This window comes from Marinobacter sp. L-13 (genome assembly GCF_056857715.1).
Genome location: NZ_JBSXNQ010000029.1, coordinates 1 through 54,540, shown reverse-complemented (window position 1 = coordinate 54,540; position 54,540 = coordinate 1). Strand labels below are relative to the sequence as shown.

Below are 54,540 nucleotides of genomic sequence, written 5' to 3'. Positions count from 1 at the left end.
CAATACTCAGTAACTTCCGCCTGCGTCATCGGGGCGGTTTCCACAACAATGCGTAACTTCTCTTCTCTACTCCACTTGCCTGGATGAGCTGAATTCGATCGCAAAACGGCACCTCGTCCTCTGGCGGGTTTAGGCCAATTCTACAAGGCTGGGGTACTGATGCCTTCGTGGCTGGCGACCTCGGCAACATTCAGACTGTGAGGTCGGGCCATCTTCTGGAGAATGGGTTCTTTACGTTCCGGTGAATAATGGGGCATGGTTCTCCTCTGAAATATTCAGGCGACAACTACGCTGACACATAGGGCATTCATCCACACGCACATCATTGGCGATCGACGTGCCGGCACTGTCAGCCCGTTTGATCGTTTGCCAGGCACCTGAAGCGCTATGTTTTGCCTGCTTCAGAGGTGGGATAGATGCCAGAAATTTGCGGGGCCGCGAATGTTCGCTTTTGTTTGAAATGGACCATTGGGGCGGTCAAGGGAAGTCGACTTTATTTCGCTTCATTTGGTCTGTAACTCCCCCTTCGGTTAAAGGGACTGTAATGATCCAACTCTCGGCGGAGAAGAGCTTCTTGGAGCCCCGTGTACCGCTTCACACGCGTCACCGATTCGAACGATTCGTATGTCTGCACCAGTAGTCCAGAGATGGACCAATGGGAGAGATGTCAGTCCTTAAATGCGGGGGGTTGAGGATTGGGTATTAGTTCTCGCGGGGAGCAGCCGATGGTAGCTGCGAGAATGTATAGCTTCTCAATAGTGAGATTCACTTGACCTCTCTCAATCTTACCCAAGTAGCTTCTATCAATCCCCGAGGCGAAAGCTAACTCTTCCTGGGAAAATCCATAGGATTTCCTGATCTGACGTAAGTTTTCCCCAAACTGCTTTTTTACTTCGCTCATTTTACTGCCTCTCATAGAGGCAAAACTATCTGGCTTGTGGCAGTATATAGCCACGGCATATACTACCCAATTTGGGGATTTACCAGGTTCCTTGCCTATTTCATGCTGAGAATTATTTCTATGAGCATCCTCAATGTAGATAGAATGCTAAACAAAATATTGGAACTTCCCACTTTCATGTCAGTAACCTTTGAAGATTTACGGGACAGCTATTTGCTTCTTTTGGGACCGAGAGCTTTAGTCACTGAAGAAGAACTGTCGAGCTATCTGCTTCAAGAATTGGGAGAACTTAAGAGGCGGCTGTTGATTAAACAGTATGAATTTGATGGCTCTCCAGACGACCATCTACAGATACTGGTAGAAGAGGGATTCTATAGTTGCGATAAACGACTTATAGAAGGTCCATTCGAGAAACGAATTCGGGCCGGACTCAATGGCAGAGATCTTCAGAATCTAAGAAGTCGGGAAGAAGACCTAGAAGCAAAGCTCGCAGTCAAAAACGGAGAGATCAGTGAATGTTTGGCTCTAACTCACGAGCTCCCCGTACTAGCAAAACCTCTCGGCCGAAAACATAAACGATTGCTGGTCGAGGCGTCGGAGCTAGAGGGACGCATTTCACTGGTTAGGTCGACAATCGAAAGTTATTCCAAGAGAGACCTCTGAAAAGACATTCGTTACTAACCAACCACTTCTTGGAATTCTACTCAAGCTATCGTGTAGATGAAAAAATCAGCTGATGGAATCAAAAGTGTGCGCTCCAAATCGAAAGGTGAAACTATGGCTAGAGTTCCTGGGAACCTTATTCATCTGTTTCAAAGAAGAAAAAGGCAAATCGTTCCTCCCTTAGCCTCTGAAAAGGCTGCTTCTGTACAAGTAATGGACCCTGATGCACGTGAGCTCCCTCGATCTCTGTCCAATTTCGGCGACTCGATAAGTGAATATCTCGACGACCAAGAGTCGTTGACACAACGTAAGCGCCAATAAATCCGCACCTGTGGCTGGCAACTGAATTTCGCCACACTGATTCCTGCTTTCAAATGAAGGAGGAATCCGATGACCACCCCTGATTTACATCAGTTCTGGCAACAGACGCTATCGGACTGGCAGGCCTCGGGCCTGTCCGGTGCCGCCTACTGCAAACAAGAGTCCCTTGTTTACCACCGGTTTGTCTACTGGCGGCAGAAGCTGACTGGCCGCGAGGAGCCCAGCAAGCCGGTTCAAACTCGATCCGGATTCGCCCGCGTGGCACCGGTTGCGAATGCCGGAGCCGGTCTGACCGTGTCACTGCCCGGCGGCGTATCAATCACCGGCCTGCACGCTGGCAACATTGAGTTGCTGGGCGCGGTGCTGAGGCAGATGTGATGCGTCACCGCTATCTGCGTCCCTCCTGGGATCTGCCGGAGATCTATCTGTACCGAAAGCCGATCGACTTCCGCAAGCAGGCCAACGGCCTAGCCCTGCTGGTGGAACAGGAACTGGGGCACAGCCCGTTCTCTGGAGCGCTTTATGCCTTCACCAACCGGCAGCGGAACAAGATCAAATGCCTGATGTGGGAAGACAACGGCTTTGTGCTCTATTACAAAGCTCTGGCTGAAGAAAAGTTCAAATGGCCAGGACCCGCGGATGACTTGATGTCGCTGACCGGTGAGCAGATCAACTGGCTGCTGGACGGCTACGACATCACGCTGTTGAGAGGCCATAAAACCCTGCATTATGAGAGCGTTGGATAGTGCTTTTAGTAGCACTTTTTTGGTGTGCCAGGACGTTGTTTTTGCTATAATTTCGCCATGAAATCAACGCCTGATAACGCCTCTTCAACTCCCGATTTCAGCGGTCTCTCCACCGCTGAAATGATGTCTGTTATCAGCAATCTGCAAGCACAGCTGGCCGCTAAAGAAGACGCCCTCCAGAACCAACAAGTTCAACTGAAACAGCACGACGAGACCCTCCAGCGTCGCGACAACTATATCGCCATCCTCGAAGAACTGCTGCGTCACAAGAAGATCCAGCAGTTCGCGGCCAGCAGTGAAAAGCAGCCCAACCAGATCCTGCTGTTCGATGAAGCGGAGCTGGAAATCGAGATTGATGAACTGCGCGAGGAGCTGCCCGAGGATGTCGAAGAGGCCGACGCTCCTCGTCGTTCCCGCAAGCGTCGTCAGCGTGGCTTCTCTGATACGCTACTGCGCGAGCGCATTGAACTGACCCTCAGCGACGAAGAGAAAGCCGGTGCCACCAAGACCTTCTTCACCAAGGTGAAAGAAGAGCTTGAATATATCCCGGCCCAACTGAAAGTGCTGGAGTACTGGCAGGAAAAGGCGGTGTTCGAGCAGGACGGCGAAGAACGGATTGTTGCGGCTGCTCGGCCAGCACACCCGCTGGGTAAGTGCATCGCCACCCCATCACTGCTGGCCTGCCTCATTACCTCCAAGTATGCCGACGGCCTGCCGTTGTACCGGCAGGAACAGATGTTCCAGCGCCTGGGGCATGAAGTGAGTCGCACCAGCATGGCTCACTGGATCATCCGGTTGAATGACGTCTTCCAACCGCTGATCAACCTGATGCGGGAAACCCAGAACGGCAGTGATTACCTGCAAGCCGATGAAACCCGGATCCAGGTGCTCAAGGAAGACGGCAAATCGGTCCACTCCGACAAATGGATGTGGGTCACCCGGGGTGGCCCACCGGGACAACCCTCGGTTCTGTTCGAGTACGACCCATCGCGAGGTGGCAAAGTGCCGGTGCGCCTGCTGGATGACTTCCAGGGCATTCTGCAAGCCGATGGCTATTCCGGCTACGGTCAGGTCTGTGCCGCGAACAAGCTGACGCGGATTGGATGCTGGGACCACGCGAGACGTAAGTTCGTGGAAGCGTCCCGGGCTGCGCCGGCCAAAGGCAAAAAGGGCCAGCCCTCAAAAGCGGATGTGGCCCTGAGCCACATCCGCAAACTGTACGCCATTGAAAAGGCCGCCCGAGATCTGAGCGATGAAGAGCGCTATCAGTTACGTCAGGAAAAGAGTCTGCCATTGCTCAACACCTTCAAAGCCTGGCTGGAGAAAAATGCCGCCAAGGTGATGAAAGGCCTGCTCACCCGTAAGGCCATGGATTACACCCTGAACCAGTGGGACTATCTGGTTGGTTACTGCGAACGCGGTGACCTGAACATCAGCAATGCCGGTGCCGAGAACGCTATTCGCCCGTTTGCCCTCGGCAGAAAGGCCTGGCTCTTCGCCGATACCTCACAAGGGGCGAAAGCCAGCGCCACCTGCTATTCGCTCATCGAAACCGCCAAGGCCAATGGCCTGGAGCCTTCCGCTTATATCCACCATGTGCTGGAACGAATTGCTAAGGCCGACACGCTGGAGAAGCTTGAAGCCTTGCTGCCCTGGAATGCCGAGTTGTTGGCTTTGAAAAAAGTGGCTCAATACGATTAGGGCAAGTGGGTCGATTTAACGGCGCTTACAAACAACTAGTCGTGATTACTGAGGCGCCCAAGACTAGAGACTTACAATAAGTCGCCACCGCTCTAAGTCGCAGCATAAACGACCTCGTCTAAGTGAGAAGCCACTCCGAGATTGCATTTCTCCGAGCAAGTCACGCTCAACAAAATTTATCGAAACAGGGTGGCAAGAATGAGATTGTTTCTTTAATTCAACGATCTAATTTTCTCCGGATCCTAAAGCGTGTCCGATTTCCAGACACTGAAATCCTGACAATTGTGAACTCCCCGACCTGACAAATTCGGATCCAAATATCCGTTTAGGGTGCCTGGTGGGCAACGATCAAATGTCCTGTTTCCGGACATCGGTTACCTGACAGATATGTGCCACACTTCGGTATTAATTGGCTTAAAATGCTGATACATCGGGGTTTTGTAGGGTTGCGTTTTTTGCTTTAGGCATTTGATCTTTGAGATTTTTCACCGATTTAGACCGGTTGCTGCCTACCTTTGAGGTCGCCCTCCGGAGGCAAAGGTCATAGGTTCGAATCCTATCGGGCGCGCCATTATTTTCAAAGGCTTGCGTGAAAACGCAGGCCTTTTTTATTTGCCTGTGCCCAAATTGTGCCTTGCTGGAGCCCAGTCACTTTAGGCCGCTGCTATATCACTCAGTAAAAAGACCATTGCACGGTTTCCACCTCACCATCTCCAAGGCACAGCCACTCCGCGTTATCTATGAATCCAAAACGCCTTGTTGTCGAAACCTTTGGTCGCAATGCGAACATTGGAAGCAACCAATTAACGCTTCTTCCCGCATTACTTCGAAACCTATATGAGGGAAAGCACACTTTTTCAGTATACAGCTATTTCACATTCCCCCTGAAACCAAGCATAAACGGGTTGCAGTAGCCATCTGGGCAAACGGCATCCTGACTCTCGTCCAGATCGCGGAAAGGACTTTGCCGGCAGCTTGGCGCTGATTGCCGATGCTATACATAACTTCTGGGACATGGCATCGCTGATTATCGCGTTCGCGGCCCGTAAGATTGCGCGTCGCCCGGCTGAATAAAAGCTGACCTTCGGCTACGGGCGAATAAAGGTAGGTGTTGCGCTGTTAAATACACCACCTTGATCATGATAGGGCCCTACCTGATATACGAGGGTGTCATGCGGTTCCCAGATCCGCTGGAACTCAAGGGGTGTTGGGTAGTCTGACTTACATTGTTGCACTGATAATGGACGCGTTGAGCGCGCTGCTGACCTACTCAATGCAGAAGGGCAGCGTTAATATTCATGCGTTGTTTTACACAACTTGTCTGATGCGTTTGCGTCAATAGCAGTGTTATAGGCGGAGCTCTTATCTTGCTCTACGACATGCGCTGGGTTGATTCCGCAATCACCATTGGCATGGCCAGCTATATTCTCTACCTGGACCTGACAGAAATTGGCGGGACCATCAGAACACTCATGCTGGGGAGTCCCGAGGATATCGGCACAGATTCCGTCATTGGGGCAGTATCAGACTTAGAAGGAGTTATCGACTTCACCCCGTACATTTTTGGCAGGTGGGTGAGCATGATGCCTCGCTCGACGCCCGTGTGGTTGTCGAAATAAGTACATGGAATGAACTTGAGAAAATCAAGGACAGGATAAAACAGGCTCTGGTGAAAGAATTCAACATAACTCATTCAACACTGGAATTTGAACACCCTGACTACAAGCACGAGGGAGCTCATACCTATGGGCATGGTTAACAGACGCGCTACGTAACATACCTTATCATGCAGAATCCAAACGAATGGCGAATCACAAAGGCACGAGGACTTCATGCAAGACATGATTGAGCGCCATCAAGTTTGCCTACCTCATCGCTGTTGTTCTCGGCCTTTTAGAGGGCCGGAAACCTCCCCAAGCAATATGATGCCAGAATATCTGGCTGGGACAATACCCAGGCTCTTGCTTTATAACAACATTACCCAGACACCAATGCATCATCAGACCTCGCCAGAATCTCGAAAGCAATATGGCGAGGTCTAACTTTCTTTACGCTTCGGAAAAACTCCTGCATTTCCAGAGATAGTAACCTACCGGTATCACCAACAGCGCCAAAATCACAGCAGATATCATCCCACCGACCATTGGTGCAGCTATGCGCCCCATGACTTCGGAGCCGGTACCAGTGCCAACCATGATAGGCACCAAACCTCCGATAATAGCAGCAGCAGTCATCATTATAGGCCGCACGCGCAATCCGGCACCATGAAGCACGGCATGGCGCAACGTCTCGCGTCTTGGAGTCGCCCCCTTCTCCTTACAGGTTTGCAACATTTCCTCGTAAGACTGGTTCAGATACACCAGCATGATCACACCAATCTCCACGGCAACGCCGGCCAGCGCAATGAAGCCTACACCGACCGCAACCGAAAAGTTATAGCCCAGCAGATACATCAGCCAGATTGCGCCAATCATGGCAAACGGCAGCGTACCCATGATGATGCCCACTTCCGCAAAACGGCGGAAGTTCAGGAACAGCAGAATGACGATAATCGCCAGCGTCAGCGGCACCACGTAGGTGAGCTTTTCCTTGGCACGCAGCATGTACTCATACTGGCCAGACCAGGTAACCGAATAGCCCGCAGGCAGGTCAAGTTCCTTGTTCACGGTGGCCATGGCCTGCTCCACATAAGTGCCGACATCGACCCCTTCAATATCCACGAAGGTCCAGCCATTGAGGCGGGCGTTTTCACTTTTGATGGCGGGAGGACCGTCTTCAACCCGAATATCGGCGACGTCGGCCAGCGCAATCCGTTGCCCCGTTGACGTAACGATTGGCAACTGCTCGAGCTTCTCTGGGGAATCCCGGTAGTCCTGGGGATAGCGCAGATTGACCGGGTAGCGCTCAAGCCCTTCGATCGTCCGTGATACATTAATACCGCCGATCGCCGAAGCAACAATCTGCTGAACATCCGCTATGTTCAGTCCGTAGCGGGCTGCTCGCTCGCGATCGATATCCGCCTTGATGTATCGACCACCGGCAACCCGCTCTGAATAAACAGAGGCGGTGCCGGGAATATCAACGATGATTTCCTCAAGCCGTTTGCCAATGTCCTGGATAATGGCAAGATCCGGACCTGCCACTTTGATACCGACTGGCGTTTTAATACCCGTCGCCAGCATATCGATGCGGGTTATGATGGGCATGACCCAGGCATTAGTTACCCCCGGGAAACGGATCAGGGTATTGAGCTCCTGCTTGAGCTTTTCCGTCGTCATCCCTTCCCGCCATTCATCCCTGGGCTTTAACTGGATAAATGTCTCGATCATCGTCAACGGTGCTGGATCGGTCGCGGTATCCGCCCGCCCGACTTTGCCGAATACCGTTTTTACTTCCGGTACCGTGGCAATCAGTTTGTCGGTTTGCTGCAGCAGCTGCCGGGCCTTGCCAATTGAAATACCCGGGTAGGTGGTTGGCATGTACATCAGGTCGCCCTCATCCAGCGGAGGAATGAATTCACTCCCGATTTTGGTGGCCGGCCACAGGCCCACAACCAGTGCAAGCAGTGCGGCCATAACCGTACTTTTCGGGAATCGAAGGACGAGCTTCAGCGCCGGCATATAGGCACCGACCAGCAGACGATTCACGGGATTCTTGTGTTCCGGCAGCACTTTGCCGCGAATGAAATAGCCCATGAGCACGGGAACCAGCGTCACCGCCAGGGCCGCACTGGCTGCCATGGCGTAGGTCTTCGTGAAAGCCAGCGGTGCAAACATCCGGCCTTCCTGCGCTTCCAGCGCAAATACCGGCACAAAACTGACGGTGATGATCAGGAGCGAAAAAAACAGGGCTGGCCCGACCTCGGAGGCCGATCTGGCCACGACCTCCCATCGGTTCTCAGGGGTTAACGGGGTCCGCTCCATATGTTTGTGCATGTTCTCGATCATGACGATGGCGCCATCGATCATCGCCCCGATCGCAATCGCAATCCCCCCGAGGGACATAATATTGGCGTTGATTCCCTGCCAGTACATGACAATAAAGGCCGCCAGAATGCCAACCGGCAGGCTGAGAATCGCCACCAACGACGAGCGAACGTGGAACAAAAAGATGATGCACACCAGGCCCACCACCAGAAACTCTTCAAGCAGCTTGAACCCGAGATTATTCACCGCCCGCTCAATCAGACCGGAGCGATCATAAACCGTTACCACCTCGACACCTTCCGGCAAACTGGATTTCAGTTCCTCCAGTTTCGCCTTCACGCCATTGATGGTTGCCTGGGCGTTTTCACCGAAGCGCATCACTACTATGCCACCGACGGTCTCGCCTTCGCCATTCAGCTCAGCCACCCCGCGCCGCATCTGCGGCCCAATCTCAACAGTGGCCACGTCTTTCAGGAGCACGGGGGTGCCGTTGTCATCAAGCCCCAACGGAATCGACAGCAGGTCCTCACGGGACTGGATGTAGCCGGACGTGCGCACCATGTATTCCGCCTCGGCCATCTCGATGACCGAGGCGCCCACTTCCTGATTGCCCCTCTTGATGGCGTTCTGGACATGAGCCAGGGGAATTCCCAACGCCCTGAGCTTTTCCGGGCTGACCTTGACCTGATACTGCTTCACCATGCCACCAAGCGCGGCCACTTCGGACACGCCTGGCACTGTTTGGAGTTCGTATTTCAGAAACCAGTCCTGCAGGCTGCGCAGCTGGCTCAGATCGTTGTTCCCGGTGCGATCCACCAGAGCGTAGAGGTAAACCCAGCCAACCCCGGTTGCGTCCGGCCCCAGTTGCGGGCGGGCCGAGTCTGGAAGGCTCGGGGCCACCTGGGACAGGTACTCCAGCACCCGGGAGCGAGCCCAGTACATGTCGGTGTCTTCATCGAAGATCACATAAACGTAGGAGTCCCCAAAGAAGGAGTAACCCCGGACCGTCTTGGCACCCGGCACCGACAGCATGGCGGTGGTCAGTGGATAGGTCACCTGGTCTTCCACCACTTGTGGTGCCTGGCCCGGAAAGCTGGTTTTGATAATGACCTGCACATCCGAAAGATCCGGCAGCGCATCTACCGGCGTCTTGCTCAGCGAGTAGAGGCCAAGCCCTGTAATAAGCAAGGTGGCCAGCAATACCAGAAATCGATTACGAACAGACCAGTGAATGATGGCAGCGATCATGATTCGCCTCCGCCATGATTCATGGAACTATGGTCCATCGCCTCAGGTTCGCTTTTGGGCTCCGCTTTCTCCGGATCCATGACGTGCCCCGAATGATCCATCTGTGAATCCATGGCGTTGCTGCCTGATGCCGACATTCGCTGGAAATCCGAAGTCTTGCTGGACTCGGAGTCGATCAGGAACTGCGCAGACGTCACCACAGTTTCCCCAGGCTCAATCCCCCCCAGTATTTCCGCGTACTTATCGCCAATCCGCCCCACAGTGACGTTAACGGACTTGAAGGCACCCTGTTCCAGCGCCACCACCAGACGGTCGCTTTGTCCAGTGCGGATGATCGATTCACGCGGCACCAACAGGCGTCTTTGCCCACGATCCCCCTGGACCTCCAGGCGAGCAAACATGCCGGGCAGCAAAGCTCCGTCGGAATTGTCAAACCGCATCCGGACCCGGGCCGTCCGGGTTTCCGGATTAACCTCGGGATACACATAGTCCACTTTTCCGCGCCACTGGCGCCCGGGCATGTAATCCAGGGTCATCATCACCCGGCTATCGCCCTCCACGGCCGAGAGCTGGCTTTCAAATACCTCGCCAATCACCCAGACTTCATCCAGTGCAGCAATCGACAAAACCCGGTCTCCGGGCTTTATGAACATGCCCTCGCGAACGTTCAGATTGTCGACAACGCCCGAGCTTGGGGCGTATACGGTCATCGTTCTCTGTATGTTTCTTGTCTGGCGCAGCTGCCGTATCAGGCTAGCCGGCACATTCAGAGCAGCCAACCGTTCCTCAGCGGCATTGATCAGTCGCTGATTCCCCCGGTTCAGTGCCAGGAGCAACTCCTCCTGAGCATTGACCAATGTGGGTGAATAGAGGGTATACAGAGGCTTGCCTTTTTCGACTGGTTCCCCCTCAGCTTTCACGTAGAGCGCTTCGATCCAGCCCTCTACTCTGGGATGCACGTGGGCCATCTCATCTTCGTTATATTGGACGTAGCCCACAGTAGTGATGGTGTTCGGCAAGCGTCCCTGGATGACGGGCTCGGTGCGAACTCCCAGGTTGTTGACCACGGCAGGCGAAATACGAACGGTACCGGCCGGGTCGTCAGCTGACCCGGCATCCTCAAACACTGGAATCAGGTCCATCCCCATAGGTGATTTCCCGGGTTTGTCGCTTTTAAAATTAGGGTCCATGGGCGCCACCCAGTAGAGCGGCTCCTTTTCCTCGTTACCGACCCCATCTACGGTTGGATCTGAAACCATTCCCGGTGCCAGCCAATAGGCGGCACCGACGCCAGCGATCCCGCCGAGCACTATAAAGCCCAATGGACGAATGAAATTAGCCATGATGATCAATCCTGCAAATCGGTCATTGAAAAGGAGGGAATGTTTGAGGCTTCCGTGGTCAAATAACGGAAACTTGCCAGAGTTTTGGCCCGCTCGGCCATCATCTGGATCAATTCGACCTCGGCATTGAGTTCGGAGATCCTTGCGCGTACCGCCTCAGCAAAATCACCGTCGTCATTGTTATAGGCGGTCAGCGAGGCATCGGCCTGCTCTTCCATCTGCGGAAGAAGAGTTTGCTGATACAAGTCAATCCGATCATCCAATCGCTCAATGCGGGCCAACGCCGAGCGCGCCTTCGCCTGGAGCGATCGGATTCTCAGAACCCGATCCGTTTTCTCGGCTTCCAGTCTGGCTGCAGACGCGTTGAGCCGTCGGTCTTGCCGGTTTCCTGTGAATATGGGCAGGTCAAAACCGATACCAATAGAAAACAGGTCTGCCCTGTCCTGGCCGTTCGGAGCTCGGTCACGGTAACCATATTGTGCGAAGACCGACCACTCTGGTTTGTAGGCTTCCCTGGCAAGGTCTACGTCAATGTCCTGTACATCAATCAGTTGATCTGTGGCGCGAACCGACGGGTGACGGATGACAGACTCCACACTGGTCTCCGGCCAGCTGTTGGAAACATCTGCCAATAACAGAGGAGGAATGTTTTCGGCGACCGAGAGCTGGGCCCGCCTGGAACCGATCCATTCCCCTAGAGCTTCTCTGCTGGAAGCCAACTGAGTATGCAAAGCGGTCAGCCGATCTTCAAGCCGAGTCAATTCCAGCGAAGCACGAATAACATCTTGTTGTCTGGAGCCCATTGTCGCGGAGGTATATCCAGCTTCCGCAACATCCGCCAATTGCTCGAACAGCCCCCGGTTCTGTTCAATGAGGCGGATGCTTTCCTGGGCTTTCCAAAGATCGAGCCATAGGTGGGTCGCCGTTTCGGTGACCTGCGCACGACGATTCTGTCGGAGGTAAGGCTGTACACCGGCCAGTTCTTCTTTCTTTGCGCTAGCCAAGCGGCGGCTGTCTCCACGAGGAATTCGCTGTGTAATGCCAATCGTGCCCTGGGTCATGGGCTCTTGCCCGGTATCAAAAGTATCCAGAGGCAGATTTGCCGCGCCGATCATTACCCGGGGATCGGGAAGCGCGCCCTCAGCAACAGACTCTTCCATCAGCGCATCTTGTTTGTAAGAGCTCTGGCCCAGCCAGGGATCGTTTTCAGTTGCTGTTTCGATGACACTCTGGAGCTCCAGCCTTGGCTGAGCCCACCCGGAAATGCTGCTAAACAGCAACACACCCAAAATGGCTTGCTTAGTGAAAAGGGGGCGGATGAACAACGTAGGATCTCCGTAGAAGGCATGTAAGAGCGCCTATATTAGATTTAAAAACTGAAACGAAGCTGAAATTAAGGGCGCATGGATATTATTTTGACCTGACTCAATTATCTTATCACGAACAGAACTTCCCACATATTGAATAGGCTTTCTTTTTTTCAGCCAGGTTTCAGGAACTGATGATTTAACGAAGCCATCGACCACTCTCTCAATGCCAGCACTTGACGGTAGTATGCTGAAACCAAGACATGAAAGAATCCATAATGAAATGGAAAAAGATCACGTGAATAAAAACATTCTGCATGATACAAAACTGCAGCGACGCCATGAAGAAATGACACGCCTGGGAGCGTCATAAGCTGGAATGAAGGCACGCGGACAGATGTCTGGCAGAAAAGGACGAGCCCATCATCGCGCTCTAGAGAAAAATCAAACAAAATCTGGCGTCTGGAAAATGCAATCCAAAACACCGCTGGCGCGACCAGCCACAAAAATCATGACTGGCCATATAATTCATTTACCGGGATCTTGGCGCAAAATTGATCACTTAAACATGAACATAAAATAATCAGTATATATATATTTCATTTGCACCTTGACTAGAATTTTCTTGGTTAGCCAATATTAATAGCCGAGATTTCCCTTTATTTTTTACATATGAAAAATCAACGATAAAAGAGCTCAATTCATATATGGGAAACACTGTAAAACCTGAATCTAAACCACCATTATCCCAGCGAGCTCTGATTAATTTATCCGCCCCTGAAGCGGGAGCTAACCCAGAAAAACCTGACCTTCTTTGCCTGATATAGGTCAAGACAGTTCCATTATTTACAATTACTTTCCTGGGAATAGACAGATACTCCTCATTAACGGAAAAAGCGTAATCAGGTGATGTAGTGATTTCCCGCTCCTCCAAGCGTTTAATTAATCTTGGCGAGGAAACTTTGCCCAAGTCTAGCTGTGGCCAAGGCTTACGGCTGGGGCTCCGCAGTTCAAGACTTTCTTCACCCACTACTATAGAGGTTGTATTATCAACAGGGAAAACAGAGAAAATCATTTTCTCAGCATTAGACAAAACAATTGAGTCACCACGAACATCGCCGCCCTCCGCAAAAGCAAATGCTGGTTTCCCAATGTCGCCTTGCAACAACTCATATCTTTGGGTGTAAAGCTGATTGTTGATAAAGCGTAACGCAATATTCTCGGTTTTTTTGGTTTCTTCCCGCAACTCCTGCTCAGAGACTTCAAAAAGTTGAGAGTAAAGCTTCGTGTATTGCCCTTTGCCTGAGATATCTCGGTCTTGCCCCCACACCACAGCAATCTCCGGATTCGAATCTGAGTCTGACTGACCAACCGATAAGAAGATTGCTTTCGAATTTTTGAGGCTGGACGCGAGTGCATCAACTCTTTTTATCCTGTTGCCATCGAAGACGCCCAGCACCAATGAGGAATCCGACAGAAAAACCAGTTGATCCTCCTCGCGGTCCGACCATGAGAGCGCCTCAACCATTTTCGGATTGAAATCCTCTGGCAGAGGAAGAACGCTGCGAGAACTAACCTCCTCTCGCAATGCAACTTCACTTTGATCGTTCTCGTCAATCAGTACAGAAAGCAAGTACTTTTGAGAATCGGTGGACTTAATAGACACTGCAATTCTATCGCTGATTTGAAGTACCTCGAGAATCAGCCCTTCCTCGGAAGATCCTGAACCACCAAACTTAACATCGAAGCCCTTGATATTCAGACGCCCCAACAGGGCAAGGAATTCTTTGTCTGCACTCAAACCATCAATATTTGATACCACCCTGATGCTCTTCTTTCCCGTCCATTCTGACAGCGAGTCCAAGGGTAGGTCGTAGACTTGAGCTTGAGCACCTGACACTGCAAAAAAAACAAGGAAGATCAGGAAAAATGGCTTCATAACATGCCCCTCAAAAAAATTGAGGCCCCGTCCCCGGCGCCTCAATTCTAGTTCCTCCAATCGCAATAAGTATCCTGGGATCAGTAATTCCAGTTCAATTCAAGCATTGCGACATAAGCTGCATCGTCTGCACCAGTTGCGTCCTCAACGCCTTTACCTGGCAGGAAACTGGAGAGTACCAGCCTTGGAGCAAAGTACTGGTTGGCCTGGTATTTGATCGCGACATCAAGCTCGGTTCCGGCATAGCTGTCCACGGATCCACTTGCAGTACTGAGCGTTTCAAGCCCCCCCGTTTGCTGGAACCACATCGGGAAAATCTGCGCCTGATATGACAGCTTAGGCGAGATCGACGCTAAATTTCCCGAACTGCCAACAGAGAGCATAACCTGGCCTGGGTTGTTACCGGTGCCGGCATTGGAAATACCGCCATATCCGGCGCCACCAGGGCCAGCCTGGTCAAGGGCGATACCGAAAAGACCCGATGCGATCGCCTGGTTGGAGTTCGGCTGCCATCCCAAGAACTGGCCGTCAATACCAATCAGGGGCGAGTATCTACCAATGTCGGTGATGCCCAGCCAGCCCTCTACATCATTATCGGTAGGGTCGTCGTCCCCGCTGGCTACTCGCAGTGCTATGAAGGGGTTGAAGGACTCATTAAGCGGGTACTCAAGGCTCGCGTAGCCGGCAAAAGCACTGATGTCGTCACCATTGTCGAAACTCCCGGTCACACCGAGCGCTTCGGCCCGAACCTTCATAGCGCCAACATTTCCGATGTATTCGACACCGTAATAGGTTGCTTTCGCACCTTTCTGCTGGTTGTCGCTATAAGTCAGGATGGGCGAAATACGACTACCTTTCCCCAGATCGATATCAAATTTCGAAGCAAACACATCCCAGTCCAACTCACCGTTGGCGGGATTGGCCCCAGGGGCCTGTATGTCCGAAATGAGCCCATCTGTAATCGGCATCCAGAAAACATCATAGCTACCGAACGAAGTCTTGCCGGTAGCGCCGAACAAGGGATGGTCGTCGCCGTATAGAAGCCCGCCGGAAGCCAGATCCAGATTCTTGAAGGTCCAGCCGCCTTGAAGGGTAAATGCCGGATCGAAGGTATAGGTGAAGAAAGCCTGCTCCAGGCCAAATCTCTCGCCTCGGTATGCGCGATCGACAGAATTGGCGTCGAGGGCAAAGTCGTTCTCAAGAAGTATTTTGCCTGTCCAGTTATCACCGGTCGCCACTACGCCAAGCCTGACCTCAGCCCTGACATGCTCATCTCAAACCTGAACACCGCCCGCAGAAGTTCCCGTGGCACCATCATCGACGCTGCTGTCCAGATCGAAATTAGAAAAATAGGTTGGTTGAAATTTGCCTTGGGTAAGAATATCCAACTTGATTCCTGAAGCCGTAGGAACTTCCACCGCTAATGCTGCAGGCACTCCGTTCGCAGCTATCAGCACCCCCAAAACTCCCTGACCGATTCGCTTTCGTATTATTTTCATTGATCCTCCACCATCTCTGAAACGAGATTTTATTTGTTGCAGCCCAATAACCTTAGGCAGTTCCGATCTATACCAGAGAAACCTGAAACGAACCTGAAAACTCCATTACAACTGGGGAAGGCTCTGAACAAGTCTCCTTAGAAAAACCACTCCACCTCCACCAGGGCCAGCGGATCCAGTTTCCCGTATTCACTGTCATCGCCTCCTCCGAACCACTGGGCTCCGGCTGTAAAATAGATCTCCTGGCTCAGTGGCAGTATCCATGTGGATCTCGGATAAAGTACCCAGCTGGCATCATCGGCATTCAGGATGGTCACCACCCGGTACTGCCAGAACGGATTGATATCCTGCCATACCAGAAGTCCGGCATAATGGCGCCCGGCATACAGGGGTTGTGCAGCCACAAGGTTGGCCAGAGCTGTCGTTCCAGGCGATAACGGCTGGCCATTATAGAAATATTCAACGGCCAGGTTGAGCCCGTTGCGAAATGCCCAGTTCAGGTCGGCCACCCCCTGCCAGTATCTATCTCCGCTATCTGTCTCACTCCAGACAAGTTCTGCACGCCAGCCGGTGCCGGCCGCGGAGCCACTGCCGCTGACACCCGCTTTAGTGACGTCGGCGAATTCGCCCATCATCACGCCGGCATCGACTCCAGCAAAAAAACGCTTGGCCCGTGCGGCCGTACTGGCATTCTGGTCCCTGTGTTGCGGCGCATGAACGACGCTGATCCGGCCCGTTGCACCCCAGGATCTGTCCCATAACAGCGCATCCACACCAATGCGCTCATCTGGCTCGAGTTGGAGTGGGCTGACAGGATTAAGAATGTCCATGGGGTTCCAGATCAGCGCCGTGGACCAATTCACCTGTTGGCGGCCAAACCGGAAATCACCGACCGGGGAGCGCCACTGAATCGTGCCCCGGTACAGTTGATGACGCGCCAGGGCATCCCCCGATTCATGCACGTTCCCCTGCAGATCCCAGTAGCGCGGATCGGCAGCATCCCTGAGCAGGGCAAACTCGGGGCTGTCCAGGAAACTGCCAGTCACCAGTTCCAGGTCGTAGGCCGCATCCACAACCCAGTCCTGGTATCGGTAACGGGGCTCAATACGCAGGCGAGTAAGGTTCGAGAAGTAGCGATTGTCGTCAATCAATGAGCGCGACCCAACGCTCAGATTCTTGAGCGATCCCGAATGGCTGAAGTCCGCCTCCGCGCCTGACGCCAGCATTAGCCAGGCCATCGCGACCAGCATCAGTGGAGATCGCCTAACCATGCCGGATCGCCTCCACCGGATCCAGTCGCGAGGCCCGCCAGGCCGGATACAGTGCCACCAGCACCGAGCACAGGAACAACAACAGGCTGGGTAGCCAGACGTGATCGAAGATCATCACCGGATGGATGCGATCGGTAATACCGGGGATGGCTTCCAGTGCACCACTGATCGAGGACAGATCGATGCCGGCATTGCCAAGCCAGACGACAAGCAGTCCGCCAACCACCGTTCCAGCCACCATTCCCAGTATTGCGAGAAAGAACGCCTCGAACAGAATCGTCAGCAGCAGCTGACCACCCCGGGTGCCCAGCGCCAGCATAACGCCCAGTTCCGGGGTGCGCTCCATCACTGACATCACCATGGTGTTCATGACACCGATGGCCACCACGACGAAGACCACCGCCAGAATGAGATAGAAATCCACCTGGCTCATTTCCACCATCTGCACCACCACCGGGAGCAAGGTCTCCCAGTCCTGGGCCACCAGTCCATCGTTGGTCAATTGCGGCGACTGGTTCAGGGTTCGCGCCAGGCCGGTACTCTCTGCGCGGTCTGACAGCCTAAGCACGATCCGCGAGACTTCATCTTCCAGCAGGCCACCCAGGCGGCGGGCGGCGTTGATATCGGTGAAGACATACTCGGTGTCGAACAGGTCACTGCCAGTGCGATAGATACCGCGAATGGCCTGGGCACTGGAGGCAAGATCCCCCCCAGCCTGCTGGACCGTAATGACCAGCTTGTCCCCCAATCGGGCACCCAGCTCCTCGGCCAGTTTCTGGCCAATCACGATTCCCGTCTCCCCGGATTGAACGTAGGTGCCCTGCTCCATGTAGCCGGCGAGTTTGGTAACCGCCCGCTCCTGTTCAGGAGCAATACCCACCAGTTCTACCGGCAGACTCTTCCCGGGGTTGGCCACCATGGCACGCAGCAATACCCGGGGTGCGGCCGCCTCAACCTCAGGACGCTCCTGCAACTGCCGCTGAAGTGCCCGACTGTCGGCAATACGTAAATCTGGCGACAGATCCACGTCGTGACCCTTTGCCATCACCTGCACGTGCCCGCTGAGCTGCTGGGTCGAGTTCTGGATCATCTGCTCGAAGAAACCATCGGCGAAGGCGTACAGGAATAGATAGGCCGCCAGCCCGAATGCAGTGGCCGAGGCGGTAATCATCGACCGTCGCGGGTTTCGGAATACCGAACGGAGTGCCATTTGTGCGAAAATCAGCAGCCGGTGATCCGACGTCACCTGCCAGTGAATCCGGCGGATGCGATTGACCACCGCGCGCCGTGCCCCCATCGCCTCCAGCGGGCTGTTGCGGCCCGCGTTCCAGGCCGGGAGGGCGGCCGCCAGCAGGGCTACCGACACCACCACAATGCCAATCACAACCAGGCGCTGAGCTTCGATGGTGGGATAAACGATGCCACTGAGCCCCGGCATGGTATCCATGGCCTTGATGTAGGCGCTGAAATCCAGCCCATTGCTACTGAAATAGCCGGTCACCGACAACCCAAGTACCAACCCCAACAGGTAGCCGAGACCGGCCAGAACCGTTGTTTCGAGAAGCACCAGCCAGACGATGCGACTGCTGGGTGTGCCCAGCGCCATCATCACCCCAAACTCCCGGCTGCGCTCCAGCACCGACATCAGGATGGTGTTGACGATGCCGGCGGCCACGACCACGAACACCACCAAAATCACGATGTAGGCGACGGCGTCGTGAAAGGCAACCATCTGCACCAGCGATGGCATCAGCGCCGGCCAGCCCAGCACTTCCACCTTTCGATCGCGCAGCTGATTCCCGACAGTGCCGACCACCTCGTCGAGCCGGTCAGCATCCTGCACGCGGGCCGCGATCTCGGTAAACCGCCCCTGAAAGGCATACAGCGACTGAGCGGCCGCCAGGGGCATCTGGGCCACGAAGCCATCAATACGCTTGATACCGGTCTCGAACACGCCCACCACTTCGAACCGGTCGGCGCCAATAGAGCCGTCCGACGCCTGCACCACCAGTACCAGCTCGTCGCCCGGGGAGACATCCAGGGCACCGGCGGCATCGACGCCAACAAGAATTTCATTGCCGCGCTCCAGGTAGCGACCACGGACAATCGACCGGTCAAGCCGGGTGACCCGTGGCTCCGTCGCGCTGTCGACGCCCATCACCTGTAATGCCCGTGACTGGTCCTCACGGCTGGCCAGGGCATGGCCCGTCACCCGGGGGGTGGTTGCCGCCACACCGGCTACGGCCGATACCTCCTCTGTGAGATTCCAGCGCTCGGCCAGGGCAATGTTCATCTCCCGGTCATCGTGAAAGCCCCGCTGATGTACCTTCAGGTCGCCGGTCACATAGCCAGTCATGTTGTTGATCATCTGGGCGTTGATGCCATCAATGAATGCCCAGAGAAACACTAGCCCACCGACACCGACGGCCACCGACAACAGTGTGATGACCGTACGCCGACGATTGACCCGAAGATTGCCAAAAGCCAGACGTAGCCACGCCATCACGACCGTATTTCCTCACGTTCGACGCGGCCATCGCGGAGATGGATTACCCGCCGCGCGCGCTCCATCACCATCGGGTCATGGGTGGAGAAGACAAAGGTAATGCCATGCTCGGCATTGAGCTTACGCATCAAGTCCAGTAGCGCCGCGCCGGTCGTGGAATCGAGATTGGCCGTGGGCTCGTCGGCCAGGACAATCGCGGGCTTGCTGACAATCGCCCGGGCCACCGCAACACGCTGTTGCTGGCCGCCAGACAGTTCATGGGGCAGGCGCCGCTCCAGCCCTTGCAGGCCGACCTCCACCAGAATACGCCGGGCCTCGGCACGGCGCTCCCGAAACGGCACTCCGCGCAGCATCAGCACATACTCGACGTTCTCCTGAGCCGACAGCACGCCAATCAGGTTGTATTCCTGAAATACAAAGCCAACCTTCCACAGCCGCAGAAGGGTCCGCTTCTTTCGGCTAAGCCCGGTGATTTCCTCACCCGCCACCTGAATGCGCCCGCTATCCGGCTCGTCCAGGGCTCCAATCTGATTCAATAGCGTGGTTTTACCCGATCCAGACGGGCCCACCAAGGTTGTGAACTCCCCGGCCTCGATCGCGACCGACACCTCATCCAGGGCCTTGACGGCGATGGAATCCTGACGGTAAATTCGCGAGACTTTCTCCACATTGACGATGCTCATGCCGGGCCCTCACTGTGGGTTGCGCAGCCGGCGCAATGAAAACACCTCTTCATCGATCGACAGGTCGAATTCAATAGAGTCAATCGTGATCACCGTGCGGGACTCGGGGTTATCGGCGTCCACCATCGTCCAGCGGGTGGGTATCCGCCGCCCATCCATGGTTTCGATCTGCTCATAGGTCATGCGTTTGACGATCTGATCGCGCTCGTCGTAGTAGGCAAGCGAAACCGGGATCGAGTCCTCCCGAACATTGAATTCAAGACGGCTCCACACTACCGGGGCATCAGGTCGGGGCGTCGAGACAACACGATACACAGGCACCTCACCGGAATCGTCGGTTTCGACCAATTCGTGGGTGTAGTCCTCGACGAACGAGCTTTCCCTGACCAGGTCGTCGTTGCTGAAGTTGGAGCCCATCCATGGCTGGAGCATCATCGACGGTGGGATCTTGATGGTGCGATCAACTTTGGGCAAGTAATTCCACATGGCATCGCCGATGCGCAGCGAGCCGATGCCGGCCTCTTTTTTGGGCGCGTGAATGCGAATCAACGTATGCTCCGGACGATTCATCCAGGCTTCCAGTTCCAGTGTGCGAGTCCAGTACTCAGACTCGATCCGCATAGTGAAACGCCCGTGATTGCTGTCGGACCACAGAGTCTGTTCCATGCCTTCAATCAAGGAAACTGCCGAGGGAGGGCCCGCGACAAGACGGCCTGATGCGGCAAACAAAAGGATAACGCTGATCCAGACTCTCATTGACTACTCCCTTTTCTACTATGAGCTACGGATCACCTTTGCCTCTTCCCCGACAGCGGAACCGCCATCTGTTTTCCCAGGCGCTTTAACAACGATCACCAAGCCAACAATTGTGATTCCTATCCCGGTCATCTCCAGTGATGTGAAAGTTTCGCCGAACAAAAGCATTCCGATAGCGAGACCGAAAACAGGCGTTAAAAAGGTAAACGAATTGAGGCTGTTCAAGGGCGCGCTGGCGAGCAAGGCATACCAAAGCACAACCATCATTGCCGTTGCCGGAATGGCCAGAACGAACATGGCCGTCGTAAATGACCAGGTCCAATCAATCTCGAAGCCCTCGCCCAGGCTCACGGATGCTATTCCCAGAAACACTGAGCCTATGACAAGCTGGATGCCCATTGACCAATAGATATCATCGCTGCCGGCCTGGTATTTAAGCAGCACATTTCCAATGGCGGTTCCGATGGCTCCACCAAGAACATAGACGGCCCCTGAAAATCTGGCGTTACCAAACTCCATCTCTGGCATCGCTAGCACCACAACACCAATAAAACCAATCAAAAGGCCCACAAACACACGCCCGGTCACCACCTCTCGAACGATAAAAAACGAAAGAACCGCCGCAAACAGTGGTTGCGCATTGGCCAGAACCGTTGCAAGCCCCGGTCCCAGCTTGCCAGCACCGAGAAACATCCCTCCAAGCCCCATACCCGTGTAACTGAGGCCAATTACGGCCAGCATTAGAAGCTGGCGAAGCGAATAACTGGGCCGACCATCTTTTGTAAAAGCGATCAGAATCAGACACAACCCTGCCAACAATGCGCGTAAAGCGGCAAAAAGCAAGGGTGGCGCATCTGGCAATCCCACCACAATAAAAGGAAAGCAGATCGCCCAAAGAAAGGCAACAAGAACCATTCCGGCGACTGAACGTATCGAAAGTGACAGGCTCACCAACAGCTCCTTTGTCTACCCGGCAGATGAGTAGAGCTTTTGTTCAAGCTTGCCGCCCCAATCCGCGCAACCGCGGCAAAAACCTGGGAGTTTTGTTGGCATAGTGCCGCCAGGCTTCCCCGAACGTTTTCTCTGCCTCTCGTTCCTCACTGATCGATAAGCGGGCATACATCCAGAGCAAAACCGGAAACATCGCCAGAGTTATAAGTGTTGGCCACTGCAGAAGGAAGCCAAACATAATCAAGACAAAGCCGACATACTGAGGATGCCGAACATACGAATAGAGCCCCGTCGTAGCCAGCTTTCGCTCTTTTTGCGCCGTGTACAGGGTTCGCCATCCGGCGGCAATCAAGTAAAAACCTCCACCTATAAACACCGTACTCAACAAGTGGAAGGGGCCGAAATGGGGAGAACCCTGCCAACCAAAGAGCATTTCAAGCAAGTGCCCGCTATCGTGGGCAAGCCAATTCACATCCGGGTATTGGGTCTGAAGCCAACCGGACAGGAAATAGAGTGTCAGCGGGAACCCATACATCTCTGTGAATAATGCCACGAGAAACGCGCTGAACGCACCGAAGGATCGCCAGTCTCGTTGGGTCTGTGGCTTAAAAAAACTGAAAGCGAAGAAAATAAAGATCACCGAGTTTAGAACCACCAGTCCCCAAAGACCGTAATCGGACGAAGCATCAGTCATCGCGTTGGCCTCCACTCTTGCCTTCCGGTTGATCGTGGTGATTATGGCCACCGTGATTCCCATGCCCTCCATGCATAAACATATGAATAAACGGGCATGCCAGAAGGATTAACCACGGCAAAGCACCCAGAAGGTGAACCTTATGTTCGCCCCAGAGCAAAACCAAAGCGATGACCGCAAAAATTGCCAACGTAATCTTGAAACGCTTATCCATATAGATTCCCTTTGGGAAAAGCTTGTCAGTGGGGCTTACTGGCTAGTATGCCTCTAGCGATATTTGGTGACCTATCCCGTCCAAAGAAACGTCATCGATAATCTCCAGAGAGCCCGGATCAATCACCCAGAGCTTGGCTTCGGCCCGACTGGTGATCAAAAGGCTGCCATCGACGGGAGAGATCGCCGCCCATTGTGAGAGTCGAAGATAGATGGCAAGCACCAATTTACCTAGCAGTAGTTCAACACGCGGAACTGAAACAGACCTGAAAACAGACCTGAAAACAGACACAAGATGTGGATCTATTTGACGCAAATCACAAATGCAAGATAGATTCTTCGAGCATTAAGTAAGCCGTTTCAACCATTGCAAACCTCGAATGACGGACTCCAGATGCCGGAACCTATTTATGAGAACAGACGAATAGCAAACAGCCGGGCCAACGAACTCAACCGCCAATGCTACTGCATCACTCTTGACCGAATAGCCCTCAACAAGAGCCTCCACAACCAGCTTTCAGATGCTGGAAGCGAACTGTCAACGCTCCCGGAGTTCGATCACCTTTTTTCAAACACACCGGTTTTCGTACCCCGAGCCGACATAGCGGAGATGGAGAGGATCGTTCAGTCGATTGAAGCGGCCTCAGAGCTTCCCTCGTACCGAGAACGAGTACTTTCCTGGGCACCGGAAATCGCACAGTTCAATCCAGGGCCCATCGGGGCGTTCATGGGCTATGATTTTCACATGGGTCCCGACGGCCCCCGGCTGATCGAAATCAACACCAACGCCGGTGGCGCCTTCCTGAACCTTGTCTTGTCGAGAGCCCAGCGCAATTGCTGCGACCCATCTCAACAACCCACAACACCCCAGCAGCCGCTCGACGGATTCGAGGACGCGGTGTTCTCAATGTTCAAACAGGAGTGGCAAAGCCAGCACGACAATTTCGGGCCCAGTTGCCTGGCCATAGTAGACGATGCCCCAAAGACACAATTTATGTTCCCCGAATTCCAGTTGGCCCAACAGATTCTCCGAGCCAAAGGAATTGATACATTGATACTCGATCCACAGGAGCTTCAGTATGCCGGCGGTACGCTGACAGCCCGCGGTAAGCCCATTGATATGGTCTACAACCGTCTGGTGGACTTCGCATTGGACGCCGCGCCCCATGCGGCATTAAGGCATGCCTATCTGGATGGCGCCGTGGTGGTAACGCCTAATCCCCATGTGCACGCTGTGCTGGCTGACAAGCGAAACCTGGCCCTGCTATCCGCACCCCACTCCCTTCGAGACTGGGGGCTCAATGAGGCCGATGCAGGCTACCTGGAGAGAGCCGTGCCGAAAACCAGGCAGGTTTCGAGGAACGACGCGGCTGAGTTGTGGAGTGCGCGACGTCATCTGTTCTTCAAGCCGGTTGCCGGCCATGGCAGCAAAGGCGTCTACCGGGGCGACAAACTAACCCGGCGCGTTTTCGAGAACATCCTGAATGGTGGCTACATCGCCCAGGACCTTGTCCCCGCTGGAGAACGAACCCTGAGAATTGACGATGCAGTGGTCACCCGAAAAGTCGACATTCGGCTGTATACCTACGCCGGCAAAAGTATGCTGGTTGCGGCGAGGATATACCAAGGCCAGACAACCAATTTTCGTACCCCCGGAGGTGGATTCGCTCCGGTTTTTCAGGTGTGATTATTACCTTTTCAATGAGCCAATATTTGATCGCATTAATGAAGAATTCCAGATTTTTGGTTTAGCGAACTGTAGAACATTAAGTTACTTAAGCACGGTCCGGACCTATGAAAGCATAGGCCCGGAGACCCCTCGGCGCTTATTCGTTGGTGAACGTCACAACATCTTTTTAAACTGCCCGTAGTCTCCTCCGGTACGCAGTACCAGAGTGATGTCGTTGTCGTTCCGATTTCTGAAAAACCAGCCATGATTGCCGGTAAAGGCTGCCTCCAGCTCGCCCTCGTCTTCAGGCACGCCCCGGCCTTTCTCGTAGGAAATTGACTGACCACCTCCATCGCCATGAGTATCGAAGTTGATCGGGCCACCTTCTGACACCCAGGAGAACCGGGCTGTAGCACCTTCCTCCATAGTAAGTTTGAATTCGGTGCCTTCTCCCGGTGTGAGAATCACGCGCACTTCATCCTGCCACTGCGGTTCCGCAATTTCTGGTGCAGGCGCAGATTCTGGCTCAGAAGACGCAACCTCTGCTTCCGGTGAGGGGGCTGGCTTCTCAACGGCTTCATCCACGACAGGTGCATTGACTTCCGGCGCCTCTCGCTCAGTTGAGGATTGAACAGCAACCATCTGAGCAGCTTCGTCAGCAGCAGCCTCTTCGGCGAGCTGCTCCTTGATCTCACCCATTTCAGTCAGGCCCAAAAGGCGACCTGCGCCGGTTGGGTCCAGGGCGTATTCGGCGGGCATGACCACGGTAGCCAGCAGAACCAGCGCCACAAAAGCGGCAATGATGGTGGATCGAACCAGTTTGGCAGTGCTGGGCAGTTCTTCACGGTTGGGTATATCGGTGTTGTACATAAAAAATCTCCAGAATCAGGCGACAAAGTAACCGGTAAGCTGATAGCCAAAGAGCAGAAAACCTGCACTCATCATGGCCACGTTGGCGGTGTAGGCATGGCGGAAAAAGCCGTCGGTTTTTCGCCAGAAGCTGATAGCAATGAGGATCATGGCCAGGGCGATGAGCTGTCCGATTTCCACACCCACGTTGAAGGCGAGGAGGTTCGGAATCAGGCCGTCCGGCGAGATGTCGTATTCGATGATCTTGGTAGACAGGCCGAAACCATGGAAGAACCCGAAAATCAACGTGGCGGCCTTGGTGTTGGGCTGGAAGCCAAACCACCGCTGATAGGCACCGATGTTGTCCAGCGCCTTGTAGACGATGGACAGACCGATAATCGCATCAATGAGGTAGCTGTTGATGCCCACGTTGAAGTACACCCCCAGCAACATTGTGGTGGAATGCCCGAGGGCAAACAGGCTCACGTAGATCGCGATGTGCTTCATCTGGTAGAGGAAGAAGATGACACCCAGCAGGAACAGCAGGTGGTCATAGCCGGTGACCATGTGTTTGGCCCCCAGGTAGATGAACGAAATAAGGTTTATCCCGGTAATTTCCTGGATGTACCCCTTGTCGCCCTGAGCCACGGCATGGGCGAGTACGTCGGTACTCAGCCCCAGCAAGCCCAAAGTCAGAAATATCCAGAGTAGGCGATTACCTGTGCTCGTTGAGGACACACCACGGCATCGGCCTGTCAAGTTTGACAACATAAAGACTCCAATCGAATGTGTTTTCTTGGGCCGCCTCAGCGGCAAGAATCAAGCGGAAAGGAGAGCTTTTGGAGGGCGTTCAAGCCGATAGCGCAAACTGCGGGGAGAACCTCCGACAAAGGGCACGGGCTGCCGGAGAACGGTCAGGCTTTGGGAAACAAACGGAACCCTGAGGTGGTCCACGGTCTCGTGGGTATGATTGCCAGCATCATGATGCACTGATGATGTCTCTGGCTCTTCGTCAAAATCATGGGTGTGTCCATGCGCACCATGACTGCTCGCTTGGCCGTCAAACTGCGATTCCCAGTCGCCTGCCAAGTTGGCCACACCATGAGAGAATGACTCGCCAATCACCGATAGTGACAGGCCCGCCAATGCAAGGAGTATGACGAGCGTTGGAAGCAGTTTTCTCGGGTGAATGGCCGAAATCATCAATCTACTGCGTCGAGTCTGTGGTTGGATTTCAACGAGAACGGAGGATACCATCCCCCCGTGGGGGATAGGAATTAAAAATGGTAAATGATCACACGCATCAATCTCACCCGAACATTATCAAACGTCTGAAGCGGGCAAACGGCCATCTTGAAAGCGTGATTGGCATGATTGACCAGGGACTGGCAGTGTGCCTGAATGCGCTTTTTATAGACTGTAGGCGACTCGGGCTGATGCGAGACGACTGAGACAATAGCCGCATGAATGTTTGGGCCTATCGCCCACACATGCAGATCACTGACTTTGGCATCGTCGTCTTCGACGGCCTGTCTGACGGTTTCCTCCATGTCCTGATGCTGCTCGTCGAGGAGGACCTTTGAGGTCTCTTTCAGCAGATGCCAGGACCAACGGGTTACCAGAATCGCACCGATAATCCCCATCATCGGGTCCATCCAGTTCCACCCGGCATATTTACCCGCCAGAAGGGCAACAATAGCAAGGACTGACGTCAGCGCATCCGCAAGTACATGAAGGTAGGCCGCACGGCGGTTGTGGTCATGGTGATGATGGTGGTGACCGTGATCATGGCCGTGACTGTGACCATGATCATGGCCTGCATCCCCCAGTATCCAGGCTGACACCCCGTTGACCACCAGGCCAATGATGGCCACAAAAATAGCCCCATCGAAAGAAATGGGGACGGGCTGAATAAAACGCCCGACGCTCTCGATGACCATGTAGAGCGCAAAGACAGCCAGCAGAATCGCGCCGGTAAAGCCGCCCAGCGCATTGACCTTCCCCGTCCCGAAAGAGAACCTGGCGCTGCCCGCGTTTTTCCTGGCATACGCATAGGCGAAGGCGGCAATACCCAGAGCCACCGCGTGCGAACCCATGTGCAGGCCATCAGCCAGCAAAGCCATTGAGCCATAAACGATCCCGGCCAGGATCAAAACCAGCTTTTGACCTATCCCCCCTGGGGGGATGGCATGAGAATGCTACTGTAGCCAGATGGCTTCAACAACCTTGACAGAGGGGGCAGTGTCCAATTCGGCATACTCTCACCCTCCCCCCGATGAAGACGAGTAAACCAAGGTGCTATCGCTTTCCAACATGGCTTACGATCTGGAAGACCTCATCAGCCCTGCGCTCACGAGGCCAGGGGTCATGTCGCTGAACCTGGTTGTGAGCTTTGCAGGGGGGCAGTCATGCCTTATCCGATCCGGTCCATGGCTCAGCGGCCCGGTGTTGCTTACAACCCTCCCGGGGTGCCGTCAGCGGCTCATGATGCAGCGCCTTCAACAGGCCAGCTGTCATAGCAACGATAACCAGCGAGAATGGCAGGGCCGCGAGGATGACCGCATCCTGGAGGACGGCAATACCTCCCGCCACTAGCAATACCGCGGTCAATACTCCGTTGCCAATGGCCCAGCCTGCTCTCGACGCCTTGGGAGGCTCAAGCTGCCCTCCTGATAAAATGATATTGACCACCAATGCGCCGGAGTCAGCAGACGTTATAAAGTAGATGCTGATAAGGAGCGTTGCCACCAGACCCATCAAAAATTTAATTGAGTCAGTCGTCTGCAGGTGCTCAATGGTCGCGAAAAGTGCATAGGCGATGTCTTTATTGACCGCCTCAACAATTCCGCCACCCCCGAATAGCTCGCTGTGGAGTGCAGCGCCCCCCATCACCGAGATCCATACAAAAGTCACCAGCGTTGGTAAGAGAAGAACCCCGAAAACAAACTCTCTCAGGGTTCGGCCGCGGGATATCCGGGCGATAAACAACCCGACAAAAGGTGACCAGGCCAGCCACCAGCCCCAGAAAAACACCGTCCAGGTCGATTGCCAATTTCCCGGTTCATTGGCGCCAACATAGAATGTCATGATCAATAGACTATCCAGGTAACCGCCAATTTCCTGCACCAACAACCCTGCCATGTAATCAAAGGGGCCAATAATCATAAAGGCGGCGAGTAAAATCAGCGTTAGCCAAAGATTTACCTCACTCAATATTTTCACGCCCCGCCTGACCCCAGAAACCACCGAAATCGTCGCGATTACAGTAACCACGGCGACCACCGACAGCTCCACCCAAAGAGACGCCTCCACGGAGAAAAGCCACTTGAGCCCCGTGCCAGTCTGACGGGCTCCCAGCCCCAGCGTCGTCGCCAGACCAAATACAGTCGCAAAAACAGCGAGCGCGTCAACGACGTGCCCCCAAAAGCCAAAGATTCTTTCACCAATAAACGGGTACAGCGCTGATCGAGGCGCGAGCGGGAGATCATGGCGATAGCTGAAGTATCCGAATGCAATCGCGACCAACGCAAAAATAGCCCATCCGTTCAGCCCCCAGTGGAAAAACGACAATTGAATTGCAGTAGACGCAGCGGAGGGAGTAAAGCCCTCCGAAGTAAAAGGGTTACCCTGAAAGTGCATGATTGGCTCGGCGATGCTCCAGAACAGCAGCCCCACACCCGTGCCGGCCGCAAACAGCATCGCCAACCAGGGAAAAAGCCGGTATTCCGGTTGTTCGTAGTCTTTACCAAGGCGCACGTTCTTGTAACGCCCCAGCCCTAGCCAAATAACAAATGCCGTCAGAAACGCAACCAGTGCCACATACCACCAGCGCAGCAGACCATCCACGTACGAGGAAACATAATCAAGCGCATACGCAAACTCAGACTGCCAGATCAGCGCGCCAGCAAGGGTCAAACCAATGGCGCCAATGCTGAATAGTGACGGCAAGATGGGTTGTTGGAGATGGCTATTGCCTTTTTCGTTCCACATGATGATTAGCCTTTTATTATGCCCTGGTCTGCCAATAGCGATGCTCGTATAAATTACGAAAAATGCTGCAGTTATTATCTGAATTCACGACCCCAGGAGAGCGGTACCAAGTCTCATCCTCAGCATCTCCTTATTGCAGGTAACAACGAGAACCAATCCCGACAGCAGCACCAACAACACACCCCAGATCAAATAGGTATAGAGCATCGGCATAAAAAATCATCCTGGCTCAGTGTTTGTTCACAAGATTGCGGGGTGCACCCTCAATGAAGCCAACAATGTTTTCGCCAGTGGTCTTGAGGATTCTTTCGACAGCCTCTTTCGTATTGAACGCACTGTGGGGGGTGACGATGACGTTTCTCATGTGCTGAAGAACATGGTTGGCGAACAGCGTTTCCAGATCATGTTTCTTGTCAAAAAAGGAGCGGATCAATTCCGCCTCCTCCCTGATGGAGGGCTCATCCGGCAGTACATCAAGACCGGCAGCCGACACTTTCCCATCCGCCAGCGCGTACAGCAAAGCCTGGGTATCAACAACGGAGCCGCGAGCGGTATTAATCAGGACAACCCCGCGCTTCATCCGGGCGAACTCCCTGTCCGACAGAAGATGCTTGGCCGATTTGCTGCCAGGTACGTGCAGCGTCACCACATCGGACTGCTCAAGAAGACGATCCAAATCGACGTAAGACACGTTGTATTGATCCGCGAATACGTCATCCGGCCTGGGATCGCAGGCAAGAACGTTCAGGCGAAACCCCTGCGCTATTTCTACAACACGCTTTCCGATAGACCCGGTACCGATCACTCCCAGGGTTTTGCCTTGCAGGTCAAACCCCTGCAGGCCTTTCTGAGAAAAATCCCCCTTGCGAGTGCGATTGGTCGCCTCTGGAATCTTGTGGCTAATGGCAAGGAGCAGCGCAAAAACATGCTCCGCTACCGTCTGGTCACCGTAGACGGGCACATTGCTGACTGGAATCGCATTTCTGGTGCAATACTCCAAATCGATATGGTCGTATCCGGTCGAGCGGGTAGCAATGAACTTCAGATGCTCAAAACAGTCAAGGACCGAGTGGTCCAGGACCGAATGAACGAAAGGGGAGATGATATCGGCGTCCCTGTATAGCCCAACGTTGGCTGTTCCGAGTTCCTCGTCCGTGAAAACAACCTCATGATTGCAGCAGGCCTGCTGCAGAATATCGCACTCCCACTTCTCTGCCTCAAAGAACACAATTTTCATTAGTTTTCCCTGGCCAAACTGATTTTTACTCCGACCTCAGCACTGAGCGCCACAGGATAGGACTTCCAGTGAGAGGTCATCGATATGGTCGTTTCGCGCCTAGACTTTCTCTCGACGCAAACGCAGGGAGTTCATTACCACCGACAATGAGGACGCGCTCATTGCAAAAGCGGCAAAGATAGGTCCTATCAGGATGCCAAAGAATGGGTAGAGCACACCAGCAGCCACCGGCACACCCGCACCGTTGTAGACCAAGGCAAAAAACAGGTTCTGCTTGATATTTCGCATCGTCGCCTGGGACAGCCGTCTGGCGCGGACAATACCGTCGAGGTTGCCCTTAACCAGGGTAAAGCCTGCGCTCTCAATGGCGACATCCGCGCCGGTTCCCATCGCAATGCCAACATCGGCCTGGGCCAGGGCGGGTGCGTCATTTACGCCGTCCCCCGCCATCGCTACCTTGCGCCCCTGGCTCTGAAGCTCGCGAATGATGCTGGCCTTGTCCTCTGGCAGCACATCGGCACGAATCTCATCGATACCGAGTTTACCCGCCACCGCCTTTGCCGTGCGCTCATTGTCGCCAGTTGCCATAATTATGCGGAAGCCAGCGGCGTGGAGGGCCTTGAGCGCAGCGGGTGTCGTTTCCTTGACCGGGTCGGCTACGCTGACAAGGCCTGCAACGGCGCCGTTAAGCACCACAAACATGACCGTTTCGCCTTCATCGCGTCTGCTATTGGCAACCTCCATCAGATGGCCACCGTCCAAGCCCAGCTCTTCCAGTAGTTTGGCATTGCCCAAAGCCACTGGCTTGCCATCCACAACACCCTTGACCCCCTTGCCTGTAACGGCTTCAAAGTCATCGGCCTTTCCAAGCATCACGTTACGTGCCTCGGCGCCTGAAACGATGGCTTCAGCGAGCGGATGCTCTGACCCTTTCTCCAGTGTGGCCGCAAGCCTGAGGACCTCGGTCTCGTCATGACCCGATTCCGGCAGCACCGCCACTAGTCTGGGCTTGCCTTCCGTCAAGGTACCGGTTTTATCCACAATCAAGGTATCCACCTTGGCAAAACGCTCCAGCGCTTCGGCGTTCTTAATCAGCACACCTAACTGGGCACCGCGCCCCGTAGCCGTCATGATCGACATAGGCGTAGCCAACCCCAATGCGCAAGGGCAAGCGATGATAAGCACCGCAACCGCAGACACGAGCGCATACGACAAAGCTGGCGCCGGTCCCCAGATGGCCCACGCCACAAAGGACAGGGCCGCCACGGCAATAACCGCTGGTACGAACTTGCCGGCCACCATATCGGCAAACTTCTGGATAGGCGCGCGGCTGCGCTGGGCATTGGCAACCATCTCGACGATTTGACTGAGCGTAGTATCCGCGCCAACCCGGGTCGCCTCCATAACCAGGCTTCCGGTACCGTTGATGGTGGCCCCGGTTACTTTGTCTCCCTCCACTTTCTCTACCGGAACCGGCTCCCCCGAAATCATAGATTCATCAATGGAAGAGCGACCTTCAACAACCACGCCGTCAACGGGCACCTTATCACCGGGCCGAACACGCAGGTGATCACCGACCTTCACATCCTCCAGAGCGACTTCTTCCTCGGTTCCATCGGGCCGGATCAGGCGCGCCGTTTTGGCGGCCATATCCAGCAACGCACGTATGGCTTTACCGGTGCCCTCACGGGCCCTCAGTTCCATCACCTGGCCCAGCAGGACCAGCGTGACGATAACGGCTGCCGCCTCAAAATAAACGCCGACGTTTCCTCCAGAATCCCGGAAGCCTTCCGGGAAGATCCCTGGCACAAGGACCGCTACGATGCTGAAGATATAGGCCGCCCCAACTCCCATGCCGATCAGGCTGAACATATTCAGGTTCATTGTCCGAAACGAGATGTAACCGCGAGCAAAGAAGGGCCAGCCGGACCATAGGATTACAGGAGTAGCAAGCACCAGTTCAATCCAGAGTGACAAACGCTCACCGAAGAAGTCGCGAACCTCCATGACACCGATATAGGGAGTCATGGTCAAAATCAGCAAGGGCACTGAAAATGCCAGGGCAACCCAGAGCCGATGAGAAAAGTCCACCAACTCCGGGTTGGGCCCCTCATCTTCCGCGGTGGCCGATTCCTGCTCCAGTCCCATACCGCACAGAGGACATGCCCCGGGCTTTGTCTGTCGGACTTGAGGGTGCATGGGACAAGTGTAAACCACCCCCGAATACCCGGGTGGTACACGGTCATATGTTCGATCGTCGCCTGACGGTTTTTCATGATCTCCAGAACAATGGTGAGAGTGATCTGAATGAGAACTCACTTTATTGTTTTCCAGAGGCACAAGGTGCATCCCGCATTTCGGGCAATTCCCAGGCTCATCAGATATGACCTCCGGATGCATCGGGCAGGTATACTGGCCCTCCGACTCCTTCCCAGCACTATCTTTGATAGCAGAACTATTTTCTTTGGCAGACATCTTCCGATCATCCTTTCGATGGTTTCATACCATTCGAGCCTCTCAAGGTTCGACCCGGTCATAAGCAATGTAGTTGCCCTCTACTGCACCCCATTCCACTACACCCGGCTGAACTGAACCTGAAAAGCACTTCTGCGCTTTGCATTTTTTTGATCACCATCAACTTTTCGGTAAAGCCATTGCCCTGAGGTACACGTCAAACCGGACTTTCAGCTGAAATTCAGTCTTTGTCTATAATCTGGTCACTTAAGCAACATAACAGTTCGCTCGCCCCTTTTCAGAAGCTGGAGATACAAAAGATGGTCGGTCAGAGAATTATTCGCGTCGCGGTCAACGGTTATGGCGTTATCGGCAAACGGGTAGCGCAAGCCGTTGCGGTACAAAAAGACATGGCTGTGGCTGGCGTAGCTGATGTCGCGCAGGACTGGCGAGTGAGGGCCGCGCTGAGTAGAGGGTATGCCCTGTACGGCGCGACTGAGGAGCACGCCGTTGCCATGGGCGCAGCCGGGCTTGATGTTTCCGGCACACTGGATGACTTACTTGAAGCCGCGGACATCGTGGTGGACTGTACACCGAAACACCTGGCCAGCAAGAATATCGAAACCTACCGGCGGCTCGGTATCAGGTTCATCGTTCATGGCGGCGAGAAACATCAAAGCACGGGCCATTCATTCGTTGCCGAGGCCAACTACGCCAGCGCTGTCGGCCGTGACTGCACACGCGTCGTATCGTGCAACACGACGTCGATCATTCGTACCCTGTCAGCGCTCAAACGCCACGGCTTGCTGGACCGGGCACGGGGAACCCTTCTGCGCCGGGCCACCGATCCCTGGGAGAGCCACCAGGGCGGGATCATGAATACCGTCGTGCCAGAGCCGGAGATTCCCAGTCACCAGGGCCCGGATGCCCAAAGTGTCGACCCGGACCTGGATGTGGTAACCATGGCGGTCAAGGTTCCGGAGACACTGGCCCACCTGCACTACTGGTCCGTTCAACTGACACGTGAGGCGAGCAAGGACGAAGTGCTCGATGCGTTCCGCACCTCCTCCCGCATTGTTTTCCTCCGGAACAGCGACGGGCTAAGCGCGATCAACAGCGTCAAGGAGTTGATGGCCGACCTTGGCCGACCTCACGACAGCCTGTATGAAGTCGCGCTTTGGGAAGACATGCTCAAAGTGCAGGGCAATGAGCTGTTTTATGCCTATATGGTCGACAACCAGGCGATTGTTGTTCCGGAAACCATCGATGCCATACGCGCACTGACCGGGGCCGAACCCGATGCGGAAACGTCGATCAGAGACACCAACGACAGCCTGGGTATCGGCTCTTTGGGGTTATAGATATGGACGGCAACCCCGGCGACGTCGCCTGTGAACCCGAGGGCGGAGCCGTGAAGGGTGTGTTCAGGCTGTTCGGTGAGGGAGACGAACTCTATGCGGAGATGATTCGCTCGGTCCGTGCTGCCACCCAGCGTATCTTTCTTGCTTCGTATATCCTCGCGGCGGACGAGGTGGGGACTGAACTGCTTGATGAACTGATGAAGCAGTCCCGCCACGGCCTCGACGTGCGCATTCACGTTGATGCGCTGGGCTCAAGCAGCGTTCTTACCCGAAAGCACCGACGCCAGCTCAGAGCCGCCGGCATCCGTCTTCAGCGCTTTCACCGCTGGAGCTGGCGGCAACCGATGCGTTACAACCGTCGCGACCATCGCAAGCTGCTGGTCATTGACGGCAAAACAGCGTACCTCGGCGGCTTCAACATTCATCGCGAAGGCTCGAGGCGCTATTACGGCCCAAAGCGTTGGCGCGACGTGCATGTGTGCTTCGAGGGGCCTCTGGCGGCGGAGGCTGACGCTCTGTTTGACGCCTTCTGGTGCGGTCACCCTGACTGGAGCCCACAGAGTCATACCATCGGTGACAGCCGGATCACTCCCAATACCACACGCGCCTGCCGCATCCAGCTGCGGTGCTCCATCAAAGACCAACTGGCCGGAGCATCCGACAAAATCTGGCTGGCGACGCCCTATTTCGTACCGGACCGGGGATTGCGCAAACAACTTGCTCTCGCGGCCCGCCGTGGAGTCGATGTGCGGATCCTGACCACCGAAAAGACCGACTCGACCCCCGCACAATGGGCGGCCCGCGCCATTTACGGAGAACTGTTGGAACACGGCGTTCGCATATTCGAGTACACGCCCCGGCTAATGCATTCCAAAGTGCTGCTCGTTGACGATGTCTGGGGAAGCATAGGGACAGCGAACTTCGACTACAGAAGTTTGTTTATTAACTATGAACTGACGCTGATTTCCACAAACGAAGCCTTGAATGGCCAGTTAAGAAACGAGTTCGTAACTGATTTGCTGGATGCCAGTGAAATCACTGGCATCGCCTGGAAACACCGCGGCTTCATGAAAGGCGTGTATGACACGCTTGGCCTGTTGCTACGCAAGTGGCTTTGACGTGGGCCGGCTTAGATCGGGGCTCAACTTGCCTGGTATGCCGAACCAAGGTCCCAGACACCCGGTGCGGCAATGATTAAAGACACAGCGAGTGCTTTGGTGCGAGTCGAGTTAGACCGCCTTGATAATCTCAGACAGCCTATCTCTCACCTCACCCGCAATATGCTTGAGTTGCTCATTTTCGATCGCTGTCATGGATAACACGGGATCAACCGCACTGACTTCAACGCCCTCCGGGGTCTCGCGCAGTATGACATTGCACGGCAACATAGCGCCTACCCGGGGTTCCACGCCAATCGCTTCCCAGGCCATGGCCGGATTGCAGGCACCGAGAATTCGGTAGGCGAGCATGTCCTTGTCCAGTTTCTTTTTCATGGTGGCCTTGACGTCTATCTCCGTCAAAACCCCGAATCCCTGATCGGCCAGGGCCTTACGGGTTCGCTCATCCACGGTCTCGAAATCCACATTCTGAATTACGCGATTCATTGTGTAAGACATATACATCTCCTTTTCTTTAGGTAAACCGAGTAAGGCCTACAGTAGCCAGCCCTTCGATATCAACATCTAACCTTTTCAGAACCCATAGCGCACCCCCAGATACAGGTTATTGTTGTCCTCAAACTGACCGAAGAAGGTTTCCTCCCGGGCGCCGAAAAACAGGTTTCCGCCGGCTTCAACAGAGAGATGGTCATCAACCTGATAGCCCACCCGGGGGCGCAGGTACGCGTCCCGGTCCGAGGGCGAGTAGAACAGGAACAACGACCACTCCAGATTCTGGCTGTGTGTCAGCCATGTCAGCCGCTGGGTGAGGACGTGGCGATTCTCGTCCCGCACCGGGGCACCCGGGGGCAAGGTTCGCCGGTAGGCCTCATACTCATCCATGCGCTCCAGGTAGTACTGCAGGCCCAGGGTCAGGTTACGGGCAATTTCCTGCTCATAGCCGAGCAGCAGGCGCAGCTCGCTGTTGCGCACCGTGGGATCGTCGCCGTCGCGGTCGGTGCGGGAATCGTAATAACCCAGTTCGACGTTGCCGATGCCCGGCCCCACCGGCCCGCGCAGGCTGGCACCGAGCACCGACAGCGGAGGAAACCTGGCCCGACCGCTGGCCGGATCAGCCCCGGCCGGGCTCTTCCAGAAGCCGTCGTAGCCGTAGAGCGCGACCTCGTAGGCGCCAAGGTTACGGTACAGCCGGGCGGCCCATTCGTCGTCTTCGAACGCGTCCGCCGGGCGGTCCGCCAGTACAACCGCATTGCGCCCGGTCAGCCGCCCTTGCCCTGTGTTGAAGAAAGAGAGACGGCGGCCGTCGATGAAGCGATCAGCGTCAAACCGGGGGGTGTAGACAAGGTCAAGATTGGCCCAGCTGGAAAAAGCCGAGACCTTCAGCGCGTCCGAGGGCGCCTTGAGGTACTCCACATCGCGGCCGATAAAAAACGAGACCCAGTCCTTGGGAAACAGATCGTTGATGAACACCAGGTCGCCGGTTCCCCAGGTGAGTATCTGGCGCCCCAGCTTGACATCGGTGTCCGCGCTCGGCGAAAACACCAGGCTGGCCTCGCGCAGGTCGAACGCGCCCTCACCCGATTCCAGGTCCACCGACCGATCATCGTCCAGGTCGTCATAGAGAAAATCGCCGGTAAGGCGCAGCGTTACTCCCTTGAAATACTTCTCCGCCTCGAGCTGCAACCGGGTTTCGGCGATGGAGAGATCGCGCTGGTGAGGATCATCGCCCAGCCGGGTTCCGCCGCGGGCCTCCCAGAAGCCGCGCAGACGAAATGGCAGCGCCGCCGCAGCCGATCGGTCGGTGGTCTGTTCTGCTCCGGTCTCACCCCCGAGGCCCGCTGGCAGGGCCGGTTCTGCGGTATCACTGGCTGGCGCGCCCAGCCCCTCCGGCAGCTCGGGCGCGGCCGCCCATAGCGCCCCGGGCGCTGCACCGAGAACGATACCCGCCAGCAACATGCCCCAGAGCAGGCTTCTGGTGTTCATCCACGCCCTCCTGCCCTCAGTGCACCGGTGGTCACTGCAAGTACTCCTTTGGTGCCCGGCGCAGGTAGCGCTCCGAAAACACGTCTTCCGGCAGGCCCAGGTCATAGTCAATGCCGCTGTAGGTCAGTTCCGTGGTGCCACCGTTACGCAGATTCTCCATCCTCGCCTTGACGACCGTGGGGTAACCCTGAATGTTCTCCACCGCCAGCGCGGTGTAACGCCGGTAGAGGTTGCCACTGTCGTCGACATACTCGGTGCGAACCGGCAGGAACGACTGCTTGTGGATATAGATATCGTAGTAGGCGAACTCAACCTCCCCGGGCCGCTTGGGTGTGTTGCGCACTACGTAGTAATTGTCTGTGGTCTCGATCAGCTCATGGCTGTCGGCATCAATACTGCGCCCGGAGATATCCTCGTAAAAGAAATCCGAGCCGACAAAGCTGGTGCGTTTGTCGGAGGCAGCAATTCGCTTAACCAGATCCAGCGCCGGCAGGTACAGCCAACGGTCGTCGTCCCGGTCCTGGTGTTTCCACACCAGCAGCGTCATCTGGCTCACATCCGCCGGTCGCCGGAAATAAACATAGTACTTCTGCTCGCCACGGTAGGCACTCCCCTCAATGGCATCTGTCTCCGGGCCGTCCCGCCGCAAAATGGTAAGCTCGCGACTGCGGGTACGGCCCTGGCGGTCGGTGATGGTCATGGCGACCCTGGCGCGGCCATCACGCCCCTGGAAGTAGGAGACCATATTGGCCCGGTTGACAATGCGCTCCACCAAGGGCGCAGCGCCGGCATCCTGGGCCAGGGCAATGGGCGTGATGCCCAGCGCGATCACCACCAGGGCCAGCTTTTGGAACAGGGTAACAGGCCAGTATCTACTCATTGCACGCCTTCCTCTTGGTTTTGCGGATCCGGGGCGGCCCTGCGGGCACCGGGAAACAGCCATCGTTGCAGCAGGGTTACCAGTGCCGGCAGGATCAGCAGTGTGCTCAGGCCGGCGGTCAACAGAATGGCCGCGATAAATACCCCCACCGTCTGGTAGGGCACGAGCGGTGCGGCCAGCAGCGGCAGGAAACCAACGCCAAGCACGATGGCGTTGCGGGTTATCGCCCGTGCCGGCTCGCCGAACATCGGCGCCACCGAGCGACGCCAGGAGCCTGTCTCAGCCTGGGTGGCGCGGGCGCGGGCCAGGAAGTGGATGGCGTAGTCCACGGCGAGTCCCAGACTCAGGGCGCTCAGCACGGCGACCGGCATATCGTAGTTCTTGCCGATGATACCGATCAGACCGTAGATGGCCCCGATGGTCACAGTCAGGGGAATCATGCACAACAGTCCCCAGAGCAAAGAGCGGAACAATAAGGCCATCAGCAGGAGCACGACCACGAAACTGCCGAACAGGGCCATGGCCATGCCGCTGACCATTTTGTCCTGCCAGACCACATTGATATAGTTAAGACCAAACCAGCGTGCCTGGATCGACGCAGGCGGAGGGTTGGCCGCGATGAAGTCGTCGAGCGCCTGAACCACCCGGCTCATATCCCGGTTGTCGCCACTGGTAAGCTGAACCCAGATGCTGGCACGGCGGTAGTCGGGGGTAACGAAGTGCCAGAGATCCTGGGGGCGGTGGCCATTCTGGTAGGTGAGCAGGGTCTGCGCAACCGCCGCCGGACTGTCCGGAATGCGAAAGGCTCCGGCATCGCCGCCCAGCAGTTCGCGGTGAACGGTTTTGACCAGATCGGCGACGGAGTTGGACTTGCCGACCACGCCGGTCTCGCCCAGCCGCTGCTGCAACCTGGCGATGTAGCGCAGGACTTCGGGGCGTTTGAAGATCTGGTTGTCCTGGGCCGCGTTATCCCCCTCCGGAACCAGCGCCAGATAGGCCATGTAGGTGCCGCCGAAATGTTCGTTGAGCACCCGGTCTGCCACCCGGATGGGGTGCTCGGGCTCGAACCACTTGACCGGGTTATCGTTGATGCGGATCAGGCTGATGCCATAACCGGCGGCCACCACCACGACCATGGTAACCACCAGCACCGCCCTGGCGTGGCTGACCACGCCCTCGCCGAGGCGACGCAGCCAGCGCCCCATGACCGTATCCTGGTCCGGGTCCCCGGCGGCGTGACCGAAGCCGGTGAGCCGCCGCTCCGGCATCAGCATGATGTAAGCCGGAATGAAGGTCACCGTGCACAACCAGGCCAGGAACACACCAATCGCGATAAAGATGCCGAACACCTGAACGGGCGGGATCGGGGTGAGTGCCAGTGAGGCAAACCCCGCCATCGTCGTCAGGGTGGTGAACAGCATCGGTTTGAACAGTATCCCCATAACCTCCCGGATGGCCCGGTGGCGGTCACGATGCAGGGGATAGCGGTCGAAGAATTCCGAGAGGATATGCACCGCGTCCAGCACCGCAATGGGCATGATGAATACGGGGATCATCGAGCTCATGATGTGGACGGTGCTGCCGCTGATCACCAGCAGCGCCATGGTGCTCGCGGCCGCCACCATCGCCACGATCATCGCCGAGGTAATGAGCCGGATGTGGCGGAAGAACCACCACATCGCCAGGAAGATGACCAGCATTGCCAGTGGCGCCGAGATCGCCATCTGATAGAACATCTGCACACCGAACGTGTCCTCCGCCACGGGCAGCCCGGTGATGTAGACCTGATCGCCGGTATCCTTCCAGCCAGCGACTTTGTCAAGCAGGGCTTCGCGGACCCGGTAACTCATGTCCTTGCTGGTCAGCGGCAGGTAAAGGGCGACTGCCTTACCATCGGCGCTGACCAGGGTATTGTCGAACAGCGGAATGCGTTGCGCCCGCTCAAGAATAGCGAGCGCCTGGTTGCGGGTATCCGGCGGCTCTGGCATGAGCCAGCTGAAACGAACCGAGCCGACCCCCTCTTGCTCAATGTTGTCGACCCGCGAGAGCGCGAGCATATCCTCCTCAACCACGCCCTCCTGCCGGCCCGGGTTGTCCGGATCGGGCCACCTGAGCGTACTGGCATACTCCGTCAGCTCATAGATGCGCCGCAGCGAACCGACATTGAATACCCCGTCAGGGTTGCTTTCGTTGACCACACCCACCACGACCATGTCATAAAGCGAGAATTGCTCCTTCATGTCGTCGTGGAAAACGCGCACGGGTTCGTCGGAAGAGAGCATGTTCTCGGGGTCGGTATCGATGGTCAGCGGATTAAGCAGACCAAACCGCTCGGGCCAGACGCTTGGCAGCGCCGCCAGCGCCACCAGCGCCAGCGTGGCAACCACCATGGCCCAAACGGTCAGTCGAGGACGGTCAGTGGCGAACTGTAGCCACGAACTCTCGGTGTTTTCAGACATTTACAGTGCCTCCGCAAGTCAGTCGAAGGCGGCGCCGGGCTTCTTGCCCAGGGCCTTGAGGATCTTCGCCAGAGGGCAGAATCCGCTGAAGGCAGCCTGCAGCATGTTGGCGCCCACAAACGCGGTGAACCACAACCAGTAAGGTGAGTGGAGCTGGGAGAGAGCCAGACTTACAAGAATGAAAGATCCTGCGAAGGCGAGTACAAGGCGGTCGATAGACATATGCCCCTCCTGTTATAGTAGCGCGTTCCGGCACTTTCAGCAGATTGCGCACTGCGCTGGCTGCACTGAAAGCACCCGTACACAATACCTGGCATGGCCACGTGCCGGACCATGGAGAGCCGGGGCCTGCCAGACGACGACGGGCAACACTTGACTACCTGGCCAAGAGCAGCCGATCATCTGAACCAAGCCTAACATGTTCACGATTGCAGAGCTATGAATGTATGAATAAAAATCAGATGTCGGAAGCGGCGGATCAGGCCACCAATCTGCTAAAGGCCCTCTCCGGGCGGAGCCGGCTGATGATCCTCTGCCAACTGGTCGACGGCGAGCAGGCGGTGAGCGAACTTGCGGATGCACTGGAGATGCGCCAGGCGGCCGTCTCCCAGCAACTCGCCCTGCTGCGCAAGGACGGCCTGGTATCTGCGCGCCGCGAAGCGCGGACCATACACTACTCCCTGGCGGGAGAGGAGGCGCGCCGGATCATAGAAGTTCTGTATGAGCTGTTCTGCGATAACGACGCATGCTAAGAAGTAGGGCAACAAGGAGTTTCGAGTTGCCCTACTTCAACTACTAATTGCTGGCAAAGGCCTGGCGCATGTATTGAACGATGGCTCCCGCCTGCTCCTTGGTCAATGAGCTGATGCCACCCTTGGCGGGCATCGCCATGGATGAGCCGGGGCTCTTGAAACCCTCCATGATATTGGTAACCAATACATCGTCACTCTTGGTCAGCCGGCCATCGCTCTTTGTGAAGTCAGGAACGCCGGGCAGCTTGCCCTTTCCGTCTGCGCCATGGCAGGCAACGCAGGTGGAGTTATAGAGCTTTTCGCCGGCTTCCACGCTGTCCGCCTGAGCCGCGGCTCCGCCTGAGTAGGCAAAGCTCCCGGCGACCAGGCTGGCGACCAGAAAAGATGATCGTTTCATTTATTCTCCCCCTTATTATCTGCCGGATCATTGGCTTTCTGGAGGAAGGTCAGGATATCCCTTGTTTCCTGCCCGGTTAAGCCCGCTCGGATGCGCATGTGAAGCACGGTTGGCTCCCAGACATCGTCACGGAACTCGGCCGAGTCGCGCATGTTATGGCACCGTGCGCAGTTGTCAGCCCATGACTGGGCGCCCCGGACGAACGCCATGGGGTCGTCGGCGTCCTGGGCAGCGGCTGAACCTGCGCCACCGATGAAAAGCGCGGCCATGAGTGCAGCATTGCTGATGAGGTTGCGGTTCATTAGTTTCATGTTAATACCCTCTTAAAAGCCGTAAGCCAACTGAACGTTGAAGCGTTCGTCATCGTCGATAGCGTTGTCATCGTAATCGTCCACGGTGTAGGCCGCCTTGATGATAACGTTGTTTGCGAACAGGTAATTCACCCCAACGGACCACTGGGAGCGGTTTCCATCGGCATTCGGGGTGTCCAGGTCACCTATGCGGGCAACACCTTCCCACTTGGTATCCGGCAGCCGGTAGGCCGCCTGCGCATACCAGGCTGTAAAGTCAAGTTCCCCGGTCACCTCACCATCAGCAATTGTGCTGCCGGCTTCGCTTCCCACGGTCTGCTGGATGAATTCACCGCGCAGCTGCAGGGTGTCAAGGTTGTAAACGGCGTCCGCACCCAGAACGGTGTAGTCACGGTCCGGCTCTCCCGCCGCCAGCTCAGACACTGCGTGCCCCTCGGCCACGCCGACCTTGCCCAGGGCGCCGGACAGGCCCAGCTCCAGGGCGGGCACTGGCAGGAAGCCTATGCGGCCACCGTAGACAAAATTGCCATCGGCATTCGATGAAGCAGCTTCGGTTTCCATTTCCAGCTCAACCTCATCACCATGCCCATCGACAAGCAGCGTCGGGCCGTTAGAGGTAAAAAGCGCATAGTTGGCGCGCATCGACCCGCTCAACGGGATGCCGCCACGCAACTGAACACCCAGATCAGAGAGCGGGGCCGCGCCCCCGTGACCAAAGCCCACGGGCGCGGTCGGCAGCTTGTTGATCCAGCTTGGGTGGATATTCTGGCGGAACTGGCCGATCGGGCTCAGGAACTTGCCCGCCACCAGTGCCATGTAATCGTTCAGGATAAGATCGATGGTCGCATATTCTGTTGCGATTTCGGTTTCACCGTCTGCATTCGTCTCGATTTCAAGTTCGCCTTCAAACAGCACCCTGTCGGAAAACTGAAAATGAAAGATCGGCGCAAATCGTGCTGCCGTAAAACCGTCTTCCTGTCGATCAGAGCCCGCTATGGCATCAACGTTGGCGTATCCGGCCATGTGCAGCTTGGACAGCGTATCGAGGTTGTTGCTCTTTACATCCTCCCGCAGTGCCGCCATCTGCGACTCAAGGTTGGCAATTTTTGACTAAGTATCTTCGTTTGCGATTGCAGTCCCGCTGGCGAGTACGGAGGCCGCAAGCGACAGCTTGATAAAATGGAGTTTTTTCATAGGTGCACCCTTCTGGGTTAGATGAAGAGACGTATATAGCTGTTCCGGAAAAGGCTTTCGAATAAAGCCATCGATCCAAAACATGAACAATTAGACACCCTTGACCTGAAACGAAACTGAAATTGTCAGTCGTGCCGCCCTTATCTTGATGCAAGTCAGTTTTTACAATGGCCGGATATCATGAGATTGAGCCAGCACCGTATGTGGGGGCGCCACGCAGTATAGTCAGACACCCGGGAATGATCGCTCCTGTACGCCGTCTCAACGGAATCGAGCCTGATGCGAACCAGTCGACCGGCAAAACCAATACCTGCGTCACACCGTATCATTTTCACTACTATTTCGTGACGCAGCGGCGAGCTGCCGCCACCGCCCCCAGCGGGGGATGAACATCGGCACCTGCCGCTGGTAGGCACGGTACTCCTCACCGAACTCCTTGAGCACCTGCCGTTCCTCACGCCGAGCCAGCCATGTGTAGACAAGCACGATCACCGGAAAAAGGCCGACCGAGAACAGCGTCGGCCAGTGCACCACACCTTCTCCAAACAGAGCGATGAATAGCCCCGTATACTGCGGATGCCGCACATACGCATACAAGCCGTCTTTCACCAAACGGTTTTCACCTCGCGCCTTGTGGACCTGACGCCACCCCTGAATAAAGAGGCCGATCCCGGTGAACGCGAGCGCATAGCCGAGCAACATTGAGACCAACATCCCGGTTTCGCCCAGCCCTACCAGGGTCGACCACAAGCTGGCGCTGACATACTCACTGTCGAGGCCAAAAAAACGCACCAACAGATAAATAGTGAGCGGAAAACCGTACATTTCCGCATAAAGCGCAATGATGAAGGCCTGCACCACTCCGGCGCCGGCCCATTCCCGCCAGTTTTTCGGCGCGAAATAACGGTAAAAGAACCAGGACACCAGAACGATAACGATCAGTGTGATGCCCCAGGCCCCAGCGTGATTGAACGATTCATTCATAGCATGATTGACCTGTATGTGGGGCGGCTAGCTGAATCGGTTGCCGCCCGGATTGTTTTAGTGTGAGAATCAGTACGGTGATCACCAACGCTTTACTTTTCCCCGTAAAGACTGTTGTAAGTCGATCCTCGCGCTCCATCGCTACAATGTCGCCTTATCAGCGCCTGAGGAGCCACTTTTTGACAGGATCGCCTGCACTATCGAATGGGCATCACATTTGTTGGCCTGCAGCAGCCCCGATGTATCCAGGGTGCCACCATGGTTTTCATAGCCAAACGCCAGCGTCCGGTCGGGCCCGAGATCGAGAGGACGGCAGATTCCCAGCAAGGCCTCTGGGCGCATATGGCAGACGAACACTCTGAGTTTTGTATCGTGGGGAAACAGCTCGGCCCTGTAAGAAGTACCAGACTGATGTCCTGACTCGATTGGATCCCGGGGACTCCGGAATCGACCGGGCTCGAGAAGGCAGACCACACCACTCGAAAGCCCTCTCTGAGCCAGCGCTTCGGCAACCTCAAGGCAAACCCGGAGTTGATAGGCGCCGACAGCGATCAACTGCACATCACCGGCTTCACCAAGAGCGATGGCACCATCCCGGAGCAATTGCACAGCCTGACGGCCGTCAAAAACGGCAGGCAGTTTTGCCTTGGGAACCGTCATGGCCCAGAACTGCCCCTGGGTTCGAAAACACTCGTTAAGGCACGCCACAGCACTATTGCAGTCGGGAGGATAGACAACGCGGGCAGTGTCACTCATTTCTCCCATCAGGACTTCGCCGAAGGCCGGGTCCTGATGAGACTGCTCGTTCTTGCCGTTTTCCCAGAGGTGCGACGTCGCAATGACCGGCACGGATAACCATCGGGCGGGCCGACCGAGACTTTTCTGGTGTCGCGCAAAAATAATTTCCTGCCGAAGAGCGCCAATCATTTTCATGGCAAACGCTTCGTAGGACACCACCAGATTCATACCTCCCTTATTACCCAGAGCGGCGCTGACAACGGCCTCCTCATTCAGGGCTGTGATTACCGAGCCGTGAAGGGATTCCGCAAGGCCGGGCTCGGGCGTCAGGGTGCGATGCTTCAGAAGGTCAAGCGACTGGTTCATCTGATTACTACGCAATTCATCCGGGTTCCCCAGGCGAATACGAAGCGCCGGGTTGGCCTTTACAAGGGCAACAAACTGCCGATCAATCGCAACCATGGGCGACTCTGATACCGCCGTTTGCAACCAGACCGGTTCGGGTACAGTTTGCAGCTTGACGTCACGACAGCTCAGCGGATGATCCTTTTCCGCAGGCCGATCGTCTGCCCGGTGAGTTGCCAGCACGTCGCGGGCGCCGTGAATCTCGATCTCGGGCACAAACAAACGGGCAATGGATTCGTTAAAGTGCCTGCGCGAGACCTCATCAAATCTCGGTATTGCCGGAAGCGGGGTACCATGCGCCGCGTTTGAGCCAGCACCATAGAAACCATAGCCTTTGACCGTCTCGGCAATCAGATAGGGGAGCTTTACAGGGTACCTCATGTGGCCGGCGCTGACCTGTTCGCTGCACGCCTGAAGCCTCGATTCGGCCTCGAAGATGCCCCAGATAAAGGCCGCAGGATCGCGGCCATCAATGAGTATGGGGTAAAAGCCATTGAGTTCCAGGTGTTGCCGGAACCAGTCCGTGCCTCCTTGCAGAAAGATGGTTGACCGTTGATCAATGCGGCGCCCGTTAGCAATCATCACCGGGGTCACCAGGCCACAGTCCTCGGCTCGCCACCAGCGGCTTGCCCAGTCGCTGCCCCGCTGCTCCTCAAATGCCCCATCACTGAGAAACGCGACCAGACGCTCCCCCGGCAGCGGCATATGGGTGTATTGCAGTTCCGCAAAGCCCAGGTATCCGCCCTCGATCAGCCCGCCGGCAGTGTGGGGGTTGACGTGACTGCCCAGGGGAACCCCCGGTGTGCCATCCGGAGTGACGGCGTAGCTGTAAAAGTCACTCACCAGCCGGGACAGCCCCGCCTCGTCGAGCGTGTACCGATCCTGCTGTTCTGGATGCAGATTGCCGAGCAGTATGTTGACGCTTTCGATAGCCGCCACACAGTGCCCCTGCCCCATCAGCCAGCTACGGGTCAGCCCCGCCAACGCGTTGGCGGCCGTGTAGCCAAGATAGGCAGGCACCATGTTCAGCGAACCACCGGTATGCCCCTGAGGATTTTCCTTGAAGTCATCCGCCGCCAGCGGCTGTCCGGACAGGTCCACTCTGCTGGCATAAGTCATGTGGGCTACCAGCCACATGGCCGCGTTGGTGAGGGTGTCTGCAGCCTCGAAAATAATCAGGGCATCGTCGAGCGAGTCATAACGCCCGGCACAAACGAGTTCCTGGCACAGGTCGAACACGCGCACCTGGGTCAAATCGGTATGTTCGATCACCCCGCGCCCTTTTGCCCAGTTGGCAAACTGGGGGTAACGCTGCCGGTATTGGGCAGCACGCTGCTGGATTCGATGTGAATCCTCAATGGAATAGCCGTTCATGATCTCTCCCTGATAACTCTACTGACGTTAATGGTGGCCTACTAGAAATCCTCGCCGTAAATATCCGGATTACCCCGGGTATTTGCCCGGTCTCACATCAAAGACGCAAAATGGATTGGTAGCCTGCCACATCCACCTCAAACCGGGTGTTCTGACGCAAGTGATCCTTCATGGCCTCCAGCGCATCAGGGTCTCCATGAATCAAGTTGATCGGCGTTTCGGGGGCTAAGTCACTTTGAGCCAGCCACTGTTCAATCTCTGTGAAATCTCCATGTCCGGAAAGCCCACTCAACACCTCCAGCCGGGCCTTGACCGGAATCCAGTCGCCGTGGATCTTGATCCTTTCCGCTCCATCAACCATTTTGGCGCCTCGTGTCCCCCCTGCCTGATAACCGGCAAAGATAACGGTTGTACGGTGCTGGCCGAGGAGACGTTTGAAGTGATGAAGAATGCGACCGCCCGTTGCCATACCGCTGCCTGCAATAATTACGTGCGGGTAGGCCTGATCAGCCAGCGCCTTGGAGTCCTGGACGCTGCGGCTATAATGAACGGTGCTGCACATTTCGTGGCATTCTGAACTGCTCAACCGATGCTGATCTTCGTAGCGGCAGTAAATCTCAGAAACATCAATCGCCATGGGGCTATCCAGATAAACTGGCAACCTTGGAATTCGTCCCGCCTTCATCAGGTCGGTGAGCATATGCTGCAAGACCTGCGCTCTGCCCACGGCAAAGGCCGGAATCAGTATATTGCCCCCTTTGTCGACCGTTTCGTTGACGATGTCCGCCAACTGCGACAACGGGTCCGCATCGTCGTGGCGACGATTGCCATACGTTGACTCCAGCATCAGCATGTCCAGAGCTGGCAGAGGCGCAGGTGGCCTCATGAAAATATCATTGAGGCGGCCCACATCGCCGGAAAAACCGACGCATTTACCTTCCGCCTCGATGATGACACAGGCCGCCCCGAGAATGTGCCCGACCGGTCGCAGATGAAAGCGTATATCACCGAGCTGGATCACTTGGTGAAAGTCCACCGACTGAAACAGCTCCATGCAGGCTTCTGCATCCTCCTGATCATACAGGGGCTCCGGATTCTCATGCCTGCTCAGCTTATGGCGGCCGAGGTAATGTGCCTCCTCTTCCTGAAGGTGGCCGCTATCGGCCAGCAATATGCTGCATAGCTCTCGGGTGGCATGATGGGTATAAACCGCCCCCCGGAAGCCCTGCTTGTACAACACGGGGATGTAGCCTGAATGATCCAGATGGGCATGGGTCAGAAGCACGGCATCCAGCGAGGCAATATCGAGCGGCAACGGTTGCCGGTTGCGCTTTCTCAGCCACTTGTACCCCTGAAACAGGCCGCAATCGACCAATACACGTGTCTGGCCGGTTTCAACCAGGAACTTGGAGCCGGTCACGGTTTCCGTGCCACCCAGAAATGTAATGTTCATCGGCGCTCACCCTCCACCTGATTGAGAAAATGCCTGACCGGCGGCACCAGCAACTCGCTGACATCGATCTCATTGCTGCTGTGTGGAACCGTGTTGGTGGTCACCAGCGTCTGCAGGCCGGTACCCAGAAGGTAGGTGTCCGAGGCCTCCGCAAAAATGCCATGCACCGCCGCACACAGGATGGCCTCCGTGCCTTGCGCCTTAAGTGCCCTGACACACTCGCCAATGGTGCGTCCGCTGGAAATAACGTCATCAATGATGACGGCTTTCCGGCCGTTATACGCCGAGATATCCGGCAAGGTGACTTCAACGCGCCGGTCACCCAGACGCTGCTTGGTGCCAATGACATAAGGATGGTTACTGGCCTGCGCGATACTTGATACCCATTGCTCACTTTCCGCGTCCGGACCTACCAGCAACAGACCGTTTTGCCCCCGTAGCCAATCCGCCAGCGCCGGTGCTCCCTGAACAACTTGCGTGGGTATGCTGTAGATTTCGTCAAGAGACTGGTACCTGTGCAAATGTGGATCAACGGTGATCAGCCAGTCGATATGTAAAGACAAAGACTGGGCAAACACCCTGGAAGTGACCGCCTCCCCTTCTTCGAAGCGTCGATCCTGGCGCATATAGCAAAGATAGGGCGCCACCAACCCAATCGACCTGGCACCGAGTTCCCGGAGAGTTTCAAAGAGAAACAGGAGAGCAAGGTATTTGGTGTCTGGATGCGTTAGGTCGGCCAATATTACGCAGTTCGCACCTTTGACTGATGTGAGCACACGTAAGTAGGACTCACCATCAGGGAACCTCCGCACCTCCAAACTTCCCGGCTCCAGATTGAGCCGATCACAAAGTTTTTCCCGTAATGGGTGCGGGGTGAGGCTAAACAGCACATTTTTTTCAATAATGCCCACAGTCATTCCTCTTGCGATACAGTGAAGATTGCCGGCCCCATATCGTTAAACGCCAGCGCATAATCCTGCTGTCCCGGACTGTCACTGAGTAACTCATAGAGAGGCTCTCCCTTAATGACGATATCGCCGACGTTCACCAGCAGCCGTAGTCCTGCGGTAGAACTGGCAGGCGCTCCTGCCAGCTTGGCGACACGGGCAAGCCGACGGTTGTCGATAGACACGATTGTTCCGGATTCCGAGGACAGAACTGGACGCCGAAAACGGGCTTCACCTAAGCTCTTCAGTCCCCCCTGAGCCTTTGTTATGCGCTTGAACTGCTCCCAGGCAGAGCCGTTTTGAAGTAATCGCTCTGCTTTGATCATCCCCTCTTTCACGCCAAGACCATCGGCCAGATCGAATAAATGGCCAGCCAGCAAGATGGCGCGGCCCCGTAGATCCCTCGGCGCGCCTTGCTTTCCCTGCAGCACGGCCAAAACATCCCGGGCTTCCTCTGTCGGCCCGATCCCTGCACCAACCGGCTTGCTGCCGTCTGTCGCGATGCAGCGTACCTTCAGCCCACAGGCCGCCCCAACGCTTGTGAAAAGAGAGGCCAGCCGGTCGGCATCGCCGGGCGTTCGAACCTTGGCCGTCTCCCCCACCGGAATGTCAATCACCGCATGGGTGGAACCGGCAGCAATCTTCTTGGACAGCACCGAGGCCACGAGCTGGCCCTCACCATCAAGGTCCAGCGCTCTCTCGATGCGAATCAACAGGTCATCAGCCGGGCTGAGGTTCATCGCCCCACCCCAGGCGAGACAGGCACCGGTTTCTCTGACCACACGGCGAATCTCGTTCAGCCCAAGCCTCACATTGGTCAGCGCTTCCATGGTGTCCGCTGTTCCCGCCGGTGAGGTGATGGCACGGGAGGAGGTTTTAGGCATTACTAAGCCTGCTGCGCTGACGATCGACACAACCAGCGGCGTGGTCCGGTTGCCCGGCAGGCCTCCAACACAGTGTTTGTCGAACACACGATCCACGCCTGGCCAATCGAGCTGTTGTCCGCAATTCACCATCGCCTGGGTCAAAGCAACAATCTCATCGAAACCTAATCTGCCACCCGCACAAGCGCTCAGGAAACAGGCTATTTCGACATCGCTGTATTTGTGTGCGGAGATATCGGAGACAATGCGGGCCATCTCAGCCGGAAGCAAGCTGTGTCCGAATACTTTCCGACGAACCAGACTCAAGGATTCGATATAGGGCGCATGATGTACTGAAACCAGGTCAGACTGAGCCACCCCGAGCCGCTCTATGGCGATATCTGAAAGCCCCGCATACCCTTTGGGAACCGTTTCATCAGACGAAATATTGAGAGTTGCGATGATGGAACGTCCCTGCGAGGAAATTCCCACCCTGGAACTGGCGGAGAATCCTTCTGAAAGGCACACATCACAATCATCACGCATGTAGACGACAGGCTCCTGATGAGTATTGATACCCATCTTGAAAACCCGTAACTGACTGGAAGACGCCACCATGTATCAACATCCTTTTCTGCGTTGAAGAATAATTTCAGTGTTCTGATCAGAGGTCGTTCATACGCCCTATCTGCCTGGCCAATCGCATAGCTTCGTTCTCTTCCATGGTTAGCAACGACTGCAGTAATTCTTTCGCCTCGGGAATTTCGGCTTTGTCGGCCATGGTACGATAAAGGTCCTCTATCTGATCATGGAAATCGAATACTTCTCTGCATATGCCCTCAAAATCCAGCTGTGCGTATGACTCATCGCAGGTTCTGTGGGTCTTAATGGGATGGTGAGACAGGTAGTCGTAGACCGTTGTCTCCAACGCTTTGGAATCGCCCTGCGACTTGAACTCGTTCACAATACGTTCCATTTCCGATTCATGGGTCGCCAGATAGTCCAGCAGCGCCCGTGCTCGCTCCTCTTCATTCTTCGTAGCGCAATGTGACATACACCTTGCAAGGTGAGCATGCAAATCCCGTGTCCAGCTAATAAGTTCTCCAAAGGTTTTGATGTCCATTTACCCGTTCCCCCTTGTTGTCATTAATCATGTCAGCAAACAGCAATTACCTACCACTTAAACTCATAAGCCTGAATTCACACTGAAAAACCCCAACAAAAGATGCAAAAAGAGTCGCTCAATAGCGTGGGCTTGATGAACATCAATTTTTCCAATTGGAAGTGTTCGTCTACCCTAAGCCGTCCAGTCGGGTTCGCTTTAGCAGGAGTGCATTTACCGCAACAAGAGCGGAGCTTCCAGACATTGCGAGCGCCGCTACTTCTGGGCTTATCACCAACGGATAGAACACGCCTGCCGCCGCGGGAAAGGCGATGACGTTATAGCCCACCGCCCAGAACAGGTTCTGGTGCATCTTGCGCAGGGTAGCGCGCGACAGCTCGATGGCTCCCAGCACATCGTAGGGGTCGCTCTTCATCAGCACCACGTCAGCGCTCTCAATGGCCACATCAGTGCCGGCACCGATGGCGAAACCCACCTCCGCCTGGGTCAGTGCCGGGGCGTCATTGACACCGTCGCCCACCATGCCAACCTTCTTGCCCTGAGCCTGGAGCTCCTTGATCTTGTCTGCTTTCTGCCCCGGAAGGACATCGGCGATCACCATCTCAATGCCGAGTTCCCGGGCGATGCGCTCGGCGGTGGCCTGGTTGTCGCCGGTGAGCATCGCCACCTCCACCCCGCGTTCACGCATCTTTTTGACCATGGCAGTAGCGGTGGGGCGCGGCGCATCGGCAATGGCGATAAGGCCGACCAGCTTCCCGTCCTGGGCGACGTGCACCACGGTCTGGCCCGCACTCTGCAGACGCGCGGCCTCGTCCTTCAGGCTCGCCATGTCGACCTTCTCTTCGTCCATCAGCCGGCGGTTGCCGAGCAGCACGGTCTTGCTGCCAATCTCCGCCCGCGCGCCCTTGCCCTCGATGTTGGTGAAGCCGGTCAGCGGATCAAGCTGCAAGCCTTCGGCCTTACTTTGTATCGCCTGGGCCAGAGGATGGTCCGAGCCCTGCTCCACCGTCCCCGCCAGTGCGAGGACCGCCTCCTCGGTGCTGCCCGCCACCACGACCACCTCGACCACCTGCGGCTCGCCCATGGTCAGGGTGCCGGTCTTGTCGAAGACCACAATATCAAGCCGGGTGGCATCCTCAAGTGCAGAGGCATTCTTGAACAAGATGCCGTTCCTGGCACCGAGGCCGGTGCCCACCATCACCGCCATGGGCGTTGCAAGGCCCAGGGCGTCCGGGCAGGCGATCACGAACACGGTGATAGTCAGGGTCACGGCAAGCAGCAGGCTTTGGCCAATCCACCAGAACCAGACGGCGAAGGTGAGCAGGCCGATTACGATGGCAATCACCACCAGCCACTGTGACGCTTTGTCCGCCAGCAGCTGCGCCGGGGCCTTGGAGTTCTGCGCCTCCTGCACCAGCTTGACGATCTGCGCTAACGCGGTGTCGGAACCTACCTTGGTGGCGCGATACCTGAAGCTGCCGCTCTTGTTAATGGTGGCCCCGATCACCTTATCGCCGGGCTTTTTTTCCACCGGCATGGACTCGCCAGTGAGCATGGACTCATCCACCAGGGACTCGCCCTCCAAGACCTCACCGTCCACCGGAATCTTATTGCCGGGGCGGATCACGACGATGTCGTCCTTCAGAACCTCAGCGGTGGGAACCTCCCGTTCCTGGCCATCACGCAACACAGTGGCCTTGGGCGGCGCGAGATCCATCAGCGAGCGGATGGCGTCCGAGGCACCGGCACGGGCGCGCATCTCCAGCCAATGGCCGAGCAGGATGAACACCAGCAGCACCGCCACCGCCTCGAAAAACTGCACACCCGGGAAAAAGAGCGTGGAACCGACGCTGAACAGGTAGCCAGTACCCACCGAGAGAACGACCAGCACAGCCATGTTGAGCACGCCGTTTTTCAGCGCGCGCCAGGCGGCAACAAAGAACGGCCAGCTTGGCCAGAGCACCGCGATGCTTGCCAGTAATAGCAACCACAGGTCTAGCCGCAGCCCGAAGGGCGGTGCTGGCGGTTCGAACAGCCCACCCATGGGCGAATAAATGAAAATCGGGAGGCTGAAGATCAGGCAGACCCAGAAACGGTTGCGCATGTCGCGCACCATTGCCTGCATGTCCATGCTGCCGCCGTGGCCCATCTCGTGAGCCATCTCGTCCTTTGCGCCAGTATGTTCGCCGTGTTCAGCAGGATGCGCGGTATCGTCGTGGCCGGTGTGGGAGGCATGGCCATCGTGGACGGGCATGGACACAGCCCCGGCTTCGGTCGGCGGGTCCCCCGGGTCGCAAACGTGCCTGGGCAACTGTTCTCCGGAACAGTGATAGCCGCACTCGTGTATCCGGGCCTTGATAGCCTCAAGGTCCACCGTCGCCTCATCATAGGTGACGGTCGCGCTGCCGGCCACATAGTTGACCTCGGCCTTCTTAACGCCGGGCAATCTCAATAGCTGTTTCTCTACGCCCCGGGCACTCAGTGCCGATAGCAAGCCGCGGATCTCCACGACGGTATTTTTCATCCCTTGGTCCCCTTTCCTTAATTGGCCAACCGGAGCTTTTATCAGGCAGAAGAACACCCAGCATAAGCGCCACCCAGATCATCAGAGCATATCTACCTGAATCCAAAATGAATCACCGGCTTAAACCGAATCAGATTGTGATCTCGGTCAAGAAACCCCAGAGCCGCGTTCAAATCATTTATCCGGCACAGCATGACAACTGTTTTACATCCTTGGTGAACGTTTGCGCACAGAGTTTGAGTCCTTCAACCATGGTCAGATAAGGGAACAAGTCATCGCCGATTTCCTGAACGGTCAAACCTGCTCGTAACGCCATCACCGCCGTTTGGATAATTTCACCGCCTTCCGCTGCGACAACCTGCACCCCGAGCAACTGCTTCGGCTTCAGAGAGGCCAACGGTGGCGACTTGAGGATCGGTAAACATGACCGCGGGCATGGCACTGAGGTCGAGCCTGGCCTCGCCTTCCTTACAGGAATATCCCATCTAACACGTAATCCTGAACACCGGCAGACTCGCTCAGCGCCCAGGGCCGGATAGGCTTTTTACACTCAGCTACACTGGCTGCGTCAGGATAGCACCCACTGAAACGATCCCCACAAATTAAAGAATTAGAGAGGATCAGCCAAGCCTTCCAAGAACTGGAAACGTCGACAACATCCACGAGGCGAATAGAGTCATCTGACCGGTGAGCACCAACACGCCCATGACAACGAGTACCAGGCCTGCAAACACTCTCAGCAGTCGACTCCAGCGACTGAACCAGCGCACTCGTCGGCGAAAGTGCTCAATGAATAGGGCAGTTCCC

At 55.8% G+C, this 54,540-nt stretch carries 44 protein-coding genes and 4 pseudogenes; 11 read left to right on the top strand and 37 right to left on the bottom strand.

Annotated elements, in window-relative coordinates:
• Positions 1-667: 667 nt before the first annotated feature.
• Positions 668-901, bottom strand: coding sequence for a helix-turn-helix domain-containing protein (locus AC13DD_RS01780; RefSeq protein ID WP_482930758.1), 234 nt, complete (start codon positions 899-901; stop codon positions 668-670).
• 102 nt (positions 902-1,003) lie between these two features.
• Here AC13DD_RS01780 and AC13DD_RS01775 point away from each other — a divergent pair, with 102 nt between their 5' ends.
• The 6 genes from AC13DD_RS01775 to AC13DD_RS01750 all read left to right on the top strand — a co-directional run bounded on the left by AC13DD_RS01775 (position 1,004) and on the right by AC13DD_RS01750 (position 5,951).
• On the top strand, positions 1,004-1,564 hold the full coding sequence (locus tag AC13DD_RS01775; protein WP_482930757.1) for a hypothetical protein: 561 nt from the start codon (positions 1,004-1,006) through the stop codon (positions 1,562-1,564).
• 390 nt (positions 1,565-1,954) lie between these two features.
• Positions 1,955-2,263, top strand: a complete 309-nt coding sequence (gene tnpA / locus AC13DD_RS01770) for an IS66 family insertion sequence element accessory protein TnpA (protein ID WP_008169631.1) — start codon at positions 1,955-1,957, stop codon at positions 2,261-2,263.
• On the top strand, positions 2,263-2,631 hold the full coding sequence (tnpB, locus tag AC13DD_RS01765) for an IS66 family insertion sequence element accessory protein TnpB (protein WP_008169629.1): 369 nt from the start codon (positions 2,263-2,265) through the stop codon (positions 2,629-2,631). Before tnpA ends, tnpB begins: the two co-directional genes overlap by 1 nt.
• A gap of 57 nt (positions 2,632-2,688) precedes the next feature.
• Positions 2,689-4,332, top strand: coding sequence for an IS66 family transposase (gene tnpC / locus AC13DD_RS01760; RefSeq protein ID WP_008169627.1), 1,644 nt, complete (start codon positions 2,689-2,691; stop codon positions 4,330-4,332).
• Between the two features lie 1,014 nt (positions 4,333-5,346).
• The gene (locus AC13DD_RS01755) at positions 5,347-5,406 is read left to right on the top strand and encodes a hypothetical protein (RefSeq protein ID WP_248185651.1); all 60 of its coding nucleotides are present in this window, start codon (positions 5,347-5,349) and stop codon (positions 5,404-5,406) included.
• Between the two features lie 293 nt (positions 5,407-5,699).
• Entirely contained in the window at positions 5,700-5,951 is a 252-nt protein-coding gene (locus tag AC13DD_RS01750; RefSeq protein WP_241956279.1) for a cation diffusion facilitator family transporter, read from the top strand.
• Between the two features lie 429 nt (positions 5,952-6,380).
• Here the strand turns inward: AC13DD_RS01750 and AC13DD_RS01745 are convergent, their stop codons facing one another.
• The 13 genes from AC13DD_RS01745 to AC13DD_RS01685 form a co-directional block, all read right to left on the bottom strand.
• Positions 6,381-9,506 (bottom strand): efflux RND transporter permease subunit, encoded by a 3,126-nt coding sequence (locus tag AC13DD_RS01745; RefSeq protein WP_482930756.1) that lies wholly within the window; start codon positions 9,504-9,506, stop codon positions 6,381-6,383.
• Positions 9,503-10,849 (bottom strand): efflux RND transporter periplasmic adaptor subunit, encoded by a 1,347-nt coding sequence (locus AC13DD_RS01740; protein ID WP_273085890.1) that lies wholly within the window; start codon positions 10,847-10,849, stop codon positions 9,503-9,505. The genes AC13DD_RS01745 and AC13DD_RS01740 overlap by 4 nt, the downstream gene beginning before the upstream one ends.
• Before the next feature lie 5 nt (positions 10,850-10,854).
• On the bottom strand, positions 10,855-12,009 hold the full coding sequence (locus tag AC13DD_RS01735) for a TolC family protein (protein ID WP_482930755.1): 1,155 nt from the start codon (positions 12,007-12,009) through the stop codon (positions 10,855-10,857).
• Positions 12,010-12,739: 730 nt separating this feature from the next.
• Positions 12,740-14,095, bottom strand: coding sequence for a hypothetical protein (locus AC13DD_RS01730; RefSeq protein ID WP_473805964.1), 1,356 nt, complete (start codon positions 14,093-14,095; stop codon positions 12,740-12,742).
• An 80-nt stretch (positions 14,096-14,175) separates the two neighbouring features.
• Positions 14,176-15,333: a hypothetical protein gene (locus AC13DD_RS01725; RefSeq protein WP_473805965.1), complete on the bottom strand. Its 1,158-nt coding sequence runs from the start codon at positions 15,331-15,333 to the stop codon at positions 14,176-14,178.
• Between the two features lie 36 nt (positions 15,334-15,369).
• Positions 15,370-15,594, bottom strand: a complete 225-nt coding sequence (locus AC13DD_RS01720) for a hypothetical protein (RefSeq protein ID WP_273094372.1) — start codon at positions 15,592-15,594, stop codon at positions 15,370-15,372.
• Between the two features lie 137 nt (positions 15,595-15,731).
• A complete protein-coding gene (locus tag AC13DD_RS01715) occupies positions 15,732-16,865 on the bottom strand; it encodes a hypothetical protein (protein WP_273094369.1) in 1,134 nt (377 codons plus the stop codon).
• Positions 16,858-19,368, bottom strand: coding sequence for an FtsX-like permease family protein (locus AC13DD_RS01710; RefSeq protein ID WP_273085695.1), 2,511 nt, complete (start codon positions 19,366-19,368; stop codon positions 16,858-16,860). The genes AC13DD_RS01715 and AC13DD_RS01710 overlap by 8 nt, the downstream gene beginning before the upstream one ends.
• The gene (locus tag AC13DD_RS01705; RefSeq protein ID WP_092033491.1) at positions 19,368-20,054 is read right to left on the bottom strand and encodes an ABC transporter ATP-binding protein; all 687 of its coding nucleotides are present in this window, start codon (positions 20,052-20,054) and stop codon (positions 19,368-19,370) included. The genes AC13DD_RS01710 and AC13DD_RS01705 overlap by 1 nt, the downstream gene beginning before the upstream one ends.
• A 9-nt stretch (positions 20,055-20,063) precedes the next feature.
• A complete protein-coding gene (locus AC13DD_RS01700) occupies positions 20,064-20,810 on the bottom strand; it encodes an outer membrane lipoprotein-sorting protein (RefSeq protein WP_273094366.1) in 747 nt (248 codons plus the stop codon).
• Positions 20,811-20,828: 18 nt separating this feature from the next.
• Positions 20,829-21,761, bottom strand: coding sequence for a DMT family transporter (locus AC13DD_RS01695; RefSeq protein WP_092033484.1), 933 nt, complete (start codon positions 21,759-21,761; stop codon positions 20,829-20,831).
• Between the two features lie 43 nt (positions 21,762-21,804).
• A complete protein-coding gene (locus tag AC13DD_RS01690) occupies positions 21,805-22,455 on the bottom strand; it encodes an isoprenylcysteine carboxylmethyltransferase family protein (protein WP_273085699.1) in 651 nt (216 codons plus the stop codon).
• A complete protein-coding gene (locus AC13DD_RS01685; RefSeq protein WP_081467492.1) occupies positions 22,448-22,669 on the bottom strand; it encodes a DUF2933 domain-containing protein in 222 nt (73 codons plus the stop codon). Before AC13DD_RS01685 ends, AC13DD_RS01690 begins: the two co-directional genes overlap by 8 nt.
• 393 nt (positions 22,670-23,062) lie before the next feature.
• On the opposite strand from AC13DD_RS01685, the gene AC13DD_RS01680 reads away from it, so the two are divergent.
• Complete coding sequence (locus AC13DD_RS01680) at positions 23,063-24,355, top strand: ATP-grasp domain-containing protein (RefSeq protein WP_199453472.1); 1,293 nt, start codon at positions 23,063-23,065, stop codon at positions 24,353-24,355.
• A gap of 156 nt (positions 24,356-24,511) precedes the next feature.
• Here AC13DD_RS01680 and AC13DD_RS01675 read toward each other — a convergent pair whose 3' ends face one another.
• Complete coding sequence (locus AC13DD_RS01675) at positions 24,512-25,207, bottom strand: hypothetical protein (protein WP_482930754.1); 696 nt, start codon at positions 25,205-25,207, stop codon at positions 24,512-24,514.
• A 15-nt stretch (positions 25,208-25,222) separates the two neighbouring features.
• Positions 25,223-25,957, bottom strand: a complete 735-nt coding sequence (locus AC13DD_RS01670) for a HupE/UreJ family protein (protein ID WP_303293705.1) — start codon at positions 25,955-25,957, stop codon at positions 25,223-25,225.
• 512 nt (positions 25,958-26,469) lie between these two features.
• Here AC13DD_RS01670 and AC13DD_RS01665 point away from each other — a divergent pair.
• Positions 26,470-26,571, top strand: a pseudogene (locus AC13DD_RS01665) (metal-sensing transcriptional repressor); the annotation flags it as partial.
• An 18-nt stretch (positions 26,572-26,589) separates the two neighbouring features.
• Here the strand turns inward: AC13DD_RS01665 and dmeF are convergent.
• The 4 genes and pseudogenes from dmeF to AC13DD_RS01645 form a co-directional block, all read right to left on the bottom strand.
• Positions 26,590-27,339: pseudogene (dmeF, locus tag AC13DD_RS01660) on the bottom strand (CDF family Co(II)/Ni(II) efflux transporter DmeF); the annotation flags it as partial.
• Between the two features lie 253 nt (positions 27,340-27,592).
• Positions 27,593-29,176, bottom strand: coding sequence for a BCCT family transporter (locus AC13DD_RS01655; RefSeq protein WP_008169995.1), 1,584 nt, complete (start codon positions 29,174-29,176; stop codon positions 27,593-27,595).
• Positions 29,177-29,405: 229 nt separating this feature from the next.
• The gene (locus AC13DD_RS01650; protein WP_286894809.1) at positions 29,406-30,413 is read right to left on the bottom strand and encodes a hydroxyacid dehydrogenase; all 1,008 of its coding nucleotides are present in this window, start codon (positions 30,411-30,413) and stop codon (positions 29,406-29,408) included.
• 99 nt (positions 30,414-30,512) lie between these two features.
• Positions 30,513-32,813, bottom strand: a complete 2,301-nt coding sequence (locus AC13DD_RS01645; protein ID WP_482930759.1) for a copper-transporting P-type ATPase — start codon at positions 32,811-32,813, stop codon at positions 30,513-30,515.
• A gap of 374 nt (positions 32,814-33,187) precedes the next feature.
• Between AC13DD_RS01645 and AC13DD_RS01640 the strand changes: the two genes are divergently transcribed.
• Positions 33,188-34,228 (top strand): type II glyceraldehyde-3-phosphate dehydrogenase, encoded by a 1,041-nt coding sequence (locus tag AC13DD_RS01640; RefSeq protein ID WP_053114010.1) that lies wholly within the window; start codon positions 33,188-33,190, stop codon positions 34,226-34,228.
• Positions 34,229-34,230: 2 nt separating this feature from the next.
• On the top strand, positions 34,231-35,346 hold the full coding sequence (locus tag AC13DD_RS01635; RefSeq protein WP_091854524.1) for a phospholipase D-like domain-containing protein: 1,116 nt from the start codon (positions 34,231-34,233) through the stop codon (positions 35,344-35,346).
• Positions 35,347-35,457: 111 nt separating this feature from the next.
• Here AC13DD_RS01635 and AC13DD_RS01630 read toward each other — a convergent pair whose 3' ends face one another.
• The 5 genes from AC13DD_RS01630 to AC13DD_RS01610 all read right to left on the bottom strand — a co-directional run bounded on the left by AC13DD_RS01630 (position 35,458) and on the right by AC13DD_RS01610 (position 40,890).
• The gene (locus AC13DD_RS01630; RefSeq protein WP_091854522.1) at positions 35,458-35,844 is read right to left on the bottom strand and encodes a DUF302 domain-containing protein; all 387 of its coding nucleotides are present in this window, start codon (positions 35,842-35,844) and stop codon (positions 35,458-35,460) included.
• Between the two features lie 75 nt (positions 35,845-35,919).
• Positions 35,920-37,329, bottom strand: a complete 1,410-nt coding sequence (locus AC13DD_RS01625; protein WP_482930753.1) for a hypothetical protein — start codon at positions 37,327-37,329, stop codon at positions 35,920-35,922.
• A gap of 31 nt (positions 37,330-37,360) precedes the next feature.
• The gene (locus AC13DD_RS01620; protein WP_482930752.1) at positions 37,361-38,209 is read right to left on the bottom strand and encodes an outer membrane lipoprotein-sorting protein; all 849 of its coding nucleotides are present in this window, start codon (positions 38,207-38,209) and stop codon (positions 37,361-37,363) included.
• Positions 38,206-40,668: an efflux RND transporter permease subunit gene (locus tag AC13DD_RS01615; RefSeq protein ID WP_482930751.1), complete on the bottom strand. Its 2,463-nt coding sequence runs from the start codon at positions 40,666-40,668 to the stop codon at positions 38,206-38,208. Before AC13DD_RS01615 ends, AC13DD_RS01620 begins: the two co-directional genes overlap by 4 nt.
• An 18-nt stretch (positions 40,669-40,686) precedes the next feature.
• A complete protein-coding gene (locus AC13DD_RS01610; RefSeq protein ID WP_053113999.1) occupies positions 40,687-40,890 on the bottom strand; it encodes a YgaP family membrane protein in 204 nt (67 codons plus the stop codon).
• Between the two features lie 224 nt (positions 40,891-41,114).
• Between AC13DD_RS01610 and AC13DD_RS01605 the strand changes: the two genes are divergently transcribed.
• On the top strand, positions 41,115-41,420 hold the full coding sequence (locus tag AC13DD_RS01605) for an ArsR/SmtB family transcription factor (RefSeq protein WP_008170014.1): 306 nt from the start codon (positions 41,115-41,117) through the stop codon (positions 41,418-41,420).
• A gap of 43 nt (positions 41,421-41,463) precedes the next feature.
• Here AC13DD_RS01605 and AC13DD_RS01600 read toward each other — a convergent pair whose 3' ends face one another.
• The 12 genes and pseudogenes from AC13DD_RS01600 to AC13DD_RS01545 form a co-directional block, all read right to left on the bottom strand.
• A complete protein-coding gene (locus tag AC13DD_RS01600) occupies positions 41,464-41,817 on the bottom strand; it encodes a c-type cytochrome (protein WP_053113997.1) in 354 nt (117 codons plus the stop codon).
• Entirely contained in the window at positions 41,814-42,128 is a 315-nt protein-coding gene (locus AC13DD_RS01595; protein WP_273085719.1) for a cytochrome c, read from the bottom strand. Before AC13DD_RS01595 ends, AC13DD_RS01600 begins: the two co-directional genes overlap by 4 nt.
• Positions 42,129-42,140: 12 nt before the next feature.
• On the bottom strand, positions 42,141-43,211 hold the full coding sequence (locus AC13DD_RS01590) for a porin (RefSeq protein WP_273085720.1): 1,071 nt from the start codon (positions 43,209-43,211) through the stop codon (positions 42,141-42,143).
• Between the two features lie 426 nt (positions 43,212-43,637).
• Positions 43,638-44,306 (bottom strand): methyltransferase family protein, encoded by a 669-nt coding sequence (locus AC13DD_RS01585; protein ID WP_053113994.1) that lies wholly within the window; start codon positions 44,304-44,306, stop codon positions 43,638-43,640.
• Positions 44,307-44,447: 141 nt separating this feature from the next.
• Positions 44,448-46,823 (bottom strand): phosphoketolase family protein, encoded by a 2,376-nt coding sequence (locus AC13DD_RS01580; protein ID WP_053113992.1) that lies wholly within the window; start codon positions 46,821-46,823, stop codon positions 44,448-44,450.
• A gap of 97 nt (positions 46,824-46,920) precedes the next feature.
• A complete protein-coding gene (locus AC13DD_RS01575; RefSeq protein WP_273085723.1) occupies positions 46,921-48,276 on the bottom strand; it encodes an MBL fold metallo-hydrolase RNA specificity domain-containing protein in 1,356 nt (451 codons plus the stop codon).
• A complete protein-coding gene (locus AC13DD_RS01570) occupies positions 48,273-49,193 on the bottom strand; it encodes a ribose-phosphate diphosphokinase (RefSeq protein WP_153741195.1) in 921 nt (306 codons plus the stop codon). The genes AC13DD_RS01575 and AC13DD_RS01570 overlap by 4 nt, the downstream gene beginning before the upstream one ends.
• Positions 49,190-50,704, bottom strand: a complete 1,515-nt coding sequence (locus tag AC13DD_RS01565) for a thymidine phosphorylase family protein (protein WP_273095865.1) — start codon at positions 50,702-50,704, stop codon at positions 49,190-49,192. The genes AC13DD_RS01570 and AC13DD_RS01565 overlap by 4 nt, the downstream gene beginning before the upstream one ends.
• Before the next feature lie 46 nt (positions 50,705-50,750).
• Complete coding sequence (locus AC13DD_RS01560) at positions 50,751-51,209, bottom strand: ATPase (protein WP_273095868.1); 459 nt, start codon at positions 51,207-51,209, stop codon at positions 50,751-50,753.
• Positions 51,210-51,378: 169 nt separating this feature from the next.
• Entirely contained in the window at positions 51,379-53,733 is a 2,355-nt protein-coding gene (locus tag AC13DD_RS01555; RefSeq protein WP_482930750.1) for a heavy metal translocating P-type ATPase, read from the bottom strand.
• A 178-nt stretch (positions 53,734-53,911) separates the two neighbouring features.
• Positions 53,912-54,197, bottom strand: a pseudogene (locus AC13DD_RS01550) (mercury(II) reductase); the annotation flags it as partial.
• Positions 54,198-54,353: 156 nt separating this feature from the next.
• A pseudogene (locus tag AC13DD_RS01545) lies at positions 54,354-54,540 on the bottom strand (cytochrome c biogenesis protein CcdA); the annotation flags it as partial.

Excerpts from the sequence above, each read along its gene's own strand:
- AC13DD_RS01635 (WP_091854524.1), top strand. The coding sequence starts at position 34,231 with ATGGACGGCAACCCCGGCGACGTCGCCTGTGAACCCGAGGGCGGAGCC.
- tnpB (WP_008169629.1), top strand. The coding sequence starts at position 2,263 with ATGCGTCACCGCTATCTGCGTCCCTCCTGGGATCTGCCGGAGATCTAT.
- AC13DD_RS01655 (WP_008169995.1), bottom strand. The coding sequence starts at position 29,176 with ATGTGGAACGAAAAAGGCAATAGCCATCTCCAACAACCCATCTTGCCG.
- AC13DD_RS01615 (WP_482930751.1), bottom strand. The coding sequence starts at position 40,668 with ATGTCTGAAAACACCGAGAGTTCGTGGCTACAGTTCGCCACTGACCGT.
- tnpA (WP_008169631.1), top strand. The coding sequence starts at position 1,955 with ATGACCACCCCTGATTTACATCAGTTCTGGCAACAGACGCTATCGGAC.
- AC13DD_RS01590 (WP_273085720.1), bottom strand. The coding sequence starts at position 43,211 with ATGGCGGCACTGCGGGAGGATGTAAAGAGCAACAACCTCGATACGCTG.
- AC13DD_RS01705 (WP_092033491.1), bottom strand. The coding sequence starts at position 20,054 with ATGAGCATCGTCAATGTGGAGAAAGTCTCGCGAATTTACCGTCAGGAT.
- AC13DD_RS01700 (WP_273094366.1), bottom strand. The coding sequence starts at position 20,810 with ATGAGAGTCTGGATCAGCGTTATCCTTTTGTTTGCCGCATCAGGCCGT.
- AC13DD_RS01625 (WP_482930753.1), bottom strand. The coding sequence starts at position 37,329 with ATGAACACCAGAAGCCTGCTCTGGGGCATGTTGCTGGCGGGTATCGTT.
- AC13DD_RS01675 (WP_482930754.1), bottom strand. The coding sequence starts at position 25,207 with ATGTACAACACCGATATACCCAACCGTGAAGAACTGCCCAGCACTGCC.
- AC13DD_RS01560 (WP_273095868.1), bottom strand. The coding sequence starts at position 51,209 with ATGGACATCAAAACCTTTGGAGAACTTATTAGCTGGACACGGGATTTG.
- AC13DD_RS01620 (WP_482930752.1), bottom strand. The coding sequence starts at position 38,209 with ATGAGTAGATACTGGCCTGTTACCCTGTTCCAAAAGCTGGCCCTGGTG.
- AC13DD_RS01575 (WP_273085723.1), bottom strand. The coding sequence starts at position 48,276 with ATGAACATTACATTTCTGGGTGGCACGGAAACCGTGACCGGCTCCAAG.
- AC13DD_RS01720 (WP_273094372.1), bottom strand. The coding sequence starts at position 15,594 with ATGAAAATAATACGAAAGCGAATCGGTCAGGGAGTTTTGGGGGTGCTG.
- AC13DD_RS01775 (WP_482930757.1), top strand. The coding sequence starts at position 1,004 with ATGCTGAGAATTATTTCTATGAGCATCCTCAATGTAGATAGAATGCTA.
- AC13DD_RS01715 (WP_273094369.1), bottom strand. The coding sequence starts at position 16,865 with ATGGTTAGGCGATCTCCACTGATGCTGGTCGCGATGGCCTGGCTAATG.
- AC13DD_RS01580 (WP_053113992.1), bottom strand. The coding sequence starts at position 46,823 with ATGAACGGCTATTCCATTGAGGATTCACATCGAATCCAGCAGCGTGCT.
- AC13DD_RS01710 (WP_273085695.1), bottom strand. The coding sequence starts at position 19,368 with ATGGCGTGGCTACGTCTGGCTTTTGGCAATCTTCGGGTCAATCGTCGG.
- AC13DD_RS01640 (WP_053114010.1), top strand. The coding sequence starts at position 33,188 with ATGGTCGGTCAGAGAATTATTCGCGTCGCGGTCAACGGTTATGGCGTT.
- AC13DD_RS01605 (WP_008170014.1), top strand. The coding sequence starts at position 41,115 with ATGAATAAAAATCAGATGTCGGAAGCGGCGGATCAGGCCACCAATCTG.
- AC13DD_RS01685 (WP_081467492.1), bottom strand. The coding sequence starts at position 22,669 with ATGGATAAGCGTTTCAAGATTACGTTGGCAATTTTTGCGGTCATCGCT.
- AC13DD_RS01610 (WP_053113999.1), bottom strand. The coding sequence starts at position 40,890 with ATGTCTATCGACCGCCTTGTACTCGCCTTCGCAGGATCTTTCATTCTT.
- AC13DD_RS01595 (WP_273085719.1), bottom strand. The coding sequence starts at position 42,128 with ATGAAACTAATGAACCGCAACCTCATCAGCAATGCTGCACTCATGGCC.
- AC13DD_RS01740 (WP_273085890.1), bottom strand. The coding sequence starts at position 10,849 with ATGGCTAATTTCATTCGTCCATTGGGCTTTATAGTGCTCGGCGGGATC.
- tnpC (WP_008169627.1), top strand. The coding sequence starts at position 2,689 with ATGAAATCAACGCCTGATAACGCCTCTTCAACTCCCGATTTCAGCGGT.
- AC13DD_RS01600 (WP_053113997.1), bottom strand. The coding sequence starts at position 41,817 with ATGAAACGATCATCTTTTCTGGTCGCCAGCCTGGTCGCCGGGAGCTTT.
- AC13DD_RS01570 (WP_153741195.1), bottom strand. The coding sequence starts at position 49,193 with ATGACTGTGGGCATTATTGAAAAAAATGTGCTGTTTAGCCTCACCCCG.
- AC13DD_RS01690 (WP_273085699.1), bottom strand. The coding sequence starts at position 22,455 with ATGACTGATGCTTCGTCCGATTACGGTCTTTGGGGACTGGTGGTTCTA.
- AC13DD_RS01780 (WP_482930758.1), bottom strand. The coding sequence starts at position 901 with ATGAGCGAAGTAAAAAAGCAGTTTGGGGAAAACTTACGTCAGATCAGG.
- AC13DD_RS01745 (WP_482930756.1), bottom strand. The coding sequence starts at position 9,506 with ATGATCGCTGCCATCATTCACTGGTCTGTTCGTAATCGATTTCTGGTA.
- AC13DD_RS01670 (WP_303293705.1), bottom strand. The coding sequence starts at position 25,957 with ATGTTGTCAAACTTGACAGGCCGATGCCGTGGTGTGTCCTCAACGAGC.
- AC13DD_RS01630 (WP_091854522.1), bottom strand. The coding sequence starts at position 35,844 with ATGTCTTACACAATGAATCGCGTAATTCAGAATGTGGATTTCGAGACC.
- AC13DD_RS01680 (WP_199453472.1), top strand. The coding sequence starts at position 23,063 with ATGCCGGAACCTATTTATGAGAACAGACGAATAGCAAACAGCCGGGCC.
- AC13DD_RS01645 (WP_482930759.1), bottom strand. The coding sequence starts at position 32,813 with ATGCATCCGGAGGTCATATCTGATGAGCCTGGGAATTGCCCGAAATGC.
- AC13DD_RS01555 (WP_482930750.1), bottom strand. The coding sequence starts at position 53,733 with ATGAAAAATACCGTCGTGGAGATCCGCGGCTTGCTATCGGCACTGAGT.
- AC13DD_RS01735 (WP_482930755.1), bottom strand. The coding sequence starts at position 12,009 with ATGGAAGAGTCTGTTGCTGAGGGCGCGCTTCCCGATCCCCGGGTAATG.
- AC13DD_RS01585 (WP_053113994.1), bottom strand. The coding sequence starts at position 44,306 with ATGAATGAATCGTTCAATCACGCTGGGGCCTGGGGCATCACACTGATC.
- AC13DD_RS01650 (WP_286894809.1), bottom strand. The coding sequence starts at position 30,413 with ATGAAAATTGTGTTCTTTGAGGCAGAGAAGTGGGAGTGCGATATTCTG.
- AC13DD_RS01565 (WP_273095865.1), bottom strand. The coding sequence starts at position 50,704 with ATGGTGGCGTCTTCCAGTCAGTTACGGGTTTTCAAGATGGGTATCAAT.
- AC13DD_RS01730 (WP_473805964.1), bottom strand. The coding sequence starts at position 14,095 with ATGAAGCCATTTTTCCTGATCTTCCTTGTTTTTTTTGCAGTGTCAGGT.